This is a genomic window from Jiella endophytica, assembly GCF_004519335.1.
Taxonomy (GTDB): Bacteria; Pseudomonadota; Alphaproteobacteria; order Rhizobiales; family Rhizobiaceae; genus Jiella; species Jiella endophytica.
Genome location: NZ_SOZD01000004.1, coordinates 1 through 57,671, shown reverse-complemented (window position 1 = coordinate 57,671; position 57,671 = coordinate 1). Strand labels below are relative to the sequence as shown.

Annotated in this window: 43 protein-coding genes and 1 pseudogene; 18 read left to right on the top strand and 26 right to left on the bottom strand. The window is 66.5% G+C overall.

All coding sequences use genetic code 11. From position 1 onward, the window contains the following. Positions 1 to 216: 216 nt before the first annotated feature. The 4 genes from E3C22_RS13255 to E3C22_RS13240 all read right to left on the bottom strand — a co-directional run bounded on the left by E3C22_RS13255 (position 217) and on the right by E3C22_RS13240 (position 4,191). Positions 217 to 897 carry a LysM peptidoglycan-binding domain-containing protein gene (locus tag E3C22_RS13255; RefSeq protein WP_134762539.1) on the bottom strand — a complete coding sequence of 227 codons (681 nt, stop codon included), beginning with the start codon at positions 895 to 897 and terminating at the stop codon, positions 217 to 219. 20 nt (positions 898 to 917) lie between these two features. Continuing rightward, positions 918 to 1,307: a hypothetical protein gene (locus tag E3C22_RS13250; protein ID WP_134762538.1), complete on the bottom strand. Its 390-nt coding sequence runs from the start codon at positions 1,305 to 1,307 to the stop codon at positions 918 to 920. Between the two features lie 280 nt (positions 1,308 to 1,587). Beyond that, the gene (locus E3C22_RS13245) at positions 1,588 to 2,715 is read right to left on the bottom strand and encodes an endonuclease/exonuclease/phosphatase family protein (RefSeq protein WP_206026963.1); all 1,128 of its coding nucleotides are present in this window, start codon (positions 2,713 to 2,715) and stop codon (positions 1,588 to 1,590) included. A gap of 369 nt (positions 2,716 to 3,084) precedes the next feature. Then, the gene (locus E3C22_RS13240; protein ID WP_134762537.1) at positions 3,085 to 4,191 is read right to left on the bottom strand and encodes a helix-turn-helix transcriptional regulator; all 1,107 of its coding nucleotides are present in this window, start codon (positions 4,189 to 4,191) and stop codon (positions 3,085 to 3,087) included. A 419-nt stretch (positions 4,192 to 4,610) separates the two neighbouring features. Between E3C22_RS13240 and E3C22_RS13235 the strand changes: the two genes are divergently transcribed. Then, complete coding sequence (locus E3C22_RS13235; RefSeq protein WP_134762536.1) at positions 4,611 to 6,413, top strand: chloride channel protein; 1,803 nt, start codon at positions 4,611 to 4,613, stop codon at positions 6,411 to 6,413. A gap of 19 nt (positions 6,414 to 6,432) precedes the next feature. Here E3C22_RS13235 and E3C22_RS13230 read toward each other — a convergent pair whose 3' ends face one another. From E3C22_RS13230 to E3C22_RS13215, 4 genes are all read right to left on the bottom strand, one after another. Then, positions 6,433 to 7,593, bottom strand: coding sequence for a mechanosensitive ion channel family protein (locus E3C22_RS13230; protein WP_134762535.1), 1,161 nt, complete (start codon positions 7,591 to 7,593; stop codon positions 6,433 to 6,435). Positions 7,594 to 7,910: 317 nt separating this feature from the next. After that, the gene (locus tag E3C22_RS13225) at positions 7,911 to 8,969 is read right to left on the bottom strand and encodes a cytochrome-c peroxidase (protein ID WP_134762534.1); all 1,059 of its coding nucleotides are present in this window, start codon (positions 8,967 to 8,969) and stop codon (positions 7,911 to 7,913) included. Between the two features lie 394 nt (positions 8,970 to 9,363). After that, positions 9,364 to 10,461 (bottom strand): hypothetical protein, encoded by a 1,098-nt coding sequence (locus tag E3C22_RS13220; protein ID WP_134762533.1) that lies wholly within the window; start codon positions 10,459 to 10,461, stop codon positions 9,364 to 9,366. Between the two features lie 67 nt (positions 10,462 to 10,528). After that, the gene (locus E3C22_RS13215) at positions 10,529 to 13,051 is read right to left on the bottom strand and encodes a phosphatase PAP2 family protein (protein WP_134762532.1); all 2,523 of its coding nucleotides are present in this window, start codon (positions 13,049 to 13,051) and stop codon (positions 10,529 to 10,531) included. Between the two features lie 650 nt (positions 13,052 to 13,701). Between E3C22_RS13215 and ffh the strand changes: the two genes are divergently transcribed. The 6 genes from ffh to trmD all read left to right on the top strand — a co-directional run bounded on the left by ffh (position 13,702) and on the right by trmD (position 19,306). Continuing rightward, the gene (ffh, locus tag E3C22_RS13210) at positions 13,702 to 15,267 is read left to right on the top strand and encodes a signal recognition particle protein (protein ID WP_134762531.1); all 1,566 of its coding nucleotides are present in this window, start codon (positions 13,702 to 13,704) and stop codon (positions 15,265 to 15,267) included. 99 nt (positions 15,268 to 15,366) lie between these two features. Then, entirely contained in the window at positions 15,367 to 15,786 is a 420-nt protein-coding gene (gene rpsP / locus E3C22_RS13205) for a 30S ribosomal protein S16 (RefSeq protein WP_134762530.1), read from the top strand. A 248-nt stretch (positions 15,787 to 16,034) separates the two neighbouring features. Continuing rightward, on the top strand, positions 16,035 to 17,516 hold the full coding sequence (locus E3C22_RS13200) for a sensor domain-containing diguanylate cyclase (protein ID WP_206026962.1): 1,482 nt from the start codon (positions 16,035 to 16,037) through the stop codon (positions 17,514 to 17,516). A 211-nt stretch (positions 17,517 to 17,727) separates the two neighbouring features. Next, positions 17,728 to 18,297 carry a ribosome maturation factor RimM gene (gene rimM, locus E3C22_RS13195; RefSeq protein ID WP_245515020.1) on the top strand — a complete coding sequence of 190 codons (570 nt, stop codon included), beginning with the start codon at positions 17,728 to 17,730 and terminating at the stop codon, positions 18,295 to 18,297. Beyond that, the gene (locus tag E3C22_RS13190; RefSeq protein WP_134762528.1) at positions 18,294 to 18,596 is read left to right on the top strand and encodes a putative quinol monooxygenase; all 303 of its coding nucleotides are present in this window, start codon (positions 18,294 to 18,296) and stop codon (positions 18,594 to 18,596) included. Before rimM ends, E3C22_RS13190 begins: the two co-directional genes overlap by 4 nt. Before the next feature lie 5 nt (positions 18,597 to 18,601). Continuing rightward, positions 18,602 to 19,306, top strand: coding sequence for a tRNA (guanosine(37)-N1)-methyltransferase TrmD (gene trmD, locus E3C22_RS13185; protein ID WP_134762527.1), 705 nt, complete (start codon positions 18,602 to 18,604; stop codon positions 19,304 to 19,306). A 1,202-nt stretch (positions 19,307 to 20,508) separates the two neighbouring features. On the opposite strand, the pseudogene E3C22_RS24780 reads toward trmD, so the two are convergent. The 6 genes and pseudogenes from E3C22_RS24780 to polA form a co-directional block, all read right to left on the bottom strand. After that, positions 20,509 to 21,729 (bottom strand): annotated as a pseudogene (locus tag E3C22_RS24780) (polyhydroxyalkanoate depolymerase); the annotation flags it as partial. A gap of 73 nt (positions 21,730 to 21,802) precedes the next feature. After that, on the bottom strand, positions 21,803 to 22,294 hold the full coding sequence (locus E3C22_RS13175) for a hypothetical protein (protein WP_134762525.1): 492 nt from the start codon (positions 22,292 to 22,294) through the stop codon (positions 21,803 to 21,805). 68 nt (positions 22,295 to 22,362) lie between these two features. Beyond that, a complete protein-coding gene (locus E3C22_RS13170) occupies positions 22,363 to 22,650 on the bottom strand; it encodes a DUF1330 domain-containing protein (protein WP_134762524.1) in 288 nt (95 codons plus the stop codon). Positions 22,651 to 22,696: 46 nt separating this feature from the next. Beyond that, positions 22,697 to 23,395 carry an orotidine-5'-phosphate decarboxylase gene (gene pyrF, locus E3C22_RS13165; protein ID WP_134762523.1) on the bottom strand — a complete coding sequence of 233 codons (699 nt, stop codon included), beginning with the start codon at positions 23,393 to 23,395 and terminating at the stop codon, positions 22,697 to 22,699. Positions 23,396 to 23,548: 153 nt separating this feature from the next. Further along, complete coding sequence (locus E3C22_RS13160) at positions 23,549 to 24,805, bottom strand: PAS domain-containing protein (protein WP_134762522.1); 1,257 nt, start codon at positions 24,803 to 24,805, stop codon at positions 23,549 to 23,551. Positions 24,806 to 25,114: 309 nt separating this feature from the next. Further along, a complete protein-coding gene (gene polA / locus E3C22_RS13155) occupies positions 25,115 to 28,051 on the bottom strand; it encodes a DNA polymerase I (RefSeq protein WP_134762521.1) in 2,937 nt (978 codons plus the stop codon). 1,158 nt (positions 28,052 to 29,209) lie between these two features. Here polA and E3C22_RS13150 point away from each other — a divergent pair. After that, the gene (locus E3C22_RS13150) at positions 29,210 to 33,454 is read left to right on the top strand and encodes a hypothetical protein (RefSeq protein WP_134762520.1); all 4,245 of its coding nucleotides are present in this window, start codon (positions 29,210 to 29,212) and stop codon (positions 33,452 to 33,454) included. Here E3C22_RS13150 and E3C22_RS13145 read toward each other — a convergent pair. Then, positions 33,448 to 34,359, bottom strand: coding sequence for a LysR family transcriptional regulator (locus E3C22_RS13145; protein WP_134762519.1), 912 nt, complete (start codon positions 34,357 to 34,359; stop codon positions 33,448 to 33,450). The genes E3C22_RS13150 and E3C22_RS13145 overlap by 7 nt on opposite strands. Positions 34,360 to 34,472: 113 nt before the next feature. On the opposite strand from E3C22_RS13145, the gene E3C22_RS13140 reads away from it, so the two are divergent. Next, positions 34,473 to 35,390: an alpha/beta fold hydrolase gene (locus E3C22_RS13140; RefSeq protein WP_134762518.1), complete on the top strand. Its 918-nt coding sequence runs from the start codon at positions 34,473 to 34,475 to the stop codon at positions 35,388 to 35,390. A gap of 63 nt (positions 35,391 to 35,453) precedes the next feature. Here E3C22_RS13140 and E3C22_RS13135 read toward each other — a convergent pair whose 3' ends face one another. The 6 genes from E3C22_RS13135 to E3C22_RS13110 form a co-directional block, all read right to left on the bottom strand. Next, on the bottom strand, positions 35,454 to 37,016 hold the full coding sequence (locus E3C22_RS13135; protein ID WP_245514980.1) for a SpoVR family protein: 1,563 nt from the start codon (positions 37,014 to 37,016) through the stop codon (positions 35,454 to 35,456). A 3-nt stretch (positions 37,017 to 37,019) separates the two neighbouring features. Then, the gene (locus E3C22_RS13130) at positions 37,020 to 38,321 is read right to left on the bottom strand and encodes a YeaH/YhbH family protein (RefSeq protein WP_134762517.1); all 1,302 of its coding nucleotides are present in this window, start codon (positions 38,319 to 38,321) and stop codon (positions 37,020 to 37,022) included. A 32-nt stretch (positions 38,322 to 38,353) separates the two neighbouring features. Continuing rightward, a complete protein-coding gene (locus E3C22_RS13125; protein ID WP_134762516.1) occupies positions 38,354 to 40,291 on the bottom strand; it encodes a PrkA family serine protein kinase in 1,938 nt (645 codons plus the stop codon). 659 nt (positions 40,292 to 40,950) lie between these two features. After that, positions 40,951 to 41,676, bottom strand: a complete 726-nt coding sequence (locus tag E3C22_RS13120; RefSeq protein ID WP_134762515.1) for an NAD-dependent deacylase — start codon at positions 41,674 to 41,676, stop codon at positions 40,951 to 40,953. Between the two features lie 14 nt (positions 41,677 to 41,690). Further along, positions 41,691 to 42,329 (bottom strand): bifunctional nicotinamidase/pyrazinamidase, encoded by a 639-nt coding sequence (gene pncA / locus E3C22_RS13115; protein ID WP_134762514.1) that lies wholly within the window; start codon positions 42,327 to 42,329, stop codon positions 41,691 to 41,693. A 162-nt stretch (positions 42,330 to 42,491) separates the two neighbouring features. Beyond that, positions 42,492 to 42,836 (bottom strand): hypothetical protein, encoded by a 345-nt coding sequence (locus E3C22_RS13110; RefSeq protein WP_134762513.1) that lies wholly within the window; start codon positions 42,834 to 42,836, stop codon positions 42,492 to 42,494. Positions 42,837 to 43,190: 354 nt separating this feature from the next. Between E3C22_RS13110 and E3C22_RS13105 the strand changes: the two genes are divergently transcribed. The 6 genes from E3C22_RS13105 to E3C22_RS13075 all read left to right on the top strand — a co-directional run bounded on the left by E3C22_RS13105 (position 43,191) and on the right by E3C22_RS13075 (position 48,925). Beyond that, positions 43,191 to 43,580 (top strand): hypothetical protein, encoded by a 390-nt coding sequence (locus E3C22_RS13105; RefSeq protein ID WP_134762512.1) that lies wholly within the window; start codon positions 43,191 to 43,193, stop codon positions 43,578 to 43,580. A 266-nt stretch (positions 43,581 to 43,846) separates the two neighbouring features. Next, on the top strand, positions 43,847 to 44,449 hold the full coding sequence (locus E3C22_RS13100) for a hypothetical protein (protein WP_167591766.1): 603 nt from the start codon (positions 43,847 to 43,849) through the stop codon (positions 44,447 to 44,449). 526 nt (positions 44,450 to 44,975) lie between these two features. Further along, positions 44,976 to 45,119 carry an ABC transporter gene (locus E3C22_RS13095; RefSeq protein WP_134762510.1) on the top strand — a complete coding sequence of 48 codons (144 nt, stop codon included), beginning with the start codon at positions 44,976 to 44,978 and terminating at the stop codon, positions 45,117 to 45,119. Between the two features lie 591 nt (positions 45,120 to 45,710). Then, positions 45,711 to 46,358, top strand: coding sequence for a hypothetical protein (locus E3C22_RS13085; protein WP_134762509.1), 648 nt, complete (start codon positions 45,711 to 45,713; stop codon positions 46,356 to 46,358). Between the two features lie 97 nt (positions 46,359 to 46,455). Further along, on the top strand, positions 46,456 to 47,691 hold the full coding sequence (locus E3C22_RS13080; protein WP_134762508.1) for a lytic murein transglycosylase: 1,236 nt from the start codon (positions 46,456 to 46,458) through the stop codon (positions 47,689 to 47,691). A gap of 535 nt (positions 47,692 to 48,226) precedes the next feature. Further along, the gene (locus E3C22_RS13075) at positions 48,227 to 48,925 is read left to right on the top strand and encodes a hypothetical protein (protein ID WP_134762507.1); all 699 of its coding nucleotides are present in this window, start codon (positions 48,227 to 48,229) and stop codon (positions 48,923 to 48,925) included. A gap of 93 nt (positions 48,926 to 49,018) precedes the next feature. Here the strand turns inward: E3C22_RS13075 and folD are convergent, their stop codons facing one another. After that, positions 49,019 to 49,939: a bifunctional methylenetetrahydrofolate dehydrogenase/methenyltetrahydrofolate cyclohydrolase FolD gene (gene folD, locus E3C22_RS13070; RefSeq protein WP_134762506.1), complete on the bottom strand. Its 921-nt coding sequence runs from the start codon at positions 49,937 to 49,939 to the stop codon at positions 49,019 to 49,021. 210 nt (positions 49,940 to 50,149) lie between these two features. Then, a complete protein-coding gene (locus E3C22_RS13065) occupies positions 50,150 to 51,586 on the bottom strand; it encodes an alanine/glycine:cation symporter family protein (protein WP_134762993.1) in 1,437 nt (478 codons plus the stop codon). Positions 51,587 to 51,882: 296 nt separating this feature from the next. Between E3C22_RS13065 and E3C22_RS13060 the strand changes: the two genes are divergently transcribed. The 3 genes from E3C22_RS13060 to E3C22_RS13050 all read left to right on the top strand — a co-directional run bounded on the left by E3C22_RS13060 (position 51,883) and on the right by E3C22_RS13050 (position 53,363). Next, positions 51,883 to 52,308 carry an organic hydroperoxide resistance protein gene (locus tag E3C22_RS13060; RefSeq protein WP_134762505.1) on the top strand — a complete coding sequence of 142 codons (426 nt, stop codon included), beginning with the start codon at positions 51,883 to 51,885 and terminating at the stop codon, positions 52,306 to 52,308. Positions 52,309 to 52,326: 18 nt separating this feature from the next. Next, complete coding sequence (locus E3C22_RS13055; RefSeq protein WP_134762504.1) at positions 52,327 to 52,785, top strand: MarR family winged helix-turn-helix transcriptional regulator; 459 nt, start codon at positions 52,327 to 52,329, stop codon at positions 52,783 to 52,785. A gap of 191 nt (positions 52,786 to 52,976) precedes the next feature. Continuing rightward, entirely contained in the window at positions 52,977 to 53,363 is a 387-nt protein-coding gene (locus E3C22_RS13050; RefSeq protein ID WP_134762503.1) for a hypothetical protein, read from the top strand. 69 nt (positions 53,364 to 53,432) lie between these two features. Here E3C22_RS13050 and E3C22_RS13045 read toward each other — a convergent pair whose 3' ends face one another. The 3 genes from E3C22_RS13045 to E3C22_RS13035 all read right to left on the bottom strand — a co-directional run bounded on the left by E3C22_RS13045 (position 53,433) and on the right by E3C22_RS13035 (position 57,496). Continuing rightward, a complete protein-coding gene (locus E3C22_RS13045) occupies positions 53,433 to 54,680 on the bottom strand; it encodes a saccharopine dehydrogenase family protein (protein WP_134762502.1) in 1,248 nt (415 codons plus the stop codon). A gap of 39 nt (positions 54,681 to 54,719) precedes the next feature. After that, a complete protein-coding gene (locus tag E3C22_RS13040) occupies positions 54,720 to 55,817 on the bottom strand; it encodes a carboxynorspermidine decarboxylase (protein WP_134762501.1) in 1,098 nt (365 codons plus the stop codon). A 1,289-nt stretch (positions 55,818 to 57,106) separates the two neighbouring features. Continuing rightward, the gene (locus E3C22_RS13035) at positions 57,107 to 57,496 is read right to left on the bottom strand and encodes a restriction endonuclease (protein WP_245514979.1); all 390 of its coding nucleotides are present in this window, start codon (positions 57,494 to 57,496) and stop codon (positions 57,107 to 57,109) included. Between the last annotated feature and the right edge of the window lie 175 nt (positions 57,497 to 57,671).

Sequence of the window (57,671 nt, the reverse complement as noted above, 5' to 3'; positions counted from 1 at the left end):
CGGCCTATATGGCAAGAAACGCGGCCGATTGCTACCGCCCGTGGCGCGCGGCTTCCCTCAAGGCTTCACGAAAAAGGCCCCGTCACCCAAGCCGGGCGACGGGGCCAGTCTGCGCTTCCGATGGGTCTCGCCGCAGCATGCTGCGGGCCGGCATCGACGATGGCCTGGCTTGCCGCCGTCGCCGCCCGCCGCCGGGATGCCTCTTCAGGCCGGCCGTCAGCGGGCGACGTCGAATGCCGGGGCTTCGGCTTTCCACGCGCCATCCTCGTCCCGCACCGAAATCTGGTAGCGCTCGCCGGTGATTGCGTCGGGCAGCTTCACGGCTGCCTGCAGCGTTCCCTCGGGCGTCGTGCGGGCCTTGTCGAGTTCGGCGAAGGCCGAGCCGGGATCGCCGCCGCCGATCAGCACCGGCGTATCCTTCGGCAGTCCCGTCGCCGATACCGTCACCGTCTGGCCGGGGGTGGGCCGTGCGGGATCGAGCGTCACCTCGGCCGGTGCCTCGCCATTCGAGAGGACGAGCCGGGATCCGAGATCCTGGATATTCGACTGCAGCTGCGGATTGTCGTTCAGAAAACCCTGCACCGAAGACTTGACCTGCGAGCCGACATTGTCGGCCGCCTGCGACAGCTCCTGGCCGGCATTCGAGGCCATCGATTTCAGCTTGTCCATCGGCCCGGTGAGGCTGACGGTCTGGCCGACCCGAAGGTCGGCCGAACCGTCGATGCGGGGATTGGCCCGCAGGATCAGCCCTTCGCTGACGCCGCAACGCGATGCGATGGTGCTGAGCGTGTCGCCCGGCTTCACCTCGACATCCTTGCCGCAGCTGTTCTCCGCTTGCGCCGCCACCGTGCCGCTGAGCGCGACGATGCCGGCGAGCGCGATTGCGCCGATCCGCATGGCCAATCTCCGCTGCGCCGTCAGTTGCTGGTCGCGGGCGCGGTCTCGCCGCCGGCATTCGTGCCGCCGGCCGCATCGCCCGCCGGTGCATTGCCAGCCGTGCCGTTGCCGCCGGCCGGAGCAGCCGGGTCGTTGGTGGTGCTGCCGGTGGTCATCGCGTCGCCGCTGCTGTCGCTCGCGCCGGCATTGTTGCTCGCGGCGCTTTCGGTGGCGGCGGGCGGGGTCGTCGAGGCCTCGTTGCTGGTGCCGCCCATATTGCCGTTGAAGAGGAAATAGCCGCCGACGACCACGACGACGATGATGATGCCGGCGATCAGCCAGCCGGAGCCACCGCTGCCGCCGGGCCCGCGGTCGTTGTTGACGATGGTCGTCCGGTCACGGTCCGGAACGCGTCCGCCAGTGTTGCTCATGTCGTTTCTCCGCTTCGTGGTTTGCCGCGACGACCTGCTCATGCAAGTGCAGGCCGGTCGACGATCGGCATGGTCCCTTGCGGCTCAAACGGATCGAAGCCGTCATCGTTCCCTCGGATGCGGAAGGATTGGGCAGTTCTGCTTGCGGGATGGGCAGGGCGATGCGCGTCTGTTGCGAAACCGCAGATCGGGCGCCGACCTGCCGGGCGCGGCGGATCTCAGGACAGTGGCGAAGTGCCGGCAGCGATGCTCCGGCATCCTCTCGCCGACGGCCCGCCGCCTACTTCTCCCAGTCGCTGCCGATCGCCTCGCGGTCGAGCTCCTCGGCGTCCTCGACGATGGCGCGCGCCTCTTCCCTGTCGGTGCCATTCGCCTCCGCCGGATAGTCGGCCCCCTCGGCGTCGCGGGTGAGCGCCAGCGCGAACAGCATCGGGAAATGGTCCGAGCCGATATGGCGGAGCCGCCGCATGCTGATGAGGTCGAAGCGGGCATTGTGGAAGAGATGGTCGAGCGGCCATCGGAGCAGCGGATAGCGCGCGTCGAAGGTGTTGTAGAAACCGCGCCCGACCCGCGGATCGAGCAGCCGCGAGATGCGCTGGAAGTGCCGTGTGGTGTGCGACCAGGCGACGTCGTTGAGGTCGCCGCAGACGATCGCCGGCAGGTCGTCCTCGTCGACGAGCCGCGCCACCCTGACGAGTTCGGCGTCGCGCCCCGCCGAATCGGCATAGGGCACCGGCGGCTCGGGATGGACGCCGTAAAGGCGGAAGCTGCGGCCGCTTCGCAGCTCCACCTCGCAGATGATCGACGGCACGTCGTCCATCACCAGATTGGCGACCCGGACATCGGCGAGCGGCAGCTGCGAATAGAGGATCATGCCGTAACTGTTGTCGAGCGGCTTGGAAACGACATGCGGCATCGTCTCGCCGAGGTCCTCCAGCGCCTTTGCCCAGCCGTCGTCGACTTCCATGAACAGGGCGATGTCGGGGCGCTCCTGCTGCACCAGTTCGACGGCGTCGAGGTAGCGCCGGTTCGACATCTTCACATTGTAGGAGAGGATCGAGACCCGGTCAGGCGTATCCGGCCGACCCTCGTAGCGCTTCGACTGCACCCGCCGCAGCGGCAGGAACTGGGCGATGCAGGCGGCCTGGATGCCGGCGACGACGAGCAGACCGCCGGCGATCCAGTCGCGGGCCGGGCTGTCGACCAGCAGCAGCGCGAGCACCGCGAGGATCAGCGCGAGGCCGAGGATCTGCAGGCGGGGAAAGGAGAAGACCCGAACGAAGCCGTGGGAAATCCGCAGAAAGGAGATGCCGCTCGCCGCAAGAAGCAACAAGGTGAGTGCGGCAAACAGGATGGTCATGACAGGCGCGAACTCCGGCTGGCGGGTCGGTGTTTCGGTCAGCGCCACTGGCGGCGATCCGGGCGGTCGGTCGGGCGCTCGCGGTCAACCTATTGCCGGTCGTCTGATCTTCCATGGCTGGCGCGGGGAAAACTGCCGCGAATGTCGCAGAGCTGTGCCAAAACGAGCCAGCGCGGCCTCGCGGCCGCGCTGGTCCCACCTTTCGGCTCGCTTTTGGGGCGTTGAAGCGAGCGAAAGAGTTCGCTGAACTCGTGTATTTTGGCGTGCACGCAGAATGCGCGTGCCGGCGGTTTTGACCAGCCCCCAAACGGGGGCATCGGTTTTCCTCGCTTGCCTTAACAATGGAAAGGCCAAAGCGATTTCCGCTCTTTGCAGGTCTCGTCCTGTGAGGAGCACGGCCCGGCCGACGCGATCCGGTCAGACGTTGGCAAGGGCGGCGATGCGCATGGCGATCTCCGACTGGCGGTGCACGCCGAGCTTTTCGCAGACGTGTTTCAGGCGCTTGCGGATGGTCTGTTCCGACAGGCCGGCCTGTTCGGCAAAACCCTTCACCGTCTGGCCCTGATAGATGCCGATGGCGAGCGTCGCCTCGCCATTGGAAAGGCCGGTGGCACTCCTGATGAAGGCGACATCCGGCAGCCGCTTTTCCTGCGGATCGACGATCTTGACGATGCCGTAGCGGCCGCGCCCCTCCCCGGAAGGGGCTGCAAAGAAGCGCAGGAAGAGCGGCGTCGGATGGTTCGGCCGCGGCACCGGCACGGGGTTCGGCAGGCTGTAGGCCGCATAGGACAGGACGCGGACCGTCCGGCCGATGGCGCGGGTGATCGTGTCGCTGACCTCCGGCTGGGTGGCGAGCAGGCGCCGGCCGGAGAGGCGAAGGCCGTTGCGCGCCTTGATGATGCTGCGGGCGGGCGGGTTGAGATGGATGACGAGGCCATTGACGTCGAAAATGGCGATCGGATCCGGCAGTCCGTCGAAGGCCGCGAGCGCGCCGTCGCGGCCGATCCCGCCTGCCGGCAGGATGTCCTTCAGATGAGCGATCCGCGCCAGCTGGTTGGCGAGAACCATCAGCGCCGTCTCGCCGTCGCGGTCGAGGCCGGGGCGGTTGCGGCCGTGATGGGCCGTCACCGCGACGATGCCGCCTTCGCTGCGGCCGAACACCATCGACATGTTCCAGCATTCGGGATGGCGGCGATAGAACTCCTGATGCACCGGGCAGCGGGCGATCTCCTCCGCCGTCATCAGGTCCCGTGTCGTCACGAAGCCGCTCTGGCGGGCGAGAAGCCGCGGAAATCGCACGTCGCGGGGCAGATAGGCGGTGAGATATTCGAGTGCCGATTCCGGATCGAACGGATGGGTGAACTGCCTGGCGGCGCCGTCGCTGCCCGCGGTGATCAGGTTGAAGCGGTCGGCTCCCGTCGCCTCGAGGCCGAGGCGGGTGGTTTCCTGCAGGTCGCTTTCGTGCTCGAGCGCATCATAGAGGCCGTCGAGGGCGCGGGTCAGTCTGTTCGCCGTCTCGCTCATCCGCGATCCATCGTGCCTTGCGCTTGTTCCCGTCTGCCGAGGCCTGGCGGCTGCCGCCTGTCGAACCTCCGTCTTCCCATCGCCTCACGATTCCGTAAGGGAATGTCAATCGCCTCTTTGGATCTGTCCCCGCATTCTGAGGTCATGCGCGCGTCGTCGCGTCACTGAATAATATTCAAAACATATCAACCATTGCGTGATCTCGCAATCGCAAGGGCAGTCTCGCATTGCAGGACCGCCATGCCTTGCTTCCGCGCAGGATCGCCCGCCGCGAGGACACGCGGGGGGAGAACTGCCCGGGATTTTTGCCCCGCCCCGCTGCGGCGGGTGGCAAGCCGGCGAGGCCTGTGGCAGAGAACCCTTGCGTCCGGCGGCGATCCCGCCCGGCGCTCCCTCCGCCAGCCAAGCCGCTCCTCCCGATGTCCTCCGTCAACACACCAGTTTCCACCGCCGGCGACAGAGCTCCGGACGAAGGTGGCCGGCTGTCGCGCCTTGCCGAATTTGCCCGCGGACAGTTCCGCTCGAACGAGATCTGGTTCACCGCGCTTGCGGCGATCCTCGGGGCGATTGCCGGGGCGCTGACGGTCGGCCTGCAGCTCGCCGCCCATTCGATCCAGGCGCTGCTCTACGGTCTGTCGCTCTCCGACCGGCTGAGCACCCAGCCACACCTTTCCTGGACACAGCTTCTCGCCTTGCCGGCGGGCGGCGTCGCGCTGGCGCTGTTCACCCTCGTCGTCAGGGCCCGCCGCCGCGCCCTCGTCGATGCGGTGGAGGCGAATGCCCTGCATGGCGGACAGATGTCGATGAAAGACAGCCTGATCGTCTCCGGCCAGACGCTGATCTCCAACGGCTTCGGAGCCTCAGTGGGGCTCGAGGCGGCCTACGCGCAGATGGGCTCGGGCTTTGCCTCCTTTGCCGGGCGCTGGCTGGCGGTGCGCCGCTCCGACCTTCGCACCCTGGTCGGCGCCGGCGCCGGAGCGGGCATCGCTGCGGCCTTCGGTACGCCGCTCGCCGGCGCCTTCTACGCCTTCGAGATCGTCATGGGCGCCTATACGCCCTCGACCATCGCGCCGGTGGCGGCGGCCTGCGTCGCTGCGGTGCTGACCGCCCGCAGCCTCGGCGAGACGCCCTATCTGATCGCCTCGGGCGGCTCCGGGCCGATCGATCTGTCGCACTATCTCCTCTACGTCGCGCTCGCCGCCCTCTGCGCCGGGCTCGGCATCTTCCTGATGCGCTTCATCTCCGACGTCGAGGCGCTGACCAAGCGGCTGAAGCTGCCGCCATGGGCGAAGCCCGCGATCGGCGGCGCCCTGCTGATGCCGATCGCCTTCCTGACGCCGCAGGCGCTCTCTTCCGGCCATTCGGCGCTCTATCTCGACATTTCCGGCGGTGCGCCGACGCTCTTCGTCATCACCGTCATCCTGGCCAAATGCGCCGCCTCGATCGTCTCCTTGAGCTTCGGCTTTCGGGGCGGGCTGTTCTTCGCATCGCTCTTCGTCGGCTCGCTGTTCGGCCAGCTCTATGCCGACGCGCTGTTCTTCGTCACCGGCCATGTCGTTGTCGTGACGCCCCATGCGGCGCTCGTCGGCATGGCGGGGCTCGCCGTCGCGGTGATCGGCGGGCCGCTGACCATGGCGATGCTCGTCCTCGAGACGACCCAGAACCTGTCGCTGACCGGCGTCGTCCTCGTTGGCTCGTTGGTCGCGAGCACGCTGGTGCGCGTCCTCTTCGGCTATTCCTTCTCGACCTGGCGGCTGCACTTGAGAGGCGAGACGATCCGCTCGGCGCGGGATGTCGGCTGGGTGAAGACGCTGACCGCAGGCCGGATGATGCGCCGCGAGACCCGGGCGACGCCGGCGAGCCTCACCATCGCCGAGTTCCGCCGGCGCTTTCCGCTCGGCTCCACCTCACGCGTGGTCCTCGTCGACGACCAGGACCGCTATGCCGGCATCGTCGTCACCCCGACGGCCTATGCCGACAGCGTCGACACCGCGGCGCCGGTTTCCGATCTCGCGGTGCTCGGCGACACGGCACTGCGGCCCGAGATGGACATCGCCCGGGTGATGGAGGCCTTCGACACGGCGAGCGCCGACGAACTCGCCGTCGTCGGCGAGGGCGACAAGGTGCTCGGCCTTCTGTCGGAAAGCTTCGTCAGGAAGCGCTATGCCGAGGAGATCGAGAAGAACCAGCGGGATCTGTTCGGGGAGCGGCAGGGAGGCTGAGGCGGGGCCTAACCGGCCGCTATTCCGCCGGCACCGGCTCTGCCGGCTCGCTACGCGAGGCGTTCGCGCGAACCCTGCGCCAGGGCGCCTCGTCTCCGGCGGGGCCGCCGGTCAGCTCCATGCGCTGGCGCGGCAGGCAGCCGGGATGCTCGCGCTGCAGCCAGTCGATGACCTTCTCGCGCACTTCGCAGCGCAGATCCCAAGTCCTCGGCGAGGTGTTGGCCGAGACGAGGATGCGCAACTCGATCGTCTCCGCCCTGGCGTCCGAGACCTGGACGTTGACCACCCGCCGGTCCCAGAGCGGCGAGGCACGGGCGAATTCCTCGGCCTTCGCCCGGATCGCCGCCACCGGCGCGGTATAGTCGAGATAGATCATCACCGAGCCGATGATCGCACCGGTCTCGCGGGTCCAGTTCTGGAAGGGCTGCTCGATGAAATACTTGATCGGCAGCACAAGACGGCGCCAGTCCCAGAGCCTTACGACGGCATAGGTCATGGTGATCTCCTCGACCCAGCCCCATTCGCCCTCGACCACCACCGCATCCTCGATGCGCACCGGCTGGGTGATGGCGATCTGGATGCCGGCAAGAAGGTTCGAGAGCACCGGCTGGGCGGCGAGGCCGACGACGATGCCGGCGGCGCCGCCCGCGGCGAGCAGCGAGACGCCGTACTGGCGGACGCTCTCGAAGCTCATCATCACCGCCGCCGCGGTGAGGATGAAGATCAGGACGCTCGCGGCCCTGAGCAGAATGCGGATCTGGGTGACGTGCTTGCGTGCCGCGAGATTGTCGTCGACGTCGAGCTTGTAGCGCCTGAGATGAAGCTCTGAGGAGATCTGCAGCGCCCGCAGGATCGTCCAGCCGACGAGGCAGATGAAGGCAACGCCCAACATCTGGGTGAGGATCGCCTCGTCGGTGGCGCGGAAGGGCGCCGCCTTCACTGCGGCGCTGATCAGGATGATCAGGAAGGCGAGGCGGGTCGGCCCACGGGTGCGGATGAGCAGCGTGCGCCAGTAGCCGTTGCCCCGGCCGAGCATCGGCCGGATCAGCCGCACGGCGAGCGCGTGGAGGCCGACGGCGATCCCCGCCGCGACAATGATCAGGATGATGCCGACGACTTCGCCGGGCAGCCAGTTGAGGGCGGTGCTCAGTCGTTCGAAGAAACCGTCGACAGTCTTCATACGGGATCGACCCCTCCATGCCCCGCCGGCGACGCCAAAATCGCGCCGGCATGTCCGGTCCTCCCTAAGGCGAGGTTAGCGCTTGTTGCGGCGCGGTAAAGACCGGAAGGTGACGGTTTGAAGGAATGTCGCCCGGGCGGCGGCAGGCCGCGTGGTTGGCGATACCCGCCGTTGGGCTCGGCGTGAAGGAGTCGACAGGAGAGGCCGAGGAGAGGAAGCGGTGGTGAGCGATTGTCGCTTTTTGGCGTGAAGCCCCGCGTCGCACATCGGCGGGCTTTCGCCGCCCCGGTGGCTTTCGACGCGTGGCTCGCCGATGGCTATTTGCCGGGGATCACGTCTTCGGTCGGACGTGGCGTCCCGGCTGTCTCGGCCGGCAGCACCGGATAGATCACCTGCGGCACTTCGCCGGTCAGCGAGCCGAGGAAGGCAACGATATCGTCGATCTCCTGATCGGTGAGGTGCTCGCCGAGCTGCGAGGTGCCCATGATGGCCACCGCCTGTTTCAGGTCCCATACCTTGCCGGAATGGAAGTAGGGGGCGGTCAGGGCGATGTTGCGGAGCGGCGCGGCGCGGAAGACGTAGGAATCGTCCGCCGTCGCGGTCACTGCGAAGCGGCCCTTGTCCTTTTCCGGCAGCACCTCGGCGCCCGGCTTCTCGATCAGCCCGAACGGATAATAGCCGTTGCCGCCGACATTGATGCCGCTGTGGCAGGAGGCGCAGCCCTTGTCGATGAAGGTTGCAAGCCCGGCCTTCTCCTGATCGCCAAGCGCCGCGTCGTTGCCGTTCAGATAGGCGTCGAACGGGGCGGGAGTGAGCAGGGTCGCCTCGTACGCTTCGATCGCCTTGGCGAAATTGTCGAAGGTCACAGGATCGCCCTGCTCGGGAAATGCCGCGTCGAACCACTCGACATATTGCGGCATGGACTTCAGCGTGGCGATCACCTTGTCGGGCGTGTTGGCCATCTCGACGCCGGCCTGGACTGGGCCCTTCGCCTGCGCCTTCAGATCCTCGGCACGGCCGTCCCAGAACTGCGCCTCGTTGAAGACGGCATTGAGCGCCGTCGGGGCGTTGCGCGGCCCCTTCTGCCAGCCGTGGCCGATCGAGGTCTCGAGATTGTCGTCGCCACCCGTCGCGAGGTTGTGGCAGGAATTGCAGGAAAAGACGCCGGAAGCCGACATGCGCGGATCGAAGAACAGCGCCTTGCCGAGCTCGATCTTCTCCTTGGTGATCGGATTGTCCCTGACGGCCGGGATCGTCGAGGGGAGCGGTTTGAATACCGCATTCGCCTCGTCGAGAAGGTCATCCGCTAGGACCGGGCCTGCAAGGCCGAGTGAGAGTGCGGTAACGGTGAGAAGATGTCTGAGATTCCGGGGCATCGGGGCCTCGCAAGAGCAACTGACCAGAAAGGAAGGCTCATTTACGAATCGACCGTAACGCCGGTGCCGCCACCAGCCTTTGATCTGCCGCAAGGCGACTCCGACAGGTTGCATTATAATGCACTGATACGGCCCGCTGGAAGATCTGCGCTGGGCAATTTTCGCGCTCAGTTTACTCGTTCAGCGGCGCGGAATGACAGGAGTTTGCTCTTGTTCAGCCGTTCGAAGTCATTCGAACTTGGCTGTTCGGGAAGGCGCTTCAAATTCGCAGGTCACAAGTGATCGAAGTTTCCACCCAGCGCCGCTCCAGATGCGCCACCGCTGGAGACAACGTGCTGAAAGCCGGTTGCGGTTGCGGGACGGATCAGAGGCCGTCCTCGAGCATGCAGACTTCTTAAGCATCGCCACGACCTTGTTCCGTCTGCCGGTTTTCGGCGGTTGCTTCACCGGGTTTGTCACCGGTGCCGCGCAGGCGGATAAATTTCGACAAGATATCGAACCAGAAGGGGGCGCCAAGAATGGCGGCAAAGGCGGCGATGAGCCAAGAAAAGAGTGAGGCCACGGAAGCCACGAAGCGGCCTTCGCCAGGATCGTCGCCGGATTTCGCTGCAGTTGCAGCGGGAGCCGGGCAATTTTCGCGTGCCAAGGTTACGTTTAATCCGTCCCAAAAGGCTCGCCAGCTGCAAGCATTCCAGCCGAGCGCGGCCTCGCCGAGTTGAGCGTTGAGGCGCTTGAGGTCTTCCGAGAGTGCCTTGGCGCCGGCAGCGATCTCTTCGCTAGCGTCCTCGGAAAGATGTTCGAACTCCGGCGCCTGTCCGACGCAGTTCGATGCCTGACAGAGTTCGGCATAGGCTGTGGCGGTCGCAACGGCTCTCTCGCGGAGTTCCTCGTCGAGCTGCAATCGCTTGGCGTAGGCGATGACATCAATGTTGAGTGCTGCTGCGAGGGCAAATCCGATCAGGAAGGTGACACACTGTTGGCGCCGCTTGAATTCGCCGGATAGCCGCATCATCGTCTCGTCGTAGCGATCTGCAAGCGCGGTTTCGAAGCGATCGAGCGAGCCTTGGGCATCGATGAGGGCAGCTCGGCCGAAATCCCTCAGCGACGAGGGCGGCAGTGCTGAAATTGACTGAGAAATTGATGTGAGGATGGTTGCCGGGTCAGGAATGATGCCGGTTGCGACGCTTTTGTCCGACAGCGCCATAGTCAGGCTGCGGGCAAATGCTTTCGGGGAGATGTACGAAGGATGGGTCTCCTCGAACATCTTCTTGCTCATTCGATCTTCACCCTGCCGGTCGAGCCGGATTAAGGCGTTGCCGTAGAAACGTTCCGTGATCTCACTGTCCCCGAGGAGGTCACGGAGCTGCCCAGCCAAAGTCTTGGCGCGGGTCTTCATGAAGGAGGCGATTGCTTCAGCGATTGCCGTCGTCATCAGTCCGATCGTGGCGAAGACGAAGATGACGGCGATGGCGATGTCGACGAAGACGTTCATGACGGAGCCCCCGGGGGAGGGACCCGATGCCGCCGGGCACCGGGCCGCGAGCGATGAAGGCGACTGCTTAGCTGACCCATTCTGGCGGCAGGTTTTTCACCCACCATTTCGCGAAGTCACAGGATGACCAGCTTGCGTTTTTCTTCTCATAAATTGTCACGGTCGCGTCTCTTGCTGCGGGATCACCGGTCGAGGAGAGGACGATGCGCTCGCCGTCATAGCCGTTGAAGTGCATGGTCACCGGCTCGGGATAGGTGAGCAGCTGCTCGCGCAGGATGCCGACGGCGACCCGCTCGCCCAGCCGGAGGCTGTCGTAATAGTCAGAATAATAGTGGACGCCGGCCCAGTTCCGGCCGATCGAGATGTTCGAGGCGAGCTTGTTGAGTTCGCCCTGCACGGTGAGCTTGTCGGCATTCCATTCGGGCTTGTCGACCTCCTGCAGCGTGTCCCCGTTCCCGATTAAGACCTCCTTCATGCCGGCATCCCACAAAGTTCGCGGAGTCCAGAAGCGATCGTCCTGGGCCAGCTTCTCGCCTGAAGGGAAGGGCCAATAGCTCGGGTCAAGAGGGTTGCGCTCGGGGCCGTCCGGTCGGGGGTCATGGAACATTTCGAAAAACGCTTTCAGGACCGTGACGCAGGCGCCGGCAACGGTGGCATGTCCAGCACCGTAGGACGCGTGCATCGGCGAGCCCTCGGGATAGGCCATCGGCAGAAGATAGTTCTTGCCGGGATTGCCCGAAGCGTCGTCGAGCTTTGAGGCGAATGGGCTGTCGTGGGCCGGAAGTCGGATCTTGAGTTCGCCCGCCGCCGCTGTGCCGTCGTTCGACCCGGCTGGAGAGCGCTTAAGCGACTGGTTTTGCGTGCTGTTATGTTCTGCGATGAGGTCGAGCAGCGACAACCCACCGGCATTTGTCTTCTTCAGTTCCTTGAGCATTGCCTCAAGCCCCGCTTGCGCCGTTTGGCCTAGCCGGGGGCTTTCGCCATTTCCATGAAGGGTTAGGAGACCGGCGATCGCCTCGGGCCGAGCCCTGAGATGCACCTGAAACTTCTGGCGGCGGACCGCACGCAGTGCTTCGGAAGCCACGCCCGCAACGAGGGAGAGAACGTCGCCCGGCCCGAATGTCGCAAAGGAACCCCGTGTCGGATGGTTCTTGCCGCTCGGAAAGCCGGTTCCGAGGGGATAGTCCAGTGCCAACAGCAACAGGCCCGCGTTGAGATAGGCCTGATAGAGCTGGTCGAAATGAACGAAGGTGACGAGATCGCGCGGCGTGGTGATGAAGCGCGGCTCACCGCCGAACAGATCGGCACCCTTGAAGTTGGCGCCGTTCTGGACGTCCAGCCAGCAGTCCCAATGGGTCATGTGGTCCCGGCCCCTCTCGTGAGAGTCGACCTTCTGACAGACCCGCTGAGCGCCGTACTCGATGAACCCGTGCTTGGGTTTGTAGCGACCCTCACCGACGCGGCTCGCGTTGCCCTGCAGGAGAAATTGCGAGATATAGGGGCCGGCCTTCGATCCCGGCGTCGAGCCGCGAAAAGCCGTGGAAGGCAGGATGGGGGCGAGAACCGGACGCTGTCCGTCATTGGAAGGCGGCACCGCACCGGCGTCGAAGAACCGGGCATATCGGCGCCTCATCTCCTCCGGCGTGAGCGTCCAACCTTGCTCCAGGCGTTCCGGGAAAGACGAAACCGGGGCGCCCATCGCGTTAAACCAGCTCAGCTTCCCGAGCGCGTCGACGATATTCTGCACTCGGACTCCGTTGGGCGAAACCCCATCGCCTTCGCCGATCGAGTTGCTTCCATCGAACGGCACATCGCGAAGCAGCGCCATGGCGTAGACTTCGGCGAGTTCGGCGCAGAGTTCGCTCTTACCGAGCCGCGGCGCTGGGGCCATGGCGGTATCCGACGGGTCGGGACCGCGCAGGACGTAGGTGTGGCCGGCGCGCGGGCTCTCCCAACCCCGGGCGGCGGGCTCGGCAAAATTGCCGTCGAGGCTCTTGCGAAACCGGCATCGGTAGTCTGCGACGAAGGCGAAGCTCGAGGCGCTGGCCTGCAGTGCCTCCACGTAGCTTTTGGGCCAGTAGTGGCCTTTCGGGCCAGCGACGTCGGCGGGGTTTTGGGGTTCCGAATAGTTCGGTTGCGGTTGATAGGCGGCGGGACCGAGCGGGACGTTGAAGTCCAGCGGCCGCGTCTTCGTGGGAACCGTCTGCCAATTCGGCGCCCCCGCCGCGCTGCCCCCTCTCAGAGACTGGAGCGCGGACTGTGCCATTTCGACCGCCATGCCCCGGATCATCCCCTCCATGGCGTCGTGGCTCATCGCCGCCATCGGCACGTGATCGTGGGGCGACTGGCCGGCCAGCGCTTCAGCAAATATCCGAAAGGCTATCGGCTCGACGATGCCGAACTCGTCATGCGGCAGACCCTTGCTGAAATTGGTAGGCCAGATGCCGGCATAGTCTTCCGCTTCGCCATTGCTGGCCGGTTTGAGCTTCGGCAGTGACTGGGCGAGCGCGAGAGCCGCGCCGCGCCGCGCCGGCGCCTGTGTGTCGCGTCCTTCGCCGTCGGGCTGCGGAATCGGCTTCTGGTAGTTCATGGCTTCCTCCAATCTCACAGGTTGTCATCCGTATCGTATTTCCGTTTGGGAAGATACGGGGATAGACTGCATTTTAACGTTGAAAGTAAAAATGATCGTGCGGAGATAGGCTAGTAACCGTCCCGTCATGGCCAGGAACGTTGTCGGGATTACTCCATTGCAGGTCCGGTGCCGGGGGGCAGGCTGAAAGGAAGTTCGGCGTCGAGGCGAGGTTGGCAAAGCTGCGTTGCCCTTGACATCCGCGCCCCGATCCTGTTTCAACCGACCCAAATCCGCGACATGCCGTCCGCGACCCGCCGACCGGGCCCCTCGTCCTGACAGGATATCCCTGAAAGGACCACCGAGCCGCCCGGAGGTCACCATCCCCCAGCGAGTTTCGCCCGGGGATGCGTTTCTGCTTTGCGCCGCTTTTGGCGCGGGAGAAGGGTTTGCGTGCGGCGTGCCGCTGCCCCACCTTTCGGGGCGAGACCGGTCGATCGGGCCGGCCAGCTTTCGGAGGAATACGAGGCTGGCGCAGCGATCTGCCGGATTGGACCGGAGGGATGGCACCACCTTTCGGGTCGCACCGGAAGGAGGGCACCACCTTTCGGGTCACACCGGAAGGACGGCCCCACCTTCCGGATCGCATCGGAAGGACGGAAGGAAGCTTGATGTTCGATTCGCTCCAGGACCGCCTCGGGTCCATCCTGAACGGCCTCACCGGCCGCGGCGCGCTCTCCGAGAAGGATGTCTCGGCGGCGCTGCGCGAGGTGCGCCGTGCGCTGCTCGAGGCCGACGTCTCACTGGAAGTCGTGCGGGCCTTCACCGACCGGGTGCGCGAAAAGGCCGTCGGCGCCGAGATCCTGAAGTCGATCAAGCCCGGCCAGATGGTCGTCAAGATCGTCCATGACGAGCTGATCGCCACCCTCGGCGAGACCCAGGTCCCGATCGATCTCAACGCCCCGGCGCCGGTCGTGGTGATGATGGTCGGCCTGCAGGGCTCCGGTAAGACGACGACCACCGGCAAGATCGCCAAGCGGCTGACCGAGCGCCAGAACAAAAAAGTGCTCATGGCCTCGCTCGATACGCGGCGTCCCGCCGCGCAGGAGCAGCTGAAGGTGCTCGGCGAGCAGACCGGCGTTTCGACGCTGCCGATCATCGCCGGCCAGGGCCCGGTCGAGATCGCCGGCCGCGCCGAGCAGGCCGGTCGCCTCGGCGGCTACGACGTCGTCATCCTCGATACCGCCGGCCGCACCCATATCGACGAGCCCTTGATGGTCGAGATGGCCGACATCAAGGCGAAGACCAAGCCCCACGAGATCCTGCTCGTCGCCGACAGTCTGACTGGTCAGGACGCCGTCAATCTCGCCCGCTCCTTCGACGAGCGCGTGGGCATCACCGGCATCGTGCTCACCCGCGTCGACGGCGACGGGCGCGGCGGCGCGGCGCTGTCGATGCGCGCCGTCACCGGCAAGCCGATCAAGCTGATCGGCGTCGGCGAGAAGATGGATGCGCTGGAGGACTTCCACCCTTCGCGCATCGCCGACCGCATCCTCGGCATGGGCGACATCGTCTCGCTGGTGGAAAAGGCTGCCGAAAACATCGACGCGGAAAAAGCCGCGGCGATGGCCAAGAAGATGCAGTCGGGGAAGTTCGACCTGAACGACCTTTCCGACCAGATCCGCCAGATGCAGAAGATGGGCGGCATGGGCGGCATGATGGGTCTGATGCCCGGCATGGGCAAGATGAAGAGCCAGATGGCCGCCGCGGGCCTCGACGACAAGATGCTGAAGCGCCAGCTCGCCATCATCTCCTCGATGACGGCCAAGGAGCGCGCCAATCCCGACATCCTCAAGCATTCGCGCAAGAAACGCATCGCTGCCGGCTCCGGCACCAATGCCGCCGACATCAACAAGCTTTTGAAGATGCACCGCCAGATGGCCGACATGATGAAGGCCATGGGCAAGGGCGGCAAAGGCGGCATGATGAAGCAGATGATGGGCGGCCTTGCCGGCAAGATGGGGCTTCCCGGCGGCGGCATGCCTGGTGGAATGCCGGGCGGCATGCCGGATCTGTCGAAGATGGACCCGAAGGAACTCGAAGCCATGGCGAGGGCCGCCCAGTCCGGCGGCCTGCCGGGCATGCCGAAGGGCCTGCCCCCCGGCTTCGGCGGCCCCGGCGGCGGCATGCCGGGCGGCTTTCCGGGGCTTCCGGGATTGCCGGGAAAGAAGAAATAGCGGAGCCCATCGGCTCCAGACGCAACCACGAACCCAACGATCCGGATGCCGGCGGTTCAAGAAGGCCGGCACCGAGCAAACTCCAGAAGGAAGACTGACATGCCCCTGAAGATGCGCCTGGCCCGTGCCGGCTCGAAGAAGCGCCCCTACTACCACATCGTCGTCGCCGACGCCCGTTCGCCCCGCGACGGCCGCTTCATCGAGCAGATCGGCGCCTGGAACCCGATGCTGCCGAAGGACGCCGAGCGCGTCACGCTGAAGGAAGAGCGCATCAAGCACTGGCTCTCGGAAGGCGCCCAGCCGACCGACCGCGTGCTTCGCTTCCTCGACAAGGCCGGCATCGCGACCCGCCCCGAGCGCAAGAATCCGACCAAGGGCCTGCCGGGCAAGAAGGCGCAGGAGCGCGAGGCCGAGAAGAAGCAGCGCGAGGAAGACGCCGCCGCTGCCGCCGCCGAGGCGGAAGCCGCCAAGAACGCGCCGGCCGAGGAGGCGAGCGCCGAGGAAGCCTCCTTCGAATAGCGGTTTTGACCCCCGCAAAGAGCGGGATGTGACCCTGAGGAATGGGCGGCGCCGCAGGCGTCGCCCATTTTTTGTTGCGAATTCATGGATTTCGAAATTTATTGTCACGCAACTCGACGGTAAGGAATACGCAAAATAATCCCCCTGCGGCGAATCGCAGCGGGCCGCGACGACCGACGCAACTTACTGAGCTGACCGATAGTGTTTCGACATGGGCCGGGCGGGCCCTACTGGCGGACGACGATCTCATGGACAATCGATACGAGGCAGATTCGATCGGCGACATGTTCGAACTGGCGCCGCTGCCACTCTGGCTGGAAGACTTCAGCCGGGTGAAGATCCTGCTCGACGGCTGGCGCGCCGCCGGGGTGAGCGATCTGAAGGCCTATCTTCAGGCCAATCTGGCGCTGGTGCGCGAGGCGGCGCTGTCGATCCGGGTGATCGCCGTCAACCAGAAGACCGTCGAGCTCTTCGAGGCCGACGATGCGGCCGACCTGATCGCCAATCTCGACGTCGTCTTTTCGCGCGACATGCTGGCCTCGCACATGGGCGAGCTCTGCCAGCTCTGGGTGCGCGACGACGGCTTCGAGAGCCGGGCGGTCAACTACACGCTTTCCGGCAAGCGTCTCGACGTGCAGCTGAAGGCGCGGATCCTGCCGGGCTTCGAACACGACTGGAGCCGGGTGCTGCTGTCGACGGAGAACGTCACCGAGATGGAGGAGAGCCGCCGCCTGCTCGCCTCCAGCGAGGCCTTCGCCAGGGGGCTCTTCGAACATTCGCCGATCTCGCTCTGGGTCGAGGACTTCTCGGTCGTCAAGAACCTGATGGACGAGGTGCGCGAGCGCGGCGTCACCGACTTCCGCACGTTCCTGGATGTTCATCCCGAATTCGTCTTCCGCTGCATGAGCGAGATCAAGGTTCTGGACGTCAACCGCCACACGCTGGAGCTCTTCCGCGCCGAAAACCGCAACGATCTCCTCAGCCGTCTCGGCGAGGTGTTCCGCGACGACATGGAACAGCATTTCCGCGAACAGCTGATCGATCTGTGGGAAGGCCGGCTGTTCCAGCAGCGCGAGGTGGTGAACTATTCCCTCGAGGGCGAGGAGTTGCACGTCCACATGCAGTTCTCGGTGTTTCCCGGCCGCGAGCGGGACTGGTCGCTGGTGCAGGTGGCGCTGACCGACATCACCGCCCGCAAGAAGGCCGAGGCCTATCTCGAATTTCTCGGCAAGCACGACATCCTGACCAAGCTCTACAACCGCTCCTTCTTCGCCGACGAGCTCAACCGTCTGGAGCGCAAGGGGCCGCTGCCGGTGACGGTGATCGTCGCCGACCTCAACGGGCTGAAGATCGTCAACGATACGCTCGGCCACGCGGCGGGCGACGCGCTGCTGCGCCGGGCCGGTGAGGTGCTGCGCGAGGGCGTCCAGAAGCCCCATTGCGCGGCGCGCATCGGCGGCGACGAGTTCGTCGTGCTGATGCCGGCGACAAGCGAGGCGGAAGGCGCCCAGATGATCGCCGAGATCGAGGGCCTCGTCGAGGTCAACAACCAGTTCTATGCCGGGCCGACGCTCTCCTTCTCGCTCGGCCAGGCGACCTCTCTCGACACCGAGCGGCTGGAAGATACGGTCAAGCGCGCCGACAAGCGGATGTACGAGGAAAAGCGCAAGCACTACGAGACCTCCGGCCACGACCGCCGCGAGGCCGTTCTCGGCCCGGACGAGACCTGACGCCGCCCTCCGCTGGCTTTCTCCCGCTGGGAATACTGCCTTCGAGGTGAGTGGCCCCGTCGACGGACGGGCGCGAACCGGCTATTGGCTGCGGCCGGCGCAGACGCGCATTCGACCATCACGACCTGGAAACGCGACGCCCTTGCCTTCGAAACCATCCGACCGCGCCCCCGCCGGGTCTGCCGCCAATCCCGTCGAAGCCGGCCAGCCGGTGATCCTCGCCGTGGTCGGCGGCGCCCATGGCATCAGGGGCGAGTGCCGGGTGAAGTCCTTCACCGAGGAGCCGGAAGCCTTCGGCCGCTACGGCCCGCTTTTCGACGCCAAAGGCAACCGCTACACGGTGACCTCCGCCAGGCCGCAGAAGAACATGCTGCTCGTGCGGTTTGCCGAGGTGACCGACCGCAACGGCGCCGAGCGGCTGAACGGCACCGAGCTCTTCGTCGATCGCTCGGTTCTGCCGGAGACTGAGGAGGACGACGAGTTCTATCTGGAGGACCTCGTCGGGCTGATGGCGCTGTCGGTCACGGGCGAGACGATCGGCGCGGTCGTCGCGGTCCATGATTTCGGCGCCGGCGACATTCTCGAACTCGCCCCGGAAAGAGGGGCCACCGTGATGATCCCGTTCTCCGAGGCCGCCGTGCCGGAACTCGATATCGAGGCCGGCACGCTCACCGTCGAGCCGGTCGCCGCGGGCCTTGCCGACACCGTCGACGAGGATGAAGACGAGGAACCGGGCGACGGCGAACCGGACGGATCGGACAGCGAAGAGGAACAGCCATGATCATCGTTTCGGGCATCCTGCGGCTCAGCCCCGCGGATCTTGCAGGCCTCCGCGAGGCCGCCGCCGCCGTCCTCGCCGCGACCCGGGCCGAGGCCGGCTGCATCGTCTACAGCTTCGCCGAAGACCTGATCGAGCCCGGCCTCGTCAGGATCTACGAGGAGTGGGAGAGCCGCGAGGCGCTCGCCGCCCATGGCAAGTCCGCCCACATCGCCGCCTGGCATCAAGCGCTGAAGGGCGTAAGCGTCCTCAAGCGCGACCTCAAGCTGATCGAGGCCGGCAAGGCCGAGCCGCTCGGCTGACGAAAATGGCATTCCGCGCCACCGTCCTGACCCTCTATCCGGAGATGTTTCCGGGCCCGCTCGGCGTTTCGCTGGCGGGCAAGGCGCTGGAGCGCGGCGACGCCGTCCTCGAGACGCGACAGATCCGCGATTTCGGCAAGGGCCGGCATCGGGCCGTGGACGACACGCCCGCCGGCGGCGGTGCCGGCATGGTGCTGCGGGCCGACGTTCTCGGCGAGGCGATTGACGCGGCGTCCCCCGAGGGCGATTCCCGGCCGCGCCTCCTGATGAGCCCGCGCGGCAGGCCGCTGACGCAGGACTTCGTGCGCGATCTGGCGGCCGGGGAGGGGGCGCTGATCGTCTGCGGCCGTTTCGAGGGCGTCGACGAGCGGATCATCGAAGGTCGCGGGCTGATCGAGGTCTCGATCGGCGACTATGTGCTGTCCGGCGGCGAGATCGCCGCGATGGTGCTGCTCGACGCGGTGATCCGGCTGCTTCCGGGGGTGATGGGCAACGACCAGTCCGGCGTCCACGAAAGCTTCGAGACGCGCCTTCTCGAACACCCGCATTATACCCGCCCCGCCGAATGGGAGGGGCGGACGATCCCGCCGGTGCTGACTTCGGGCGATCACGGCGCGGTGGAGCGCTGGCGCCGGGCCGAGGCCGAGCGGATCACCCGCGACAGGCGGCCGGATCTCTTGACGGCCAGCAAAGACCGCGGCGCGACGTAAGGCTCGAGTGCCATGCGTCCGAATGGACGCATAAAGGCCGCGCTATCTCTTTGATTCCACGCACCGGCCCGACATTCGATTCCGATGTTCGGGCCGATGCTGCAGGCGCTGTGACGGCCGGCCCGCAACGGGCCCGGCCGATCGGGCCACTGTCAGCGGCGGCGGGCGCCGCGCGCCGGTTTCGACCGCGTCGTCGAGCGGCCCCGAGGCGCCGGCGCCGTGCGCGGGGAGAAGAGATCGCTGTCGGTGCCGTCGTCGCTCTTGGCGGGCTCCGCCGTCCGCTTCGAGGCCGCAGCCTTCTTCGCCGCGCGAGGGGCGCCGCCAGCAGCGGGAGACGCAGTCTTGGCAGCTGGCGCCGCTGCCGTCGCTGCGGCTGCCTTGCCGGACGCCGGCGTGGTCTCGTCGGCAGGCTTTGCCCCCACGACGGGCTTTTCTGCCGAAACCGGCTTGGTTTCCGCAGTGGGCTTGGCCGCCGCAGGCTTTGCCGTCGTCGGCCTGGCCTTGGCGGGCGTCTGCTTCGGCGCGGCCGGAGCCGTCTTTCCGGCAGGAGCGGCCTTGGAAGCAGGCTTCGTCGCCTCGACCGGTGGCTCAGGCGTCTTCGCCGCGGAAGGCTTCTCCGGCGACTTCGCCTTGACCGGCGTTTCCGCTGTCTTTGCGTCGACCGGTTCGGCGTCCGCCTTGGCCGGCTTTTCCGGCGTCGCGTCCCTGGCAGGCTTCGCCGCTGCATCCGCCTTGACGGCGGGCTCGGTCGGCCGGCTCACCGGCTCTTCCTTGCCAGCGGGGGCGAATTCCAGAACGCTCGCATCCTCGGGCGTCTCGGCGACGGGCTTTGCCGCCTCGCTCGCCGCGGGCTTCGGCACCATCGGCGAAGCCGGTGTCCGGGCCGGCTCGCGGGAGATGACCGGTGCCGAGAAGCCGGCATTGTTGCTGCCAGCGAACGAGCCGAAGGAGAGGTTGGCCGCCTCCATGGCGGTCGACATCATCGCCTTGGCGGGCGCCGCCATGGCGTTCATCGCCGAGCCGAAGCCACCGAAACCGCCGAAGGCCGCTGAGACGCCGATGCCGCTCTCGCCGGAGGGCGCGTTGCCGCGGCCGAGGGTACCGGCCTTGGCGATGCGCTCGGCATAGGCGCCGGTGCGGCGCGGCTTCAGATCCGCCGAGGTCTCGCTCTTCGGTGCCGAGGCGCCGGAATGGGTGGTGCCGTGGGTGAGCGCGAAGTCGATGATCCGCGGCGCGATCTCGGCGCGGTAGCGCGAGCCGTTGAAGACGCCGTAGTGGCCGACCTTGGCCTGCACGTAGTGGACGCGCTTGTCCGCCGGGATGTTGATGCAGAGATCCTGCGCCGCCTCAGTCTGGCCGACGCCGGAGATGTCGTCGTTCTCGCCCTCGACGGTGAGCAGCCCGGTGCGGCGGATCGCGGTCAGGTCGACGCGCTTGCCGTGATGGGTGATCTCGCCCTTCGGCAGGGAGTGCTTGACGAACACCTCGTCGACGGTCTGCAGATAGAATTCCGCCGTCATGTCCATCACGGCGTTGTACTCGTCATAGAAGGTGCGGTGCTTCTCGGCGCTGTCGCCGTCGTCCTTGACGAGGTGCCAGAAGAAATCCTTGTGGGCGATGACGTGGCGGTCGAGATTCATCGACATGAAGCCGGTGAGCTGCAGGAAACCCGGATAGACCTTCCGCATGAAGCCGGCATGGGGGAAGGGCACCGACATGATGACGTTGTCGCGGAACCAGTCGATGCCCCGCTCCTTGGCGAGGTCGTTGACGGCCGTCGGATTGATGCGGGTGTCGATCGGCCCGCCCATCAGCGTCATGGTCGCCGGGGCGCAGGGGTCCTCCGCCGCCTCCATCACCGCCGTCGCCATCAGCACCGGAACCGCCGGCTGGCAGACGCCGATGACATGGGTGTCGGGGCCGAGGAATTGCAGGATCTCGATCACGTAGTCGACATAGCTGTCGAGATCGAAGCTGCCTTTCGACAGCGACACCGTGCGGGCATCCTTCCAGTCGGTGATGTAGACGTCGGCATAGGGAAGCAGCGCCTCGACCGTGCCGCGCAGGAGCGTCGCATAGTGGCCGGACATCGGCGCGACGATGAGGATGCGCGGGTCTTTGCCGTGGCCCTTGGGCAGGGCGCGCTCGAAATGCAGGAGATCGCAGAACGGCTTCGACCAGATCGGCTTGTCGACGACCGGGACCCGCAGGCCGCGGATGGTGGTCTCGTTGAGGCCGAATTCCGGCTTGCCATAGACCCGCGTCGTGCGCTCGAAGAGTTCGGCCATGGCCGCGAAGGAGCGGCCTGCCGTCGTATGCGACAGCGGATTCAAGGGGTTCTGGTAGAACAGGCGGGTGGCATCCGCTACGGCGCGAAACGGCGTCAGCGCGGCGTGATTCCACTCATATAACTGATACAACATCGCGACAGCCTTCCGGTTTCGTCAAACATAGCGATTCTTGCTGCAACGCACAAATAAACGGCGGGTTCTGCGATCATAGCCATTTGACGCGGAATTGCCGGTTCGCGGTGGTCTCGGGATGGCCCGGCGCCGGCTCCAACTCGTCTTGCAGACCTACCGGAAAATCCTTTCGTGAAACGTTCATGAAGCCATGTTTTCCATAACATGACGAATCGTTTGCGGAGTCGAGCGGGGTCCACAGGCCGATCGCCCGATGGTGGAACCAGCGTGCCCTTTGCGTCACAACGTCGAGAAGTGACTGAGCGACAGCCGTGTCGCCGAGCGACGGTCGGACTTTGATTTCGACGACGAGGTAGAGCTCGACGGCGTCCCGCGCGGCGGCATATCCGACGACCTCGCCGGTCTTCTTCGCGGCGGCGACGAAGATTTCGTGGGAAACCAGGAAACCGACGAATTCGGCAAGGCTCGGCCGGGTCTGGCCGGCGTCTGCCTCCTGACGCAGGCGATGGAGCGCCTCGGCCTCGCCCGGCTCCATCATGCGGATGCGGTAGCCCTTCGGGGCCATGCCCCTGAAAGCCTTGCGGCCGGGCCGCGGCTCGGGAACGGCGTGACGGGTGCCGCTCCCGCGGGCCTTCACGGACCTTCGACGATGATGATGTCGCCTTCCGAGACCTTCTGGCGGATCGCCTTGGCCTTCTGGTAGTCGGGGCTTTCGTAGCAGGCCCGCGCCGTCTCGACGCTGTCGAACTCGATGATGACGTTGCGGCCCCGCGAGGTGCCTTCGAGGGTGGTGACGGCGCCGCCCCGCACGATGAATTTCGCGCCATGCGCCTCGAAGGCCGGCTTCGCCGTCTCGATATAGTCCTTGTAGCCCTCGGGATCGCGAACGTCGACGCGCGCGATCCAGTATCCCTTGGCCATCTGGTGTCCTCCCTCTAGCCGGTTCACGCTGAAAAATATCTGCCCGTCAGGCCTTCGCCATCTCGGCGAGGATCGCTTCGGCGGCCACCTTGGGGTCGGAGGCGCCGACGATCGGCCGCCCGACGACGAGATGCGAGGCCCCGGCACCGAGTGCATCGGCGGGCGTGGCGACGCGCTTCTGGTCGCCGCTGGCGCTGCCTTCGGGCCGGATGCCGGGGGTGACGATCGCCATCTCCGGGCCGATGGCGCGGCGGATCGCGGCGGCCTCTGCCGGCGAGGCGACGACGCCGCCCATGCCGATGTCGCGGGCCTGGGCCACACGCTCGGCGACGAGCTCGGCGACGCTCTTCGCGTAGCCGCTCTCGGCAAGGTCGCCGTCGTCGAGCGAAGTCAGGACGGTGACGCCGAGAAGGGTGAGGGGGCTGCCGGCAGCGGCCTTCACCGCGGCGCGCATGGCATGCGGATAGGCGTGGATCGTCAGCATCGAGGCGCCGAGTTCGAGGGCGCTCTCGACGCCCTTTTCCACGGTGTTGGAGATGTCGAGGAGCTTCATGTCGAGGAAGACGTGTTTGCCGGCCCTCGCCAGCTCGCCGACCAGCGGCAGGCCGCCCGACAGAGCGAGCTGGAAGCCGATCTTGTACCAGGAGACCGTCTCGCCGAGGGACACGACGATCGCCTCCGCCTCGGCGCGGCCGGTCACGTCCAGTCCGACGATCAGCCTGTCCCTCGCGTCTTCAATCCCCACGTCACCACCCTCCATGCGGCCCGAGCCGCCTGGCCACGGAGCGCCATGCTCCCGAACGAAGGCACACCACGCTCGAACTCTCCGGACCTGCGCATCGGCTTTTCCGAAAACCGGTTCCGATCTTCGGGCCGATGCCGTCAGACGCTCATTTCATCATTCGGGCGGAATGTCGACCGTGACGGTGGTGCCAGTGGTGTGGGAATTGACGTCGATCTCGGCCTCGAGGCCGCGCACGAGCGAGACGGTGATCCGGCCGCCAAGGCCGCCCTCGACTTCCCGCGCCCGCTGACGGCGTGCCGCCTGATCGCCGGTCTCGGTGATTTCGCTACCCTCTTCGGCGGGCGCGCTGCGGGACATTCCCATGGACTCGGCAAGCTGACGGGCCTCGTTGACGTCCTTCTTCTTTGCGCCGGCCTGCCGTGCATCCTCGGTGATGGTCTCGATCTCCCGCCGGTTCAGCGGCTTCGGCGCCTGGCCGCCATAGGGCCAGTTGCTTTCCTTCGGCAGGCCGATGCCGTCGTCGGTGACGGTCAGCCGGATGACGCCGGAGGAGAGCATCTTCAGCCGCGCCTCGACAAGGCCTTCCTCGCGCCCCTGGAAGGCATGCTTCAGGGCGTTGGTGAGGAGTTCGGAAAACAACAGGCCGATCCGCGCCGCACGGTCGACCTTCACCTCCACGGCGTCGCAATCGACATTGATGCGGATCGACCGGCGGCCGTCGAGATGGCCGATGGTGGCGGCGATGCGGCTGACATAGGCGCCGAGCGGCACCCGTTCGGAGCGCGAGGAGGCGACGCCTGCCTCGGTCATCTCCTGATAGAGCAGCTGCAGGCTCTCGATCCGCCGGGCGAGGGCGCTGAAGCTCTCCTGGCTGGTCTTCACCCGCGCCTGCATGCGGATCATGCCGACGATCATCGACAGATGGTTCTTCACCCGGTGCTGGATCTCGCCGAGCACCGAATCCACCGGGGCATCCTGGCCGCTGGTCTTCGAGGCCTTGGCGTCCTCGCCGTCGCTCATGTCGCGCTGCACGCCAAGGAAGCACTGCAGGCGGTTGTTCTCGTCGTAGAGCGGCGTGATCATCAGCCGGTTGACGAACTTGGTGCCGTCGGCGCGGTAGTTCAGGATGTCGAGGGAGATGTCCCGTTCCTCACGCAGCGCCTCGCCGATCTGCCGGGCATGGGCGGGATCGGTGTCGTCACCCTGAAGGAAACGGCAGTTGCGCCCGACCGTCGCCGCGGCGGCATAGCCGGTGATGCGCTCGAAGGCGGTGTTGGCGTAGATGATCGGGTTGTCTTCGAGATACGGATTGGTCAGCACCAGCGCCAGCGGCAATTTTGCGAGTGCGGCGGTGGTGACGTTCGAGGGAACGCCCAGCATCGCCGAATTCTCGTCCTCTCGCTTGTCCATCTGTCCTCACTGGCGGCGCGTCGTAACCAAGAATGATCTGCTGGCCGAACGATAGCGAGCCTCGTCCGAAGCGGCCGAACGTCGCAGACGGCGCTTCCGACAAACCCGCGATTGGGGATTTTTATCGATCGACAGAACTAGATTTGGATCGCAGCCATGCAATTCAAGTGTAACCATTTGGTTCCACGCCGTCGCAAAGCCTCGCAAAAGCAGTGACTTGGCTCGATCCGGCGGGAAGCGCCACGGCGCCCCTTTGCGCAAGTCATTGACCGGACCGTCCTTTTCGCGGGACGAGAAGGCTGGCGAAAGTCAGTGGGCGGCTTCCCAATTATTCGCCGCCTTGGCATCGACCTCGAGCGGCACGGAAAGGTCGACGCGGGGCATCGGCGCCTCGGCCATCACTCGTCGGACCAGCGGCAGGGTCGCCTCGACCTCGTCCTCGGGCACTTCGAAGACCAGTTCGTCATGGACCTGCAGCAGCATCTTCGCCGAGAGCCCGGCCTCGGCGAGGGCGCCCTCCATGCGGATCATCGCCCGGCGGATGATGTCCGCCGCGGTGCCCTGGATCGGCGCGTTGATCGCGGCGCGCTCGTTGAAGGCGCGCATCGCGGCGTTCGGCGACCGGATGTCGGGATAATGCGCCCGGCGCCCGAACAGCGTCTCGACGTAGCCGTGCTGCTTCGCATAGGCCTTGGTCTCGTCCATGTAGTCGCGGATGCCGGGAAAGCGCTCGAAATAGCGCTTGATGTAGAGGCCCGCCTCTTCGCGCGGGATCGCCAGCTGGTTGGCGAGACCGAAGGCCGAGATGCCGTAGATGATGCCGAAATTGATCGCCTTCGCCCGCCGCCGCACGTCGGAGGGCATGCCTTCGACGGGTACGCCGAACATTTCCGACGCGGTCATGGCGTGGATGTCGAGGCCTTCCTGAAATGCCTGTTTCAGCTGCGGGATGTCGGCGATGTGGGCTAGGATGCGCAGTTCGATCTGGCTGTAGTCGGCAGACACCAGCAGGGTTCCCTCCGGCGCGACGAAGGCAGTGCGGATCGCCCGGCCTTCCTCGGTGCGGACCGGGATGTTCTGAAGGTTCGGCTCGGAGGAGGAGAGCCGTCCCGTTGTCGTCGAGGCCATGGAATAGGAGGTGTGGATGCGCCCCCGCTCGTCCATGTGGTTGGGCAGCGTGTCGGTATAGGTGCCCTTCAGCTTGGTCAGCTGGCGCCATTCGACGATCTTCGAGGGCAGCGCATGGCCCTCGGCGGCGAGTTCCTCCAGCACCTTGACGTCGGTCGACCACTGGCCGCTCTTGGTCTTCTTGCCGCCGGGCAGGCCGAGCTTGCCGAACAGGATCTCGCCGAGCTGCTTGGGTGAGCCGGGGTTGAACTCCTCGCCGGCAAGCTCGGCGATGTCGGCCTCGAGCGCCCCCTGCTTCTGGGCGAAACGGCCGGAGAGCCGCGACAGGATCTGCCGGTCGACCATCACGCCGCGCTCTTCCATCCGGGCCAGCACCGGCACCAGCGGCTTTTCCAGCCGCTCGTAGACCGAGGCGAGCCCCTCGGCGACGAGGCGCGGCTTCAGCACCCGCCACAGCCTGAGGGTCACGTCGGCGTCCTCGGCGGCGTATTCGGTCACCTTGTCGATCTCGCAGGCGGAGATCGCCCTGGCATTGCGGCCCGAGCCGCAGAGATCCTTGAAGGCGATCGGCTTGTGGCCGAGGAAGCGCTCCGACAATTCGTCCATGCCGTGGCCGGCGAGCGAGGCGGACGCGTCCAGCGCATAGGAGATCAGCATCGTGTCGTCGAAAGGCGCGACGACGATGCCGTGGCGCAGCATCACCAGCGTGTCGTATTTGGTGTTCTGCCCGATCTTCAGGATCGCCGGATCCTCGAGCACCGGCTTCAGGATCGCCATCGCCCGCTCGAGCGGGATCTGCGGGCCGATCTCGTCTTCCAGCGACTTGTCGGAGAGTAGGTCCGCCTCGCCATTCGGCGAGACATGGCCGAGCGGCACATAGCCGGCGCGTCCCGGGGCCACCGCGAAGGAGACGCCGGCCAGCCTGCCGTTCATCGCCGAGAGGGAATCGGTCTCGGTGTCGAAGGCTAGGATGCCGGTCTCCTGCGCCTCGGCGAGAAAGGCCGAAAGCGCCGCCTCGTCGCGGATCGTCAGATAGGCCGAGCGGTCGAAGCTCGCGCCGGCGGCCTCCGCACGCCGTGCCTCGACGAGCGCCGCGGGCGTCATCGCCAGCCTCGCTGCGCCGTCTTCGCTGGAGGCGATCGCTCCGTTCGCGGCGGCGGGGTCGAGGTCCGGGCCGCGGGCCGGACCTTCGACCTCGACCTTGGCGGTCTCGACCGCGCTTGCCGAGACCTCGAGGGTCGCCGCGACGCGGCGGGTGAGGGTGGTGAACTCCATCGCCTTGAGGAAGGCGATCAGCTTCTCGCCGTCCGGCTCGTGCAGGAAGAGATCGTCGAGGGGCGTGTCCAGCGGGGTCTCGCAGTCGAGGGTCACCAGCCGCTTCGACAGCCGCGCCTGCTCGGCAAATTCCAGGAGATTCTCCCGCCGCTTCGCCTGCTTGATCTCGCCGGCCCGCGCAAGCAGCGTTTCGAGGTCGCCATAGTCGTCGAGCAGCTGCGCCGCCGTCTTCGGCCCGATCCCGGGCACGCCCGGCACATTGTCCGAGGTGTCGCCGACGAGGGCCTGGAGGTCGATCATCTTCTCCGGATAGACGCCGAACTTCTCCTTCACCTCTTCGGGCCCGAGGCGCTTGTCCTTCATCTGGTCGTAGAGGATGACCCCCGGCCCGACGAGCTGCATCAGGTCCTTGTCCGACGAGACGATGGTGACGTCGCCGCCGGCGGCCACCGCCTGGCGGGTATAGGTGGCGATCAGGTCGTCCGCCTCGAATCCCTGCTTCTCGATGCAGGGCAGGTCGAAGGCGCGCACCGCCTCGCGGATCAGCGCGAATTGCGGCACCAGGTCTTCCGGCGGCGCCGTCCGGTTGGCCTTGTACTGGTCGTAGAGCTCGTTGCGGAAGGTCGTCGAGGAGTGATCGAAGATCACCGCGAAATGGGTGGGGATTGTGCCGACCGAGGTGTCGCGGGACTCCTCGACCAGCTTCCACAGCATGTTGCAGAAGCCCGAGACGGCGCCCACCGGCATGCCGTCGGACTTGCGGGTCAGCGGCGGCAGCGCGTGATAGGCCCGGAAGATGTAGGCCGAGCCGTCGACGAGGAAGAGATGGTCGCCTTTGTTCATGATCGGGTGGTATCGCGCGCCGCGCGGGGAGTCCATCGCTGCCGGATCGCCGTCGCGGGCGGCCCCCAAGGCAGCCGCGACGGGCGTTGCCAAAAAGTCACGACGGCCGTTTTCTGCGAGATCGCGAGGCTGCGGGGCGTTGCATCCCGTCGCGATCCATGTTGAGTTCAGGCAAATCACCCGCTTCACGTCGATGTGAGAGGGTGAGCCTTGCCCTGAGCTTGATTTTGGCGCCGGCCAGTCGCATTATCATTGCGACGGCGCGACACATAGCGTCGTATTCGGCCAAGGCACGTCCCCCGCTTTAGCGCCGAACTCAGAGACGCCGAGGTCCTCTTCCCCCTCTCCAGGACCGGTGTCAGGAAAGTGCAAGAGAGTCGTCACGGCGTATCCCCCTCCAGGCCGTGACGGCTCTCTTCGTTTGTCGGGACTTTGGATATCATCCGGCCGGCAGGCCCGACCCGCGGTCGGCCCTGATCCTGTGCGCTCTTCTCGCGCCCGCAGATCCCTGACCGCTCGTCCAGCGCCCGCCTCGACACCAGCCGGAGTCCGTGCCGCCGCCTCGGCGCTCGTGCGACTTTCCGCCCTCCGCTTTCTCCCCACCCCTTCACTGCGACATCGCCTCGGTCGTCAGCGCGCCGGAAGGCCCGCGGCACAGTCGCTTGGCCACACCGCCACAGGTTGAGGCAAGCCATCGTCGGCACATCATCGGAGCACCATTCGCCGGGCTGATCGAACCGGACCGGCGGCTGGCATCATACCGAAATGCAGGACGCCGTCGGAAGCGCAGCCGGATCCGCAGTCGTGGCGGTTTCGTCCGCTGTTGCGCGGCTGAAAGCGCCCGAAGCATCGGCCCGGAAATCGCAGGCGGCTTTCGGGAGAAGCGATGTGGACTCAATGAATTAGATCGTCCCTGGCGCGTCCGATTGGACGCGCGAGGCTCTGGACCGCCCTGCGCCCCAGCGGATGCAAGGTGCTTTTCGATACAGCATGCAGGCGTCGCCGGAGGTCGGACTTCGGGCGGGTGCCGTAGTCGGCAACCGTTGGAGTTCCGCGCATCCTCTCGGCGGCGCAAGGGCTCCGACACTTTGATTCTGCGCATCGTGCTGCCCCGAAGATCATCCCGGTTTTCGGGCCGATGCCGTGAGACCAGGCGCAATGACGACGATCTCCTCGCAAAGCACCCTGCAAATCAAGTCCGTTCCCGCACGGACGCTGGCGACGTGGAGCGTCGAGGATCTCCTGGCGCTGACGACGGCGGAACTCGGGGCGCTGTCCTCGTCGCAGGTCGCGGCCCTGCCAACCGAAAGCATTGCTGGCTTCTCGGCGGCGCAGGTGACGGCGATCTCCGCCAAGGCGATCAGCGGGCTGACGCCGGAGCAGCTGGCGGCGCTCGGCACCGACAAGATCGCCAGCCTCGGCACCGCCCAGGTCGCCGCGCTCAGCGGCGCGCAGATCGCCGGGCTCAGCGCCGACCAGGCCGAGGCGCTGACCCCCGCCCAGATCGCCGGCCTCGGCCGCACCCAGATCGCGGCGCTTTCGATCGCCGACCTCGCGACGTTTTCCCCCGCCGACATCGCTGCGATCAGCCCCAGCGCGCTGCCGGGCCTTTCCGGCGAGAAGATCGCCTCCCTCACCGCCGATCAGGTTGCTGCGATGACGGCGAGCCAGGTCGCCAGCCTGACGGCCAGCCAGATCCGGGCGCTCACCGCCGAGCAGGTAAAGGCGCTTTCGACGGGCCAGATCCGCGCCTTCGGCCCGACCCAGATCGCCGCGCTGTCGCCTGACAACTTCGCGACGCTGACGAGCCCCCAGATCGGCGCCATCGGCACGCGGGCGATCACCGGGATCTCCAGTGCGCAGATCGCCGCGATGCAGCCCGAGCAGGCCGAAGCGCTCAGCCCGCAGCAGATCGCCGTCCTCAGCTCCAAGCAGATCGCGGCCTTCACTCCGGACCAGCTCGCCGCCTTTTCGCCGTCCGACATCGGCGCGATCAGCCCGAAATCCGTCGCCGGCCTGTCCGCCGCCGCCATTTCGGCCCTGAGCGCGGAGCAGCTCGGCGCCGTCACGGCGGGCCAGATCGCCGCGCTGAAGGCCAGCCAGGCGAAGGCCCTGACGCAGGGCCAGCTGCAGGAGCTGACGCCGGCGCAGATCGGCGCCTTCAACGCGACCCTGATTGCCGCCATTGGCACGGACGGCCTTGCCGCGCTCTCGCCGACCCAGGTCGCGGCGATCTCCCCGAAGGCGGTCTCCGGCCTTTCGGCGCTGCAGATCGCCGGCCTCACCGTCGCCCAGACCGGGGCGATGACGACGGCGCAGATCGGTGCGCTGAACCTCAATCAGGTGGCCGCGCTCAGCGCCGAGCAGCTCGCGGCGCTGTCCCCGGCCAGGATCGCGGCGATCGCGCCGGGCGCCATCGCCGGCCTGTCGCAGCTCAGCATCGCAGCGCTCTCCCTCGATCAGGTCGGCGCCCTGACCGCGGCGCAGACAGCCGCGCTGAAACCGAGCCAGGTCGCCGCCCTGACCCCGGCGCAGGGTGCGGCCCTGTCGCCGCTGCAGATCCGGGCAATGAGCGCGGCGCAGATCTCGGCGCTTTCTCTGGAGGCCACCCGCGACTGGTCCGGCGAGCAGATCGCTGCGATCACGCCGACCGCCGTATCGGGGCTCACCACCGCCCAGATCGGCGCGCTGACGCCGGCCCAGGCAGAGGCGCTGACGACCACCCAGGTGGGAAAGCTCGGTGTCCAGCAGATCGGCGCCTTCACGCCGGCGGCGATCGAGACATTCTCCCGCGCCGACATCGCGGCGATCGGCACCAAGGCGATCGCCGGCCTATCGCCGGACATCGTCTCGGCGCTCAGCCTCGACCAGGTGGCCGGGCTGACGGCCGGGCAGATCGGCGCGCTGTCGGCCGCCCAGGCGGGAGCGCTCTCGGCATCGCAGATCGAGACGCTGACGGCCGCGCAGGTCCGTGGGCTCACCATGACGCAGCTTGCGGCGCTCTCCGCCGACGGCGTGTCCGTCCTGTCGCCGGAACAGGTGGCTGCCATCCCGGCCAAGGCGATCGAGGGGCTCACCGGCGGCCAGATCGAGGCGCTGACATCGGTGCAGATCGAGGCGCTGACGCCGGCGCAGGTCGCCGCGCTGAAGCCGCAGCAACTGACCTCATTCGACAACGACCAGCTGGCGGCGCTTTCGCCGGAGAAGTTCGCCGCGCTGTCGGCGAGCGCCGTCGCGGCGATCTCCGGTGAGGCGATCGCCGGCCTCGGCGAGGCCCAGGTCGCGGCGCTGACTGCGGCGCAGATCGCCGCGCTGAAGCCGGCCCAGGCCGCAGCGCTCGGCCCCTCGCAGGTCGCCGCCCTGTCGACGACGCAGATCCGCGCCTTCACGGCGACGCAGGTCGCCGCCTTCACGAGCGAGGCCGTCGCCGCGCTCTCGACGACCCAGATGGCGGCGATCGCCGCCAAGGCGGTCTCGGGCTTCACCGAGGCGCAGATCTCCGGTCTCTCGACCCTGCAGGCGGAAGCCCTGACGCCGACGCAGGTCGCGGCGCTGAGCGCGGCGCAGGTCGGGGCGCTGAGCGCCGCCGACATCGCCACCTTCTCGGCCGCCGACATTGCGGCGATCACCCCTGCCGCCATCACCGGCCTTGCCGCCGAGACGATCGCGACCTTTCCCTTGGAGCAGCTTCAGGCGCTCTCGGCGACCCAGATCGCCGGGCTGAAGCCGGCCCAGTTCGCCGGCTTCACGCCGACGCAGATTGCCGGGCTTTCCACCGCCCAGATCCGCAGCGTAACGGCATCGCAGGTCGCCGCGCTGCCCGCCGACCGTCTTGCGGCGCTTTCGAGCGAGCAGCTCGCCGCTCTCAGCGCCAAGACGATCGCCGGCCTTACCCCGGACCAGATCGCCGGGATGAGCGCCCGGCAGATCGACAGCCTCACCACCACCCAGATCGCGGCGCTGACCGCGACGCAGCTCGCGGCGCTCGGACCCGGCGCGCTGGAAACCTTCTCCGCCGCCGACATCGCGGCGATTGCCGGCTCGGCGATCTCCGGCCTCTCGACGGAAGCGGTCGAGGCACTGACAGGCGACCAGATCGCGGCGCTGACGGCGGCGCAGGTCGCGGGCCTCGGCTCCGGCCAGATCGAGGCATTGTCCGCGGCCCAGATGAGCGGTCTGACCGCGGCGCAATGGCGCGGCGTCACCGCCACGCAGATGGCCGGCCTTTCCGAGACGAAGATCGCCTCGCTGCCGAACGAGGCGATCGCCGCCCTCGACGCCAAGGCGGTCGCCGGCATGACGCCGACGCAGCTCGGCGCCCTCGGCCCCAGCCAGGTGGCAAGCCTCACCACGGCCCAGCTCGGCGCCCTTGGCGCGTTGCAGGTGGCGGGGATCGACCCCGCCGTGCTCCTCTCGCTGCCGGGCGCCAGCCTCGCATCGTTGACCCCGGCGGCGATGGCCGGGCTGCCGGCGGAGACGATCGCGGCCCTCAGCCTCGATCAGGTGGCGGCCCTGAAGACCACCCAGATCGCCGGCCTGCAGACCACCCAGATCGCCGCGCTGACGCCCTCCCAGGCGGAGGCGCTGACGACCGGGCAGATCGCCGCGCTCAGCGCGACCCAGATCGCCGCATTGCGCAGCGACAGCCTCGCCGCCTTCAGCACAGCGCAGATCGGCGCCATCGCCAGCACTGCGATCGCCGGCCTGACGCCGACGCAGATCGAGGCGCTGACCTCGGCCCAGATCGACGGCTTCTCCGCCACCCAGATCGGCGCCCTTACCGCCACCCAGATCGCCGCCCTCGACGCCGCCGATCTCGCGACCTTCTCGGCCAGCGATCTTGCGGCAATCAAGCCGGCTTCGATCGCGGGGCTTTCGGCCGACCAGATCGCGGCACTCGGCAGCGACCAGATCGCCGCGCTGACGACTTCGCAGGTCGCGACGCTGTCCTACTACCAGCTGAGGGCGCTCGACACATTCCAGGTCAAGGCGCTGACTGCGGCGCAGATCGGCGCCTTCAATGCGGTGCAGGTGGCGACCTTCGGCACCGACAAGATCACCGCCTTTTCGGCGACGCAGATCGCCGCGATCGACCCGAAGGCGGTCAACGGCCTGACGGTCGACATGATCGCCGTCCTCTCCTCCGAGCAGGCCGAAGCCCTGACCCCGAGCCAGGTGGCGAGCCTCAGCTCGGCGCAGATCGCCGCGCTCAGCACCAGCCAGCTCTCGACCTTCTCGACGGCCGACATCGCGGCGATCAGCACGGCGGCGCTGCCCGGCCTCTCGACCGACGACATCCGCAGCCTGCGGCTCGAGCAGATCCAGGCCGTCACCAACGCCCAGGTTCAGGCGCTCGACACCCTGCAGATCGCCGCGATCATGTCGGCCTACCGGTCCTATTGAGGCGCAAGCGCCGCTTCCCAATAGGGCGGCGCGCCGAATGCGTGGCGCAGCCATAAGGTCAGGGCGACGATCTTGGCAGAGGGGCTGCGATTGGCCGGATAGGCGAGATGCAGCGTCGCGCCTTCCGCTTCGAGGCCGATGTCGATCGCCCGGAGTGCGCCGGCCGCCAGCTGCTGGTGGATGAAGAAGGTCGGCAGCAAGGCGATGCCGAGTCCGGCCACCGCCGCGTCGCGCATGACGATGCCGTTGTTCACCCGCAGGCACGGCTTCGGCCGCGCGACGACGTCCCGGCCCGCGTCGCGAAACCGCCAGTCGGAATCCCGGTTGCTGTAGAGGATCGCCGAGGCTGCCTCGAGATCGTCCAGCGAAACGGGCGTCCCCATCCGCTCGAGATAGGCCGGCGAGGCGACCAGCAGGCGGCGGCTCGAGGCGAGGTGCCTTGCGACCAGCCGGCCGTCATGGATCGGCCCGTGGCGGATCGCGGCGTCGAAGCCGTCTGCCGCGACGTCGACGAAGCGGTCGTCGAGCTCGAGGTCGATCCGGATCGCCGGATGGGCCGCGAGGAAGCCATGGAGAGCGGCGCTGAGGTGAAGCGTCCCGAAGCCGGTCGGCGCGGCGATCCGCAGCGGCCCGGTGAGCGAGCCGCGGCGCTCGGTCATCTCGGCCGTTGCCTCTTCCATTTCGCGCAGGATCGTGCGGGCGCGCTCGAGGAACACGGTCCCGTCCGGCGTCAGGGACAGCTTGCGGGTGGTCCTTTGGACCAGACGGGCGGTGACGGAGCGCTCGAGCTCGGCAAGCCGCTCGCTGACCACGGACTTCGCCAGGCCGAGGCGCCGGGCCGCAGCGCTGATCGATCCCGCTTCCGCCACGGCGACGAAGGCGGCCAGTCCGTCGAACTTCATCATCGTTCGGAGTTTCCAGAAGCCGGTTTCGGAAGCTGCCGGCTAGTGCCCGAGATTATCCGCGATCATCTTCCTGTCCAGCGGCCGTGGGCGGCCCGGATAGAGGAGTTATTGCCATGCATCTGCGATCCGCCGTCATGGCGCTCATGGCCGTCGCCGCGACGCCGGCCCTGGCCGGTGTCCAGCCGTTTCCGGGCAGTTTCACGACCAGCGACATCGCCACCAACGGCACCAGCCTGCATGTGCGGATCGGCGGCGAAGGGCCGGCGGTCGTGCTCCTTCACGGCTATGGCGAGACCGGCGACATGTGGGCGCCGCTCGCGGCCGATCTGGCGAAGGATCACAAGGTGATCGTGCCGGACCTTCGCGGCCTCGGCCTCTCGCAGCGGCCCGAGGGCGGCTACGACAAGAAGACCCAAGGGCAGGACATCGCCGGCCTTCTCGACGCGCTGGATGTGGGCCAAGTCGAGGTCGTCGCCCACGACATCGGCAACATGGTCGCCTATGCCTTCGCCGCGGAGCATCGCGACCGGGTGACGAAGCTGGTGCTGATGGACGCGCCGCTGCCGGGGGTCGGGCCCTGGGACGAGATCCTGAAGAACCCGCTGCTCTGGCACTTCCGCTTCGGCGGGCCGGACATGGAGCGCCTCGTCGCCGGGCGCGAGCGGATCTATCTCGACCGTTTCTGGAACGAGTTTTCGGCGAAGCCTGCCAATTTCGACGAAGCCTCCCGCGAGCACTATGCGGCGCTTTATGCCCTGCCGGGGGCGATGCATGCGGGATTTGCCCAGTTCGCCGCCTTCGATCAGGATGCGGTCGACAACCAGGCCTTCATGGCTGCCGGCAAGCTGACCATGCCGGTGCTCGCCGTCGGCGGCGAGGCGTCCTTCGGAACGACGATGGCGGCGGTCACGGGTTTTGCGGCCTCGAACGTCAAGGGCGCGGTCATCAAGGGCGCCGGCCACTGGCTGATGGAGGAGCAGCCGGCGGCGACGGTGGCGGTGGTGCGGGGGTTCCTCCACGGCCGCGAGTGACCGGTCATTCGACCGGTTGGCCTTCACGACCGAAGGCCGGCTAAGCCGTACTGCGCATCGCCCTCAGCGGAACGCCCGGGAGGGCGAGCCGTCATGGGCGGCGACGGTGTGGCCGTCCTCGATCTCCAGGAGCTTGACGTCGTAGCCCCAGAGATTGGCGAGGTGGTGCAGCACCTTCGCCGCATCCTTGCCGTCCAGCGTCACGCCGTCGACGACATTGTGGTGCAGGATCAGCTTGCGGTCGCCGGCGAGATCGACATCCGCCACCTGGATGTCCGGGTCCTGCCGTCCGACGTCGAACTGCCGCGACAGGGACTGGCGCACCGCCTTGTAGCCGTGCTCGTCGTGGATCGAGGCGACGACGATGTCGTCTTCCTCGGAATCGTCGATCAGCCGGAAGAGCTTCTGCTTGCGGATGACGTTGGGCGAGAGGAACTGCAGGACGAAGCTCTCGTCGCGATAGTTTTCCCACGCATTGCGCAGAACGCCGTAAGCGTCGCCGCAGCCGGCAAAATCGGGGAAGAAGGCCCGGTCCTCCTGTGTGGGTGTAAGGGCGATCCGCTCGATGTCCTCCATCATCGCAAAGCCCAGCGCATAGGGGTTGATGCCGCCATAGCGCTGGTCGTCATATTCCGGCTGGAAGACGACGGAGGTATGGGAGTGCAGGAACTCCATATAGGCGCCGTCGGTGATCCTGCCCTGCTCGTGCAGCCTGGTCATCAGCCGGTAGTGGGTGAAGGTGGCGCAGCCCTCGTTCATCACCTTGGTCTGGCGCTGCGGATAGAAATACTGGGCGATCTGGCGGACGATGCGGATCAGCTCGCGCTGCCAGCCGGCGAGGCGCGGGGCGTTCTTCTCGAGGAAGTAGAGGATGTTCTCCTCGGGCAGGCCGAGCAGCTGGCGACGGCGCTCGGCATCCATGTCGCGCTTCGGCCCGTCCGGCGATTTCGGCAGCGTGCGCCAGAGGTCGGAGAAGTGCTCCTCGGCGAAGGCCCTGCGCTCTTCCATCCGGCGCTGCTCGGACTTCAGATCCACCGCATGCTTGCCGGGATAGCGGTGGACGCCGTGGCTCATCAGCGCGTGGGCGGCGTCGAGCACCTGCTCGACCATCTCCTGGCCGTAGCGGTCCTCGCAGGTCGCGACGTAGTTCTTGGCGAAGGCGAGATAGTCGAGGATGCTGGTCGCGTCGGTCCACTGCTTGAAGCAGTAGTTGTTCTTGAAGAAGTGGTTGTGGCCGAAGGCGGCATGCGCCAGCACCAGCGTCTGCATCGTCGCGGAGTTCTCCTCCATGATGTAGACGATGCAGGGGCTCGAATTGATGACGATCTCGTAGGCGAGGCCCTGCCAGCCCTTGCGGTAGAGCGTCTCGTTCCTGACGAAGTGCTTGCCGAAGGACCAGTGCTTGTAGAACAGCGGCATGCCGGTCGAGGCATAGGCGTCGAGCATCTGCTCGGAGGTGATCACCTCGATCTGGTTGGGATAGATGTCGAGCTTCAGCTCGTTGTCGGCGATCTCCTCGATCGCGCCATAGACCTTCGAGAGCAGGGGAAAGTCCCAGTCGCGGCCGGTGAACAGTGGCTCGCCGGTGGGGGCCGCCGGGGCGGCCTTCTTTGCCATTCTCGCCATCGCTCAGGTCTCCGCCGGCTCGTCGCGGCGCTCGAAGAGTTCGCGGAACACCGGATAGATGTCGCGCCGGTCGTTCACCTTGCGCATCGCCATCGGCAGGTTCGGCCGCACCAGTTCCTGATAGGCCCGCCACAATGTCGTTTCCTGGCGGGCGAAGACGCCGTCCTCGCGGTCGAAGTCGCCGCGCCCGACCTGCAGATAGGCGTAGTACTGCGCCATCGGCAGGATCGTCTCGCGCAGGAGCGCCACCGAGCGGGCATTGTCCGAGGAAAGGTTGTCGCCGTCCGAGGCCTGGGCGGCATAGATGTTCCACTGGTCCGGCGGGAAGCGCTGCTTGGCGATCCTGGCCATCTCGATCAGCGCCGAGGAGATCACCGTGCCGCCGGATTCGCGCGAGTGGAAGAAGGTCTCCTCGTCCACCTCCTTGGCCTCGTGGGTATGGCGGATGAAGACGATCTCGACCTGCTTGTAGCGCCGGGTCAGGAACAGATAGAGCAGCGAGAAGAACCGTTTGGCAAGGTCCTTCATGTGCTCGTCCATGGAGGCCGAGACGTCCATCAGGCAGAACATCGCCGCCCGTGCGATCGGCTCGGGCGTTACCTCGATGCGCCGGTAGCGAAGATCGACGGGGTCGATGAAGGGAATGACCTTGGCGCGCCGCTCCTGGCGCTCGATCTCGGCCCGCAGCATGGCGATGCGGGCGCCGTCGCCGCTCGACGTCTCGAGTTCGAAGAGTTCGCGGCGCAACCTGTCGAGCTCGACCGGGTTCGGCCGTTTCAGCGCGATGCGTCGGGACAGGCTGCGTCGCATCGTTCGGCCGACCGACAGGGACGCTGGCGGGCCGGAGGTCTTGAAGCCGGCGGGATGACGTTTTTCCACCGCGTCGCCCATCACCTGGCGCTTGGCGAGATTGGGCAGCTCCAGATCCTCGAGGAAGAGGTCGAGGAACTCGTCCCGCGACAGGACGAAGCGGAAATTGTCCTCGCCCTCGCCGTCGGCGCTGCCCTCCGAGCCGGAGCCGGAGCCCTGCCGCGGCCGCTGGATGCGGTCGCCGGAGACGAATTTCTTGTTGCCCGGCAAAACATAGTCGCGCATGCCGCCGTCCCGGCCGGCGTGGAAGCTCGGCTCGTGGACGTCGTCGGCCGGGATGGTGACGGCGCCGCCGCCGTCGATCTCCCGGATCTTCCGCGACCCGGAGGCTTCCCGCACCGCCTGCTTCACCAGCGCCCTGGCGCGCCGCATGAAGCGTTGGCGGTTGGCGAGGCTCTTGCCCCCGGGGTCGGGACGACGGTCGATGATGTGCATGGTTTATCCCGTGGAAAGCGTGAGGAAGTCGCTCAGCTCGCCTGCCTCACACGCATATACCATTCCACGAGACGCCGCACCTGCCTCGGCGTAAACCCGCGCTCGACCATCCGATCGACGAACTCGTTGTGTTTCTTCTCCGTCTCGGAATCCTTCTTCGATCCGAATGAGATGACCGGCAGGAGGTCTTCCACCTGGCTGAACATCCGCTTCTCGACGACGTCGCGGATTTTCTCGTAGCTGGTCCAGGACGGATTGCGGCCCCGGTTCGCCGCTCGCGAGCGCAGCGAGAACTTCACCACCTCGTTGCGGAAGTCCTTGGGGTTGGCGATGCCCGCCGGCTTCTCGATCTTGGTGAGCTCCTGATTGAGCAGGTCGCGGTCGAGCAGCTGGCCGGTGTCGGGATCCTTGTAGTCCTGGTCCTCGATCCAGGCGTCGGCATAGGAGACGTAGCGGTCGAAGAGGTTCTGGCCGTAGTCGTGATAGCTTTCGAGATACGCCTTCTGGATCTCGTTGCCGATGAACTCGGCATAGCGCGGCGCAAGGTCCGCCTTGATGAACTCCAGATAGTCGCTCTCGATGTCCTCGGGGAACTGCTCGCGGCGCACCGCCTGTTCGAGGACGTACATCAGATGCACCGGGTCGGCCGCCACCTCCTCGGTGTCGTGGTTGAAGGTCGCCGACAGCGCCTTGAAGGCGAAGCGCGTCGAGATGCCGTTCATGCCCTCGTCGACGCCGGCCGCGTCGCGATATTCCTGCATGGTGCGGGCCTTCGGGTCCACCTCGCGCAGGCTCTCGCCGTTGTAGACGCGCATCTTGGCATAGAGCGAGGAGTTCTCGTGCGGCTTCAGCCGCGACAGCACGGCGAAGCGCGCCAGCATCTCCAGCGTGTCGGGAGCGCAGGGCGCCTCGGCGAGTTCGGAGCCCGAGACGAGCTTCTCGTAGATCCGGGTCTCCTCGTCGACCCTGAGGCAGTAGGGGACCTTGATCACATAGATGCGGTCGATGAAGGCCTCGTTGTTCTTGTTGTTCTTGAAGCTCTTCCACTCCGATTCGTTGGAGTGGGCCATGATCATGCCGGTGAACGGGATCGCGCCGATATTCTCCGAGCCGACATAGGAGCCTTCCTGCGTCGCCGTCAGCAGCGGATGCAGCATCTTGATCGGCGCCTTGAACATCTCGACGAATTCGAGCACGCCCTGGTTCGCCCGGTTGAGGCCGCCGGAGTAGGAATAGGCGTCCGGGTCGTTCTGGGCGAAGGTCTCCAGCCGGCGGATATCCACCTTGCCGACGAGCGAGGAGATGTCCTGGTTGTTCTCGTCGCCGGGCTCGGTCTTGGCGACGCCGATCTGCTTCAGCCGCGAGGGCATCAGCTTGGCGACCTTGAACTTCGAGATGTCGCCGCCGAACTCGTCGAGCCGCTTGACGCACCAGGGGCTCATCAGCCCGGAGAGCCGGCGCCGGGGAATGCCGTATTCGGCCTCCAGCGTCTCGCCCATGGTCTCGGGGTCGAAGAGCACGAGCGGGCTCTCGAAGACGGGTGAGAGTTCGTCGCCGGCCTTCAGCACGTAGATCGGCTGGTTCTCGATCAGCGACTTGATGCGCTCGGCGAGGGACGACTTGCCGCCGCCGACCGGGCCGAGGAGATAGAGGATCTGCTTGCGTTCCTCGAGCCCCTGCGCGGCCTGGCGCAGGAAGGCGACGATCCGCTCGACCGTCTCCTCCATGCCGTAGAAGTCCGGAAACGCCTTGTAGGTGCGGATCGTCCGGTTCTGGAAGATCCGCCCGAGCCGCGAGTCGAGCGAGGTGTCGACCATCTCCGGCTCGCCGATCGCCGCCAAGAGCCGTTCGTGTGGCCCGGCATAGAGGATCGGATCATCCCGGCATTTTTCGAGAAACTGCGACAGCGACATCACGGTTTCCCGCCGCTGTTCGTATGTCCTGGCGTACTGGTCGAACAATGCGCTCATCACCCACCTCCATTCGCCATGGCACGCTTCGAGCGTCGCTCGCGGGGCATGCCCGTCAGTCCCGACTACGCCATGCTACACGCCAAACCTTTGAAAACAATCATTAAATTTCACAAAAGGGAGGCTTCGCCTCTTGCAATCGCGGCCCGGTTCGATCACTATGCGCCGCGCTGGCCGAATCTCCCGGCCGTCATACTGCACTGCGAAACAGTTTCACCGTGCCGTCCCTGAATCAAGTGGGCTGCGGCGAGATGGGCCGCAAGCGGCCGGATGGTCGCAGCCGTTCACCATCGTCGTGATCGCCTTGTCCCTTCGCCTGAAGGGTGCGGCGCCAGGGCCGCATGCTCGCATAAGCTTCGAACGACAAAGCGGCGCAGATGCGGCGGTGTCTTGTCGCATCCGGGTCGGGCGGCGATTTTCGCGCGCCGTCCTCTCGATTGCATCACCGCATCGTGCTTTCCGACGATCGATCCCGATTGGCGGGCCGATGCGGGCAGTCGCTCGGGCATCGCGACGGGAGGCTGCAGCCTTCCCGAATGGCTGTGTGCGGGCCGGACATCTTCGCTTGAAAGCGCCGCCAGTTTTCCGACCGGAAGAACGCTTTAAGCTGTGACGCTGCCACATGAATCTGGAGCGAGGCTAGCTGCGTTGCGGGGAGCTCACCGCAGGCCCGGCGAAGCGAGCAGTTCCGCGACGAAGGCCGGGACGAGAACCGAGGCCGGGCCGTGGCGCGCCTCGTCGAAGAAGACGCTTCCCTCCGAGGGTTCGAGATTGAGCTCGAGGGTGCGGATGCCGGCGGAGCGCGCCTCGGCGACGAAGCCGGCAGCCGGATAGACCGCGCCGGACGTGCCGATCGAGACGAAGAGGTCGGCCGAAACCAGCCGTTCGGCGATCTCCTCTATCCGGTAGGGGATTTCGCCGAACCAGACGACGTCCGGCCGCAGCCCACCCGCGTTGCCGCAGGCGGCGCAGACAAGCGCCGTCGACAGGTCGCCGGCCGCGTCGCCCCTGGCGCCGCAATGGCCACAGAGCGACCGGGCGAGTTCGCCATGCATGTGGATGACGTCGCGCGCGCCGGCCTGTTCATGCAGGTCGTCGATGTTCTGGGTGACGAGCGTGAGGCGCCCGGCAAGTGCCTCTTCCAGCCGGGCGAGGGCATGGTGGGCCGGGTTCGGCCGCACCGATGCGAGCGCCGCCCGGCGGGCATTGTAGAAGCGGTGCACCGCGGCCGGATCACGCGCGAAGCCTTCCGGCGTCGCGACGTCCTCCAGCCGCACCTTCGACCAGATGCCGTCCTTGTCGCGAAAGGTCTCGACGCCCGACTCGGCCGAGATCCCGGCGCCGGTCAGGATGAAGACCGATCGGACGCCGTCGAAGCTGCCCATCGAAATCTCCGACGTCACGAAGCGAGGATGTCGGTGGAACTCAGTCTGGTTACGCCGAGCCCGGCCATGGAGTCCCACGCCCGGCCAAGCGAGCCGTCGAGATCGATGGCGCGGCAGGCGTCCTCGATCACCGCGACCTCGAAACCGGCCTTGCGCCCGTCCATGGCGGTCCAGCCGACGCAGAAGTCGGTGGCGAGGCCGCAGACGAAGATGCGGCCGACGCCGCGCTCCCTCAGATAGCCGGCAAGGCCGGTGCGGGTCTCGTGGTCGGCCTCGAGAAAGGCCGAATAGCTGTCGACCTCGGGATGAAACCCCTTGCGTACGACCATCTGCGCCGTCGGCACGACGAGATCCGGATGAAAGCCCGCGCCCTCGGAGCCCATGACGCAGTGGTCCGGCCAGAGCACCTGGGTGCCGTAGGCAAGCTCGATCGTCTCGAATGGCTGGCGGTCGTGGCTGGTGGCGAAGGAGATGTGGCCGGGCGTGTGCCAGTCCTGGGTGAGGGTGACGACGGGAAAGCGCCTCGCCAGCCGGTTGACGATCGGCACGACCGCGTCGCCGTCCGGCACGGCGAGCGCGCCTCCGGCGCAGAAGTCGTTCTGCACGTCGACGATGATGAGGGCGTCGCCGGCGCCGATGTCACGCTGTGTCATCAAGTGAGAATGCCAGCAATGCCGGCTTTGGAAAAGCCGCCTTGCGAGAATGCGGATCCTTGGAAGGATGCGAAAGGGCCGGCTCGCCTCTAGCGCACCGGCCCTGTCGTCATTCGCTTTGCCGCATCCAGCCGCCGATCGGCGGCGTGCCGGGGCGATACCTCAGTCGGTGAGGGCGGCGCGCAGGTCGTCGCCATTGTCGACCGTCAGGCGGTCGCCATCCCGGCGGAAGGTGAGCTCCTCGGGGTTCTTACCCTCGCCGGCCGGGACGGCGATCGTCAGGGCCTGGCCGTCTTCCAGCGTCGAGACGAAGCGGATCGGCGCGCCGGTCTCGCCGTCGGCGACGGTCGCGACGAGGCGCAGGCCGTTCTCCTCGACGGTGTAGTAGGCGGCGCCGCTGACACTGCCGAGATTGATCGACTGGCCCGTCTCGGCCTTCAGGTCGGCGGCGCTGGCGCCGGTCGTGATCGCTGCGAGGATGGCAGCAGTGGTGAGAAATTTCGTCATGACGATCCCCTCGTTACTTCGTTCTATTCCGATGCGCCGAGATATACGGACTGATGCTGCAGCGCACAATGGCATGGCAGCCATGAACTTTTGCTGGATCGGGCAAAATCCAATGGCATCATCGAAGAATTCGATCGGAACAAACCCGCTGAAAAACATTTATCCCCCCGATAAGATTGTCTGAGGCGCCGCACCGCTGGCCGCCCGGATCATTCCTCTGGGGAAGATTGACTTTGCCGATGCGAGCGCCAGCCTTTGGCCGAGGATCCGCCCCACGCCGGGGTACGAACTGTCGGACGGCGCGGCGGGTGCGACGATTTCATGGGCCGGAAACGAGGTAGGAGCGAAAACGCGATGGCGTCGCAGCTTGACGGCAAGACACGGGCAACGGGCAGCTGGATGGCCGCCATGCTTGCGCTCGCCGCGCTAACTGGGCCGGTGGCCGCGCAAACGGTCGGCTCTGTGGCCGAGGATCCGATCGAGGCCGACCCCGCGACGGCGCTGGTGGAGGTGTCGCTCGGCGACTGGGAGGTGAAGAACTCGATCGCCTCGAAGCTCTCCCGCAAGCTCTCCGACATTCCGCTGACCGTGCGGGTGAAGCCTGACATCGCCAACGACGTCTGCCCGCTCGGGCGCAGCGATCTCGACCAGCAGGTGGCGATCAGCCCGACACGCACCTGCGCCGCCAAGAAGACCTCCGAAGCGCTGGAAGCGGAGGTGCGCAAGGTGATCCCGACGCCATAGTCGGAATTTTTCGGGGCCTTGGCGCCTTGCCGGGCGGCTGCGTCACACCTTTGCCGCAAACTTCTCCACGGGGTCGCGCTTCGGCCGAAGGGCATGGCGACGCGGCGCGGCGCGATCTCCGGGATGGGTCAGCCCAGAGACGGGCGATCCGGGGCCAATTTTTTGAACGGTGGCCGCAACAAGGTTCGCGATGCCGGCGACTTCCTTAAGGAAGCTCCCCGGCACCGAAGCTGCGGCCGATTTTGGAACTGATCACGATGCGCTTGATGGCTCTTGCCGGCATGCTTCTTGTCCTGACGGGCGCCCTGTCCGGCTGCGTGACCGGCAGCAGTATCGAGGACACGATCGCCCTCGAGGAGCCGGCCGACGACGCCCACTGCCAGAGCCTCCTGATGCGGCCGGGAGAGCTCGTCTACGCCCAGTGCCGGCTGGCGATGCGCAAGACCTATCTCAACGACTACAACAACCGGAAAGCGGTGATCCAGAAGAGCTACGGGCCGGTCACCGGGCATCTGGACGTGACGCTGCGGGCCGACGCCTTCTGCAATTACGACGAAACGGTCAAGCAGGTGACGGCGGGGCTTTCCGACGACGCGGCTGCCGAGAACGCCTATCAGACCTGCGCGACCACCCGCGAGGAACTCGCCGCCGCCTTCACCGACGCCACCGGCCAGCCGGGCGCCGTGCTCGTCGAGGCGGAACGGCCGACGATCCTCGCCCAGAACCGCCAGGCGATTCGCGAGGCGAGGGTGGTGATCAAGGGCCCGCCGGGCTCGGTGCTGGTCACCGAATCGGAGGTGGCGATCCAGAATGCCCCCGGCGCGCCGCCGCCCGCCGGTCTGACGCCGCCGGCGCCGCTCGCCCAGTGACGCTCGGGAAGAACAATCCATCCTTTCGGCCAAAGATGAGGGCCGGCCGTTGCTTGGTCGAGGGCGCTGATGTCTTCTCGCGCCAGCATGCGTGACGCATGGCCAGCGACCGATCCCCGCCGACTCACCCGAAGTCACGAAAGCCGTCGCCCGCCCTGGCGGCGGTCATCAGCCAAACAGTTGAAATCGAACCGGTCGCCGGGCCGGATGTCCGTCACCGAGCATCTGCTGGGCTCGCGGAATTTCTGCATTCTGCGGCACGGCAGCAACGCCCGTCGGTGGCCCGTTCAGCTGTGGCTCGGAAGCCGCAGAGGCCTGCGGAGCAGCGGTTTGCTAACGCTCGTAAACAGGCCCGATACAATTTGTTAACGACAATCAGGATAGCGTCAAGACGTTCGGCGAGCACTGTGGCTTTTGAGCACTTGCCGCTAGCGTGTTTTGGCAACAGGTTCCGAACGCACCGGCCGCACTCGCGTCGGGAATTTGAACTGCGGCATCAACCGACAGACACTGATAGGTAGCTACTATGAAGAAAGTCATCATCGCATCGGTCGCGTGCTTCGCTCTCGCAACCTTCGCTGGCTGCATGGGCAAGGGCATCGGCAAGGGCAAGGGCAAGGCCCCGGTCGAGCCGGCCTACTCCGAGCCGGCTTACGTCACCAAGGGCTAATCCCTTCATGGCGTCGGGGAAGGTCGTTCGCGGCCTTCCCCTTCCATTCTGCCAGATGGCCCGCGGGCCATCGGTGATCGGTCACAGAACCGACAAGACTGCAGCCCATCCCCCGAGAAACCGCCTGCTTTTACGGCGCTCCGATCAACGGCGCCGAGGAATTTCGGCAAGATGAGATGCGCTGGGTTGGAGCGCCGTGCGTCCGGATGGACGCACAAAGGACGCTCCAAGCTTTTGAATCACCGCATCGTGCTTTTGAGAAAATCGACTCCGATTTTCAGGCCGATGCTAGTGGCGCGGCTTCGACGAATGAGGCTTCCAGGCAACACTGCCGGAAGAGCGTCGCAATCGCCGGACGCTACTGAAACCAAAGATGTCCGGGGTCCGTTTGAGTCCGACTTTGGCCTGTCGCCTTCGAGCGGTTGGCGCAAACGTCCGAATCGGGCCACTGGGCAAGATTATCGACAGCGTGACATGACGCCACGCGGCGCTTCTGGTGACGGGAAAGCGCTCCGCATGCGGCATGACTGTTGCCTGATAGAGCCAAGAACCGTTCGGGCACCACGTTTCGTTTTCGAGAAAGGCGGCACAATGCTCCCCTCATTCCTTCGGCTCGCGGCTGCGGCTTTCCTGAGCCTCGCCGTCGCCGGATGCACGTCGACAGCCAACAGCAACAACACCGTCATGGCCGGCGCGCCGGTCAATTCGGCTGACGGCATCGTCCAGTCCACCGCCTACGCGCCGACCGACGCCGCCGGCCAGTCGAAGCTCGCCAAGCCGTATTTCATCTCGTTCCGCGCCCGCAACGCCGAGAGCTACGGTCACACCTTCGTGGTGTTCGGCAAGTTCGATGCGAACGGCCGCGTGCCCTACGATTCGACCGGAACGCTGATCCCCAGCATGACCGAAGTGGCGGGCCTGCACCCGGCCTCGACCAGCGTCGTTCCCTACATGCTCGGCCATCTCGTTCCGGTGCCCTCCGAGACCGGCGCCAGCGACGGCGACACCGAGCGGGCCTATCTCCTCGCCGAGTGGACCATTCCGCTGACGGCCGCGCAGTACAACGAGATCGTCCCCTACATCCACAAGCTCCAGGCCCGCAGCCCGGTTTGGAACGCGGTGACCTACAACTGCAGCGCCTTCGTTGCCGACGTCGCCCGCCACATGGGCTACCAGACGCCGAGCCCGCTGCATCTGCCGAAGGAATTCATCACCGAGCTTCGCGAGATGAACACCTGAGGCAAGCGGCGCCGATCTTCCAGACGTCTTGAGAATGGCCCGGCAGCGATCTGCCGGGCCATTTCGTTGTCGGCCCCGCTGGTCTATCAAGGGCGCCATGATCGTCCGCCTCTTTGCCGCCCTCGCTGTCGCCCTCCTTGCAGCGCTCGCCGCCGCTCAGCCCGTCCGGGCGGCCTCGCTCGACCAGGGCTTCAAGGCCTTTCTCGAAAGCGAGATCTGGCCTGAGGCGAAGGCAACGGGGGTGCCGCGGCCCGTCTTCGACGCGGCCTTTGCCGGCGTTTCGCCGGACACCAGCCTGCCGGACCTGATCCTGCCCGGCGGCAAGGACACCGTCGCCGAAATCAATTTCCAGGCCGAGTTCAAGAGCGGCGCCGACTATCTCTCCGAGCGCGCGGTCGCCGGCAATGTCACCACCGCCCGGAAGCTCCGGCAGAGATATGCCGGCGTGCTTGGAAAGATCGAGCAGCGCTACGGCGTGCCGGCGCCGATCATCCTCGCCATCTGGGGCCGGGAGTCGGCCTTCGGCGCGGCGAAGATCCCGATGAACGCCTTCGAGGTGCTGGCGACCAAGGCGTGGCTGTCGCGCCGCAAGGAGCTGTTCCGGGGCGAGCTGATCGCGGCGCTGCAGATCGTTGCCGACGGTCATCTGAAGGTCTCCGAGATGAAGTCCTCCTGGGCCGGCGCGCTCGGCCAGCCGCAGTTCATGCCTTCGAAGTTCCTGAAATACGCCGTCGACTTCGATGGCGACGGCCGCCGCGACATCTGGAATTCGGTCCCCGACACGCTCGCCTCGATCGCCAACTACCTGAACGCCGCAGGCTGGCAGGCCGGACGCGACTGGGGCTTCGAGGCGATGATCCCGGCATCGGTCTCCTGCCGGGGCGAGGGGCCGGACAAGACCTACAGGATCGCCGATCTGGTCAAGGCCGGGGTCGAGCGGGTGAGCGGCAGGCCGTTTCCCGAGAGCGAGAGCGGCCGCTCGGGCCATCTTCTGTTTCCCGCCGGCCGGCTCGGGCCGAGCTTCGTTGCGACGCCGAATTTCTACGTCATCAAGGAATACAACAATTCCGATCTCTACGCCCTCTTCGTCGGCCATGTCGCCGACCGCATCCAGGGCGCCGGGCCGCTGAAGGGCGGCTGGAAGAAGACCGATCGGCTGACCCGAGGCGACGTCTACCGCATGCAGCAGAAGCTGGTGGCGAAGGGCGCCGATGTCGGCGCGGTGGACGGGCTCGCCGGCTTCAAGACGCGCCGCTCGATCGGCGAGGCGGAGCGACGCCTCGGCCTGCCGGAAAGCTGCTGGCCATCGAAGGCGTTGGCGGCAAGGCTCTGACAAGACCGCGACGGCGTCGGCCCGACGATCGGAATCGATTTTCGAAGAAGCGCGATGCGGTGATCCAATGACTGAGAGCGTCCATGCCGCGTCCGGTTGGACGCGCGGCTCTTGGTGCGATTCGAACGCTTCGACCGGCGACCGATGGTCGTCATGGCACCCGCCGGCTCTGGCCCGAACCGGGCGGGGGCCGCGCCGGGCAATTGCCTGTGGATGAATTAGAGGTTTCTTAACGAGAGTTGCCAAATCCTTGGGAGCGAGGATTTCCGTCACTACCGCAGGGCGGCTCGGCATAGTATTGACGAAATCGTGGAAGCCCACGGAGAGCAACGAGCAAATGCGTTGCCGCGGCGGGAGTTGCCGGGGAGGCGACTCGGACGGTTCGGCCTCAGCGGCCGGACCGTCCCCTCGATCCCCTCCACCATTCCTCTCTCAGTCTCGAACTGGCTGTGCACCCCATGGCCGACCTCCTACTGCTTCGCCGTCGCCGCGCTATCGTATGGCCGACTGACGAGGTTGGAGGGGACGAGCGGCGATGACGGATACCGGCGAGGCGGCGCCGCGACGGATGCCCTGGCAGGGTGCCGGACGGGACGAGCCTGTGTACCGACAGCCGATGACCCTCAGCCTCGACGATCACATGGCGGTCGACGGCCACCGCTGGCTGAAGGAGCGGCGGGGCTTCATCGCGGTGTTCCTGCTGATCGGCTTCGCCGTTGCGCTCTTTCAGGGCTACGATCGCCTCATGGCCGGCGACGTTTTCGGCTTCGGCCTCGTCGTCGTGGTGACACTGGTCGTTCTCGCTTTGCTCGCGGTGCCGGTGCACTGGCTGTTCGCCCGCACCATGCGCTGGGCTCTCGAAAGCACGCTGAAGCGGCAGGGGCTCCTCGGCAAGCGCTTCGTCCTCGAAGTCTCTCGCGACGGCATCAGGCTCGAGGACGAGCCCGCTTCGCCCGGCGGCGACGTCGTCTCGAGCCATTTCCCCTGGTCAGCCTTCCGCGCCATCGAGAGGGACGAGGAGCGCTATCTGTTCTGGATCGAACTGCGCCGGGCGATCGTCCTCCATCGGGACGGCTTTGCCTCGGTGGAGGCCGACGAGGCCTTTCGCGGCTTTGTCGAGGCATGGTCCGGCCGAAGCGTCGTCTCGCCGCCGGCCTTTGCGAAGAACCGGCGGGGCAGGAACGCCGACTGGGGCAGGGAGCCGGCGGCGAGCGCCGATCAACGCGCCTCTTAGGCAGGAGCGACGCCTTGCGTCAGCGTGGGACCGGCCCTTGCGGGCCCACGCGACGAATAACGAGGCGAGGGCCGCCCCGTTCTCACCGTCGTCTCAGAATTTCGGCGCCTCGGCGCCGGCGACCCGGCAGGCCGAGCGCAGCGTGTTGGCCATCAGCATGGCGATGGTCATCGGCCCGACGCCGCCCGGAACCGGCGTGATCGCCGCGGCCTTCTCGGAGGCCTCGGCATAGTTCACGTCGCCGACCAGCCGGGTCTTCGGGGTGCCGTCTTCCTTCAGGCCCTTTTCCGGCGCCTCGATGCGGTTGATGCCGACATCGATCACCACCGCCCCGTCCTTGACGTAGTCGCCGGTCAGCATTTCCGGGCGGCCGACCGCCGCGACGAGGATGTCCGCGCCGCGGCACACGGCCTGCAGGTCCCTGGTGCGCGAATGGGCGATGGTGACGGTGGCATTGGCGGCGAGAAGCAGCTGCGCCATCGGCTTGCCGACGATGTTCGAGCGGCCGACGATGACGGCGTTCTTGCCGGAGAGATCGTCGCCAAGCACCTCCCTGACGAGGAGCATCGAGCCGGCGGGCGTGCAGGGCACGAAGGCTTCGGCAAGCGCGCCGGTGGAAAGCCGGCCGACATTGATCAGATGAAACCCGTCGACGTCCTTGTCCGGGTCGATCGTCTGGATGACCTTCGCCTCGTCGATGTGCTTGGGCAGCGGCAGCTGGACGAGGATGCCGTTGACGGCGGGATCGGCGTTGAGATCCCGGACGACCTTCAGCAGCGTCTCCTCGCTGGTCTCGGCGTCGAGCTCGTGCTTGATCGAGGTGAAGCCGCATTCCTTGGCGGTCTTCGCCTTGGAGCCGACATAGACCTGGCTGGCCGGATCCTCGCCGACGATGACGACGGCGAGGCCCGGCGCGGTGCCGGTCTTCGCCTTGAGCGTCTCGGTCGATGCCTTGACGGTCTCGATGATGCGCGCCGCCACCGCCTTGCCGTCGATCCGCTTCGCCTCTGCCATCCTGCTCTCCCTGATCGTTCGTTGCGTGAGGGAGGGTCATAGAGAGGCCGGCGCGCAATGAAAACCCGGCTCGCCGCGACGAAGAGGGCTTCCGCCCATCGAAGAAAGTCGGGAAAGCGCAGCCTGCCCGGCCCTCCAATCGACGGGCCGGGCCGCCACGTCGCGCTTGCCCGGCCTTAGGGATAGGCTCTCGCGCCGGCGAAGGCACCCTTACTGCTTCTCGATGTCGCCGACCGGGGTCCAGATCGTGCCGTCGATCTTGCCCTGCAGCTCCGGATAGTCGTCATTGTCGAAGCGCGGTTCGAGGCCGGACGCCTTCTGCCGGAAATAGTCGCGGGTGAGCTTCACCACTGTCCCGGACAGGGCGACGATGGCGATCAGGTTGATCGAGGCCATCAGGCCCATCGAGGCATCGGCGGTGTTGAACACCGTCTCGACCTTCACCAGCGAACCCCAGACGACCATGGCGAGGAGGCCGATCTTCAGGATCGACAGCCAGATGCGGTTGCCGGCGCCGAGGAACGTCATGGCATTCTCGGCATAGGAGTAGTTGCCGATGATCGAGGTGAAGGCGAAGAAGAAGATCGCGATGGCGACGAAATACTGGCCCCAGTCGCCGATATGGGCGGAGAGGGCGTTCTGCGTCAGCTCGGTGCCGGTCACGTCCTGGCCGGGCGTGTAGATGCCCGACAGAAGGATCATCAGTGCCGTCGCGGTGCAGATGACCAGCGTGTCGATGAAGACGCCGAGGCCCTGGACCAGGCCCTGCGACGACGGGTGATGCGGATCCGGCGTCGCCACGGCGGCGATGTTCGGCGCCGAGCCCATGCCGGCCTCGTTGGAGAACAGGCCGCGCTTGACGCCGTTCAGCATGGCCGCAGCGATGCCGCCGGCAAAGCCGCCGGCCGCCTCCTGGAAGCCGAAGGCGCTCTTGACGATCAGCCACAGCGTCGCCGGGACCTCGGTGATGTGGACCGCCAGGACGTAGATCGCGACGGCGAGATAGGCGACGGCCATGAAGGGCACGACGATCTCGGCGACATTGGCGATCGAGCGGATGCCGCCGAAGATGACGACGGCCGAGATGGCGGCAAGGCCGATGCCGATCCAGAGCTTGTCGTAGCCGAAGGCCGCCTCGACGGCATCGGCGATGGAGTTGGCCTGAACGGCGTTGAAGATCAGGCCGTAGGCGAGGATCAGGCTGAGCGAGAAGATGGCGCCGAGCCAGGGCAGGCCGAGCCCGTGCGACATGTAGAAGGCCGGCCCGCCGCGATACTGGCCCTCGTCGTTGCGGATCTTGTAGAGCTGGGCGAGGGTCGATTCCGCATAGGCCGTCGCCATGCCGACGATCGCCACCATCCACATCCAGAAGATCGCGCCCGGGCCGCCGAGGGTCAATGCCACCGCGACGCCAGCGAGATTGCCGGTGCCGACGCGGCTTGCCAGCGAGACGGTGAGCGCCTGCAGCGGCGAGATGCCTGCCTTGTCGCCGCCGCGGCTGCCTTTGACGACCCGGAAATATTCCGGGAAGTGGCGGATCTGGATGAAGCCGAGCCTGAGAGTGAAATACACCCCCACCGCCAGAAGGCCATAGATCAGCACGTAACCCCAGAAGATGTCGTTCATGAAATTGATGATGGGGTCGATGATCGCCATGCCTGTCTCCGTTGGCGGCCGCTCCGGCCGGTCCTTACGTCAATAGGGTTGCCGACTGCCAAGGGAAGAGTCGATGGCGGCGTGCACTCTCCCTGGAGAAGATTTGTGGGGCCATTCTCGCAGCGACCGTGCTCTGCTGATCGAGTCGTGTTCGTCGGCGTTGGCGTCAAACGACGAGCGCCGGGCCTTGACGGAGCCGACGGTCGTGCAGATATATTGCGTGCAATTTAATTGCCTAAAATCAAAAAGCCCGCGCGATGGCGGTCGGGCCAGCCAGGAGAAGAACCATGAGCGCAGCCTATACCACCCGGGTCAAAGCCGTCGGTGGCCGGTCCGGCCGGGTCGAGAGCGAGGACGGCATCCTCGCTCTCGACCTCGCCATGCCGAAGGAACTCGGCGGCAAGGGCGGCGCCACCAATCCCGAGCAGCTCTTCGCCGCGGGCTATGCCGCCTGTTTCGAGAATGCGGTGATCCACGCCACCCGCAAGTCCGAGACGAAGATCCGCGACGAGGATATCGTCGTCGTCGGCGAGGTCGGCCTGTCGGCCAATTCCAGCGGCGGCTTCGTGCTGTCGGTGACGCTCGAGATCGAGATCGCCGGCGTCGACCAGGGCACCGCCAATGACATCGTCGCGGCCGCTCACCAGATCTGCCCCTATTCGAACGCGGTGAAGGGCAATATCGACGTGAAGCTGAAGGTTTCGACGAAGTAGCAGGGGCAGGGGGCGACGATGGGCGCAGACGAGCAAGGCGGCGACGACGATCTCGCCCTCGACCGGCAGGTCTGCTTTCCGCTCTACGCCGCCTCCAACCTGATCACCCGGCTCTATCGCCCGGCGCTGGCGCCGCTCGGGCTGACCTATCCGCAATATCTGGTCATGCTGGTGCTCTGGGAATCCTCGCCCGAGAGCGTCGGCGGGCTCGGCGAAAGGCTGCATCTCGACAGCGGCACGCTGACGCCGCTGGTCAAGCGGCTGGAAGCGGCGGGGCTGGTGACGCGGCGGCGCGATGCGGCGGACGAGCGGCGCGTGCTGGTCGATCTGACCGGCGCCGGGCGGGCCCTGAAGGCAAAGGCCCGCAACATTCCAAAGACCCTCGGGGCCGGGCTGCACCTCGACGCAAGCGAGGTCGAGGAACTGCGCGAGACGGTCACGAGGCTGGTGGGGCTCATCGCGGCCGCCGAGCCTTGAGCGCTGAGACCTGCAAAGCCAGCTGGCGCCATGACTATGAGACCGTGACCAACGGATCGAGGGGGGCTGCCGGGCTCTCCTCACTTGCCAACATGCGGTGACGATCTTTTCGACCGCGTGGCTCTTGCGGCCGCCCGCCGCCGCATGGGATGCCGTCACGAAATGCGATTCATTCTCGACAGGGACACGACATGTACGAAATTCTGGTCAAGGCCCATGGCGGCCTCGCCATGCTGGCGCTGCTCGCCTCGCTCGGCTGGACGGGCGTGACGCTCGCCGCACCGTCCGGCGCCGTGACCACGGTCGGCGGCCTGCGCAAGGTCGTCTATGTGGCCGCGGTGGCGATCACCAGCCTTGTCGGGCTGATCGGCCTCGTCCTCGTCGGCTTCAATCCCGACTGGGCCGGCCACGCCTTCACCTGGGTCGGCCTCGCCGTGCTGGTGCTCTATCCCATCTGCGGCGCGAAAAGCCGCCGGGCTTTCGCCAATGGCAAGAAGGGCACGGCGATCGGCCTGTCGATCGCCATGCTCGCCCTCGTCGCCGTCGCCTATGCCCTGATGGTCGCCAAACCGTTCTGAGACCGAAGCCCGCTGCCCGATCAGCCTCGTCATCCCGGGCCGAGCCCGGGACGGCGAAGCGTCGACGCCTCAGGCCGCGAGGTCGAGCGAGGCTGCCTCGCCGTTCACCTTCACCTGCGTCGGCAGGCCCATCCTGCCCAGAAGGTCGAGGAAGGGCTTCGGCGGCAGGTCCTCGACATTGACCATCTTCTTCACGTCCCAGGTGCCGTCGGCGATCAGCAGCGCGGCGGCGACCGGCGGCACGCCGGCGGTGTAGCTGATCCCCTGGCTGCCGACCTCCTCGAAGGCATCCTTGTGGTCGGCGACGTTGTAGATGAAGACTTCCGCATCCCGGCCGTCCTTCCTGCCCTTGACCAGATCGCCGATGCAGGTCTTGCCCTCGTATTCCGGCGCGAGCTCCGCCGGGTTCGGCAGGCAGGCCTTGACCACCTTGAGCGGCACGACGCTCTGCCCCTCGGCGGTCTTGACCGGCTGTTCCGACAACAGGCCGAGATTCTTCAGCACCGTGAACACCTGCACATAGCGCTCGCCGAAGCCCATCCAGAAGCGCACGTCGGCCTTCGGATACCTGGCCGAAAGCGAATGGATCTCGTCATGGCCGGTCATGTAGGTCGGCCGCTTGCCGACCACCGGCAGGTCCCATTCGCGCGGGATCTCGAACATCTGGTTGGTCTGCCAGGCACCGTTCTGCCAGGAATAGACGACGCCGGTGAATTCGCGGAAATTGATCTCGGGGTCGAAGTTGGTGGCGAACCACTTGCCGTGCGATCCGGCATTGACGTCGACGATGTCGATCGAGGTGATCTCGTCGAGATAGTCGTCCTCGGCAAGCCGCGCATAGGCATTGACGACGCCGGGATCGAACCCCGCGCCGAGGATCGCGGTGATCCCGGCCTTTTCGACTTCCTCGCGCCGGCGCCACTCGTAATTGCCGTACCAGGGCGGCGTCTCGCAGATCTTCAACGGATCCTCGTGGATCGCCGTGTCGATATAGGCGGCGCCGGTCTCGATGCAGGCGCTCATCACCGACATGTTGACGAAGGCCGAGCCGAGATTGATGACGATCTCGGCCTTGACCTTGCGGATCAGCGCCACGGTGGCAGGAACATCCAGCGCGTCGAGCTGATGCGCCGCGATCACCCCGTCCTTCACCTTCATCGCGCCCTTGTCGCGCACCGAGGCGACGATCGCCTCGCATTTCGCGAGCGTCCGCGAGGCGATGTGGATCTCGCCGAAGCGGTCGTTGGCCTGGGCGCATTTATGCGCCGCCACCTGCGCGACGCCGCCGGCGCCGATGATCAACACGTTCTTCTTCATCTCAGGTCTTTCCCCTTCAGGTCGTTGCCGCATCCGGCCTTACGAGAGGTTTTTCTCGAAATCGTCATAGGTGAAGTCGCGCGCCACGCGGATCTCGCCGTCGAGACCCTTCACCGCGATCGCCGGCATCTTCATCCCGTTGAACCAGTTCTTCTTGACCATGGTGTAGCCGGCTGCATCCTGAATGGAGATGCGGTCGCCGATTTCCAAGGGTGCCGCGAAGGAAAACGTCCCGAAGACGTCGCCGGCAAGGCAGGACTTGCCGCAGACCATCACCTCATACGGGCCGGTATTCGGCGACATCTTGGCACTTTCCCGGTAGATCAGGAGGTCCAGCATATGGGCCTCGACCGAGGAGTCGACGATCGCCAGCTCGCGGCCATTGAAGAGCCGGTCGAGGACGCTCACCTCCAGCGTCGTCGTCCTGGTGATCGCCGCCTCGCCGGGCTCGAGATAGACCTCGACGCCGTAGTTTCGGGCGAAGGCCTTCAGCCGCCGGCAGAAGGCGTCGATCGGGTAGTTCTCGCCGGTGAAGTGGATGCCGCCGCCGAGGCTCACCCATTTCACCTGGTGGAACAGGTGACCGAACCTCGCCTCGACCTCCGTCAGGATTTCGTCGAAGCGGGAGAAATCGCCATTCTCGCAGTTGTTGTGGACCATGAAGCCGGAGATCTTTTCGACCACCGCCTCGACCTTCTCGGCATCCCATTCGCCCAGGCGCGAGAAGGGCCGGGCGGGATCGGCGAGATCGAAGGACGAGGTCGAGACGCCGGGGTTCAGCCTCAGACCCCGGGCGATGCCGGCGCTCTGGACCTCGAAGCGGGTCAGCTGCGAGATCGAGTTGAAGATGATCTTGTCGGCATTGGCGACGACCTCCCCGATCTCGTGATCGGCATAGGCGACCGAATAGGCGTGGGTCTCGCCGCCGAACTTTCGCCGCCCGAGCTTCACCTCATAGAGCGACGACGAGGTCGTCCCGTCCATATGCTGAGCCATCATCGGGAAGACCGCCCAGGACGCGAAGCACTTCAGCGCCAGGAGCACCTTCGCCCCGGATTGCTGCCGCACCGTGTCCATGACGCGCATATTGGCGAGAAGCCTGGCTTCGTCGATCAGATAATAGGGGGTCTGAAGCATCGCCCGCCCGTCCTGCCAGGGGTTTTCGCCGGTGGTCTTGCGTGAGGGCCGCTGTCTAGGCGAGGGGGGCGGGGGATGCAAGCCGGCAAGGCCCGAAGCCATGCGTCGGCATTGCCGCGCCGCGAAGCGGCCGGGTCTGATCGTTCACGCCACACGGGGGTGGCGACTGGCGCCGTCCGGCGGGCGACGGGATGCCGGAGGCAGACCCTCCGATTGCGTGTTTCATGCGGTCCGCCTCCGGCATCCCGCGCGGGTTTTCCGAAACGCGCGAGGGCTCTCGTTCCCCTCGCGTCGCCGGACCATCCCCCGGTCTGCCCGCCGCAAGGCGGGCGCGCCGGAGTTCGGGAAGCCGCCGGGAGGAGCACGACCTCCAGGACGGCGGCGTGCCACCCTCCCCGCAGATACGGAAGGCCGGCCCGGCTCGCTCCGTCCCCCCGCCGCACCTCCGGAAGGCGCATGCGGACGGACCCGCCCGCCGGCCCCCGAACGATCCCGGTGATCATTCGTGCCCGTTCCGTGGGCCGGCGGTCGGGGGATAATAGGCGAGGGGCGGAGGGGGGAAGATATCTTTTCGCGTCGCAGGACGAGGCGCCCTCTCTCCCTCCACCGCGGCGTCATCCTCTGCCTTGTGCCGGGGATCTACTGCGGGTGGCCGCATCCGATCCGCTGGCGGAAGGGCACCATAGCCGTCGGTTCATCGTTCGTCGGCACAGCCACGAAAGCCTCGCCCGCGGGTTCTGCGGAGGAAAGCCGGCATCGCCTCATCGGCGGTCCGTCACCGTCGCCGATCCATCGCTCCGCCGGCAGCGGATCCTCGGCACAAGGCCGAGGATGACGAAGCGGGTATGTCGTCGGCTCGTCCGGCGGCCCATCGGCCATCGGGCCAAGTGTGGCCTCATGCCGGAGGATGACGAAGCGTTGAGGTCTGCGCCCTGTCAGGCCACGCAGCAGCGATCATGCCAAACGCGGCGTCATCCTCGGCCTTGTGCCGAGGATCTACTGCGGCGGCCGCATCCGATCCGGTGGCGGAGGGGCGTCGTCGGCGTCGGTTCGTCGTTTGTTGGCACAGCCACGGAAAGCCTCGCCCGCGGGTTCTGACCAGGAAAGCCGGCACCGCCTCATCGGCGGTCCGTCACCGTCGCCGATCCATCGCTTCGCCGGCAGCGGATCCTCGGCACAGGGCCGAGGATGGCGAAGCGGGTATGTCGTCGGCTCGTCCGGCGGCCCATCGGCCATCGGGCCAAGTACGGCCTCATGCTTGGCCTCATGCCGGAGGATGACGAAGTCGATCAGGGCGGCCCCGACGCTGGCGTTGGCCGTGTCGATCCTATCGTGGAAAAGACCCCCTCCTCGATCGACACCTTTTCCACCATGCTCACCACGACGACGATCCGGGTCTCCTTCGACAGGCGGCAGAGTTCCACGCCATCCACAAGATCGATGGCCGGCGCGCCGTCTCTCGTCGCCTCGGCGCGCGCGTCCTTGGTGAAGGTCGAGGTGGTGATGATCAGCCCTTGTCGGCGCGGCCGACCATGGCGCCGGGAAAGTCGCGGACGACCGAGGAGCCGACCGGGTTCTGCCAGCGCTTCGACCGTCCCTTGGACGAGGGCTTGGAGCCTTGGGAAATCACTCGGATAGGCCCTTGTTCTTTCCCGGAACGGGGTCTGCATACCGGTCATGAACGGGCCGACTTCTGCAGCGATGCCACGGTGCCTGGTCCGCAAGCGCCCTCATCCTTGTAACTCCAGCCTCGCATCATCTGGTATTGTTGATGGTGCGGAGATGGAGGGGACACCGTCTCATCCTCGGGCGAGAGAGCCCGGACCTCAGCTTGGTGTCCCTTCCGTCGATCCA

What these genes read in the sequence shown, in the direction of transcription:
- E3C22_RS13255 (WP_134762539.1), bottom strand. Translation starts at nt 897, where the DNA reads ATGCGGATCGGCGCAATCGCGCTCGCCGGCATCGTCGCGCTCAGCGGC.
- E3C22_RS13250 (WP_134762538.1), bottom strand. Translation starts at nt 1,307, where the DNA reads ATGAGCAACACTGGCGGACGCGTTCCGGACCGTGACCGGACGACCATC.
- E3C22_RS13240 (WP_134762537.1), bottom strand. Translation starts at nt 4,191, where the DNA reads ATGAGCGAGACGGCGAACAGACTGACCCGCGCCCTCGACGGCCTCTAT.
- E3C22_RS13235 (WP_134762536.1), top strand. Translation starts at nt 4,611, where the DNA reads ATGTCCTCCGTCAACACACCAGTTTCCACCGCCGGCGACAGAGCTCCG.
- E3C22_RS13230 (WP_134762535.1), bottom strand. Translation starts at nt 7,593, where the DNA reads ATGAAGACTGTCGACGGTTTCTTCGAACGACTGAGCACCGCCCTCAAC.
- E3C22_RS13225 (WP_134762534.1), bottom strand. Translation starts at nt 8,969, where the DNA reads ATGCCCCGGAATCTCAGACATCTTCTCACCGTTACCGCACTCTCACTC.
- E3C22_RS13220 (WP_134762533.1), bottom strand. Translation starts at nt 10,461, where the DNA reads ATGAACGTCTTCGTCGACATCGCCATCGCCGTCATCTTCGTCTTCGCC.
- E3C22_RS13215 (WP_134762532.1), bottom strand. Translation starts at nt 13,051, where the DNA reads ATGAACTACCAGAAGCCGATTCCGCAGCCCGACGGCGAAGGACGCGAC.
- ffh (WP_134762531.1), top strand. Translation starts at nt 13,702, where the DNA reads ATGTTCGATTCGCTCCAGGACCGCCTCGGGTCCATCCTGAACGGCCTC.
- rpsP (WP_134762530.1), top strand. Translation starts at nt 15,367, where the DNA reads ATGCCCCTGAAGATGCGCCTGGCCCGTGCCGGCTCGAAGAAGCGCCCC.
- E3C22_RS13200 (WP_206026962.1), top strand. Translation starts at nt 16,035, where the DNA reads ATGGACAATCGATACGAGGCAGATTCGATCGGCGACATGTTCGAACTG.
- E3C22_RS13190 (WP_134762528.1), top strand. Translation starts at nt 18,294, where the DNA reads ATGATCATCGTTTCGGGCATCCTGCGGCTCAGCCCCGCGGATCTTGCA.
- trmD (WP_134762527.1), top strand. Translation starts at nt 18,602, where the DNA reads ATGGCATTCCGCGCCACCGTCCTGACCCTCTATCCGGAGATGTTTCCG.
- E3C22_RS13175 (WP_134762525.1), bottom strand. Translation starts at nt 22,294, where the DNA reads ATGGCCCCGAAGGGCTACCGCATCCGCATGATGGAGCCGGGCGAGGCC.
- E3C22_RS13170 (WP_134762524.1), bottom strand. Translation starts at nt 22,650, where the DNA reads ATGGCCAAGGGATACTGGATCGCGCGCGTCGACGTTCGCGATCCCGAG.
- E3C22_RS13160 (WP_134762522.1), bottom strand. Translation starts at nt 24,805, where the DNA reads ATGGACAAGCGAGAGGACGAGAATTCGGCGATGCTGGGCGTTCCCTCG.
- polA (WP_134762521.1), bottom strand. Translation starts at nt 28,051, where the DNA reads ATGAACAAAGGCGACCATCTCTTCCTCGTCGACGGCTCGGCCTACATC.
- E3C22_RS13150 (WP_134762520.1), top strand. Translation starts at nt 29,210, where the DNA reads ATGACGACGATCTCCTCGCAAAGCACCCTGCAAATCAAGTCCGTTCCC.
- E3C22_RS13145 (WP_134762519.1), bottom strand. Translation starts at nt 34,359, where the DNA reads ATGATGAAGTTCGACGGACTGGCCGCCTTCGTCGCCGTGGCGGAAGCG.
- E3C22_RS13140 (WP_134762518.1), top strand. Translation starts at nt 34,473, where the DNA reads ATGCATCTGCGATCCGCCGTCATGGCGCTCATGGCCGTCGCCGCGACG.
- E3C22_RS13135 (WP_245514980.1), bottom strand. Translation starts at nt 37,016, where the DNA reads ATGGCGAGAATGGCAAAGAAGGCCGCCCCGGCGGCCCCCACCGGCGAG.
- E3C22_RS13130 (WP_134762517.1), bottom strand. Translation starts at nt 38,321, where the DNA reads ATGCACATCATCGACCGTCGTCCCGACCCCGGGGGCAAGAGCCTCGCC.
- E3C22_RS13125 (WP_134762516.1), bottom strand. Translation starts at nt 40,291, where the DNA reads ATGAGCGCATTGTTCGACCAGTACGCCAGGACATACGAACAGCGGCGG.
- E3C22_RS13120 (WP_134762515.1), bottom strand. Translation starts at nt 41,676, where the DNA reads ATGGGCAGCTTCGACGGCGTCCGATCGGTCTTCATCCTGACCGGCGCC.
- pncA (WP_134762514.1), bottom strand. Translation starts at nt 42,329, where the DNA reads ATGACACAGCGTGACATCGGCGCCGGCGACGCCCTCATCATCGTCGAC.
- E3C22_RS13110 (WP_134762513.1), bottom strand. Translation starts at nt 42,836, where the DNA reads ATGACGAAATTTCTCACCACTGCTGCCATCCTCGCAGCGATCACGACC.
- E3C22_RS13105 (WP_134762512.1), top strand. Translation starts at nt 43,191, where the DNA reads ATGGCGTCGCAGCTTGACGGCAAGACACGGGCAACGGGCAGCTGGATG.
- E3C22_RS13100 (WP_167591766.1), top strand. Translation starts at nt 43,847, where the DNA reads ATGGCTCTTGCCGGCATGCTTCTTGTCCTGACGGGCGCCCTGTCCGGC.
- E3C22_RS13095 (WP_134762510.1), top strand. Translation starts at nt 44,976, where the DNA reads ATGAAGAAAGTCATCATCGCATCGGTCGCGTGCTTCGCTCTCGCAACC.
- E3C22_RS13085 (WP_134762509.1), top strand. Translation starts at nt 45,711, where the DNA reads ATGCTCCCCTCATTCCTTCGGCTCGCGGCTGCGGCTTTCCTGAGCCTC.
- E3C22_RS13080 (WP_134762508.1), top strand. Translation starts at nt 46,456, where the DNA reads ATGATCGTCCGCCTCTTTGCCGCCCTCGCTGTCGCCCTCCTTGCAGCG.
- E3C22_RS13075 (WP_134762507.1), top strand. Translation starts at nt 48,227, where the DNA reads ATGACGGATACCGGCGAGGCGGCGCCGCGACGGATGCCCTGGCAGGGT.
- folD (WP_134762506.1), bottom strand. Translation starts at nt 49,939, where the DNA reads ATGGCAGAGGCGAAGCGGATCGACGGCAAGGCGGTGGCGGCGCGCATC.
- E3C22_RS13060 (WP_134762505.1), top strand. Translation starts at nt 51,883, where the DNA reads ATGAGCGCAGCCTATACCACCCGGGTCAAAGCCGTCGGTGGCCGGTCC.
- E3C22_RS13055 (WP_134762504.1), top strand. Translation starts at nt 52,327, where the DNA reads ATGGGCGCAGACGAGCAAGGCGGCGACGACGATCTCGCCCTCGACCGG.
- E3C22_RS13050 (WP_134762503.1), top strand. Translation starts at nt 52,977, where the DNA reads ATGTACGAAATTCTGGTCAAGGCCCATGGCGGCCTCGCCATGCTGGCG.
- E3C22_RS13045 (WP_134762502.1), bottom strand. Translation starts at nt 54,680, where the DNA reads ATGAAGAAGAACGTGTTGATCATCGGCGCCGGCGGCGTCGCGCAGGTG.
- E3C22_RS13040 (WP_134762501.1), bottom strand. Translation starts at nt 55,817, where the DNA reads ATGCTTCAGACCCCCTATTATCTGATCGACGAAGCCAGGCTTCTCGCC.
- E3C22_RS13035 (WP_245514979.1), bottom strand. Translation starts at nt 57,496, where the DNA reads ATGACCGGTATGCAGACCCCGTTCCGGGAAAGAACAAGGGCCTATCCG.